Annotated in this window: 56 protein-coding genes and 1 pseudogene (2 of these 57 only partly in view); 34 read left to right on the top strand and 23 right to left on the bottom strand. The window is 59.6% G+C overall.

Annotation, left to right across the window (positions count from 1 at the left end; genetic code table 11):
* Window positions 1-687, bottom strand: the 5' portion of a protein-coding gene (locus ACOI6Z_RS12125) for an ABC transporter substrate-binding protein (protein WP_072096492.1). 420 nt of this gene lie to the left of the window's left edge; the window shows 687 of its 1,107 coding nt (coding positions 1-687); its start codon is at window positions 685-687; its stop codon lies off the left edge, out of view.
* Here ACOI6Z_RS12125 and ACOI6Z_RS12120 point away from each other — a divergent pair.
* Window positions 680-823: a hypothetical protein gene (locus tag ACOI6Z_RS12120; protein WP_032428606.1), complete on the top strand. Its 144-nt coding sequence runs from the start codon at window positions 680-682 to the stop codon at window positions 821-823. The two genes, ACOI6Z_RS12125 and ACOI6Z_RS12120, sit on opposite strands and share 8 nt — an antisense overlap.
* Window positions 824-1,262: 439 nt before the next feature.
* On the opposite strand, the gene eutC is transcribed toward ACOI6Z_RS12120, so the two are convergent.
* From eutC to eat, 3 genes are read right to left on the bottom strand one after another with little or no spacing between them, the layout of a single operon-like run.
* A complete protein-coding gene (gene eutC / locus ACOI6Z_RS12115; RefSeq protein WP_023288555.1) occupies window positions 1,263-2,039 on the bottom strand; it encodes an ethanolamine ammonia-lyase subunit EutC in 777 nt (258 codons plus the stop codon).
* Window positions 2,036-3,424, bottom strand: a complete 1,389-nt coding sequence (locus tag ACOI6Z_RS12110) for an ethanolamine ammonia-lyase subunit EutB (protein WP_023288556.1) — start codon at window positions 3,422-3,424, stop codon at window positions 2,036-2,038. Before ACOI6Z_RS12110 ends, eutC begins: the two co-directional genes overlap by 4 nt.
* Window positions 3,425-3,433: 9 nt before the next feature.
* Complete coding sequence (gene eat, locus ACOI6Z_RS12105) at window positions 3,434-4,813, bottom strand: ethanolamine permease (RefSeq protein ID WP_065812705.1); 1,380 nt, start codon at window positions 4,811-4,813, stop codon at window positions 3,434-3,436.
* Between the two features lie 62 nt (window positions 4,814-4,875).
* Here eat and ACOI6Z_RS12100 point away from each other — a divergent pair, with 62 nt between their 5' ends.
* The 7 genes from ACOI6Z_RS12100 (at window position 4,876) to tauD (ending at window position 11,069) form a co-directional block, all read left to right on the top strand.
* On the top strand, window positions 4,876-5,004 hold the full coding sequence (locus tag ACOI6Z_RS12100) for a hypothetical protein (protein WP_072199122.1): 129 nt from the start codon (window positions 4,876-4,878) through the stop codon (window positions 5,002-5,004).
* A gap of 82 nt (window positions 5,005-5,086) precedes the next feature.
* Entirely contained in the window at window positions 5,087-6,496 is a 1,410-nt protein-coding gene (gene mmuP / locus ACOI6Z_RS12095; protein WP_420687346.1) for an S-methylmethionine permease, read from the top strand.
* Entirely contained in the window at window positions 6,483-7,415 is a 933-nt protein-coding gene (mmuM, locus tag ACOI6Z_RS12090) for a homocysteine S-methyltransferase (protein WP_048334135.1), read from the top strand. The genes mmuP and mmuM overlap by 14 nt, the downstream gene beginning before the upstream one ends.
* A gap of 240 nt (window positions 7,416-7,655) precedes the next feature.
* Window positions 7,656-8,618, top strand: coding sequence for a taurine ABC transporter substrate-binding protein (gene tauA, locus ACOI6Z_RS12085; protein WP_023288560.1), 963 nt, complete (start codon window positions 7,656-7,658; stop codon window positions 8,616-8,618).
* 11 nt (window positions 8,619-8,629) lie between these two features.
* Window positions 8,630-9,397, top strand: coding sequence for a taurine ABC transporter ATP-binding subunit (gene tauB / locus ACOI6Z_RS12080; RefSeq protein WP_065812704.1), 768 nt, complete (start codon window positions 8,630-8,632; stop codon window positions 9,395-9,397).
* Window positions 9,394-10,221: a taurine ABC transporter permease TauC gene (gene tauC, locus ACOI6Z_RS12075; protein WP_032453385.1), complete on the top strand. Its 828-nt coding sequence runs from the start codon at window positions 9,394-9,396 to the stop codon at window positions 10,219-10,221. The genes tauB and tauC overlap by 4 nt, the downstream gene beginning before the upstream one ends.
* Window positions 10,218-11,069, top strand: a complete 852-nt coding sequence (gene tauD, locus ACOI6Z_RS12070; protein WP_023288563.1) for a taurine dioxygenase — start codon at window positions 10,218-10,220, stop codon at window positions 11,067-11,069. The genes tauC and tauD overlap by 4 nt, the downstream gene beginning before the upstream one ends.
* Window positions 11,070-11,230: 161 nt before the next feature.
* Here the strand turns inward: tauD and ACOI6Z_RS12065 are convergent, their stop codons facing one another.
* The 4 genes from ACOI6Z_RS12065 to ampH all read right to left on the bottom strand — a co-directional run bounded on the left by ACOI6Z_RS12065 (window position 11,231) and on the right by ampH (window position 16,116).
* On the bottom strand, window positions 11,231-12,949 hold the full coding sequence (locus ACOI6Z_RS12065) for a lysophospholipid acyltransferase family protein (RefSeq protein ID WP_065812703.1): 1,719 nt from the start codon (window positions 12,947-12,949) through the stop codon (window positions 11,231-11,233).
* A gap of 178 nt (window positions 12,950-13,127) precedes the next feature.
* Window positions 13,128-13,619 (bottom strand): REP-associated tyrosine transposase, encoded by a 492-nt coding sequence (locus ACOI6Z_RS12060; RefSeq protein WP_072013399.1) that lies wholly within the window; start codon window positions 13,617-13,619, stop codon window positions 13,128-13,130.
* 255 nt (window positions 13,620-13,874) lie between these two features.
* Window positions 13,875-14,849, bottom strand: a complete 975-nt coding sequence (gene hemB / locus ACOI6Z_RS12055) for a porphobilinogen synthase (protein WP_002890201.1) — start codon at window positions 14,847-14,849, stop codon at window positions 13,875-13,877.
* Between the two features lie 106 nt (window positions 14,850-14,955).
* A complete protein-coding gene (gene ampH, locus ACOI6Z_RS12050) occupies window positions 14,956-16,116 on the bottom strand; it encodes a D-alanyl-D-alanine-carboxypeptidase/endopeptidase AmpH (RefSeq protein ID WP_044521218.1) in 1,161 nt (386 codons plus the stop codon).
* Between the two features lie 219 nt (window positions 16,117-16,335).
* Between ampH and ACOI6Z_RS12045 the strand changes: the two genes are divergently transcribed.
* The 3 genes from ACOI6Z_RS12045 (at window position 16,336) to ACOI6Z_RS12035 (ending at window position 19,311) form a co-directional block, all read left to right on the top strand.
* Complete coding sequence (locus tag ACOI6Z_RS12045) at window positions 16,336-16,848, top strand: isochorismatase family protein (protein WP_072096510.1); 513 nt, start codon at window positions 16,336-16,338, stop codon at window positions 16,846-16,848.
* A gap of 117 nt (window positions 16,849-16,965) precedes the next feature.
* Entirely contained in the window at window positions 16,966-18,186 is a 1,221-nt protein-coding gene (gene sbmA, locus ACOI6Z_RS12040; protein ID WP_032453450.1) for a peptide antibiotic transporter SbmA, read from the top strand.
* Window positions 18,187-18,204: 18 nt separating this feature from the next.
* The gene (locus ACOI6Z_RS12035) at window positions 18,205-19,311 is read left to right on the top strand and encodes a DUF1615 domain-containing protein (RefSeq protein WP_017898945.1); all 1,107 of its coding nucleotides are present in this window, start codon (window positions 18,205-18,207) and stop codon (window positions 19,309-19,311) included.
* On the opposite strand, the gene ACOI6Z_RS12030 is transcribed toward ACOI6Z_RS12035, so the two are convergent.
* A complete protein-coding gene (locus ACOI6Z_RS12030; RefSeq protein ID WP_023288568.1) occupies window positions 19,308-19,610 on the bottom strand; it encodes a YaiY family protein in 303 nt (100 codons plus the stop codon). The two genes, ACOI6Z_RS12035 and ACOI6Z_RS12030, sit on opposite strands and share 4 nt — an antisense overlap.
* Before the next feature lie 252 nt (window positions 19,611-19,862).
* On the opposite strand from ACOI6Z_RS12030, the gene ACOI6Z_RS12025 reads away from it, so the two are divergent.
* Window positions 19,863-20,066 (top strand): DUF2754 family protein, encoded by a 204-nt coding sequence (locus ACOI6Z_RS12025; protein ID WP_004204881.1) that lies wholly within the window; start codon window positions 19,863-19,865, stop codon window positions 20,064-20,066.
* 31 nt (window positions 20,067-20,097) lie between these two features.
* On the opposite strand, the gene ddlA is transcribed toward ACOI6Z_RS12025, so the two are convergent.
* A complete protein-coding gene (ddlA, locus tag ACOI6Z_RS12020; protein ID WP_065812715.1) occupies window positions 20,098-21,195 on the bottom strand; it encodes a D-alanine--D-alanine ligase in 1,098 nt (365 codons plus the stop codon).
* A gap of 99 nt (window positions 21,196-21,294) precedes the next feature.
* Here ddlA and ACOI6Z_RS12015 point away from each other — a divergent pair, with 99 nt between their 5' ends.
* From ACOI6Z_RS12015 to psiF, 5 genes are all read left to right on the top strand, one after another.
* Window positions 21,295-21,978 (top strand): extensin family protein, encoded by a 684-nt coding sequence (locus tag ACOI6Z_RS12015; RefSeq protein ID WP_065812702.1) that lies wholly within the window; start codon window positions 21,295-21,297, stop codon window positions 21,976-21,978.
* Window positions 21,979-22,147: 169 nt separating this feature from the next.
* On the top strand, window positions 22,148-23,347 hold the full coding sequence (locus tag ACOI6Z_RS12010; RefSeq protein WP_023288571.1) for a multidrug efflux MFS transporter: 1,200 nt from the start codon (window positions 22,148-22,150) through the stop codon (window positions 23,345-23,347).
* Window positions 23,348-23,648: 301 nt separating this feature from the next.
* On the top strand, window positions 23,649-23,909 hold the full coding sequence (iraP, locus tag ACOI6Z_RS12005; RefSeq protein ID WP_004204875.1) for an anti-adapter protein IraP: 261 nt from the start codon (window positions 23,649-23,651) through the stop codon (window positions 23,907-23,909).
* Window positions 23,910-23,998: 89 nt separating this feature from the next.
* Window positions 23,999-25,429, top strand: a complete 1,431-nt coding sequence (gene phoA, locus ACOI6Z_RS12000; protein ID WP_032428614.1) for an alkaline phosphatase — start codon at window positions 23,999-24,001, stop codon at window positions 25,427-25,429.
* 91 nt (window positions 25,430-25,520) lie between these two features.
* Window positions 25,521-25,838, top strand: coding sequence for a phosphate starvation-inducible protein PsiF (gene psiF / locus ACOI6Z_RS11995; RefSeq protein ID WP_023288573.1), 318 nt, complete (start codon window positions 25,521-25,523; stop codon window positions 25,836-25,838).
* Between the two features lie 69 nt (window positions 25,839-25,907).
* Here psiF and proC read toward each other — a convergent pair whose 3' ends face one another.
* Window positions 25,908-26,717: a pyrroline-5-carboxylate reductase gene (gene proC, locus ACOI6Z_RS11990; protein WP_023288574.1), complete on the bottom strand. Its 810-nt coding sequence runs from the start codon at window positions 26,715-26,717 to the stop codon at window positions 25,908-25,910.
* Window positions 26,718-26,833: 116 nt separating this feature from the next.
* On the opposite strand from proC, the gene ACOI6Z_RS11985 reads away from it, so the two are divergent.
* Entirely contained in the window at window positions 26,834-27,292 is a 459-nt protein-coding gene (locus ACOI6Z_RS11985; RefSeq protein WP_004204870.1) for a YaiI/YqxD family protein, read from the top strand.
* Here the strand turns inward: ACOI6Z_RS11985 and ACOI6Z_RS11980 are convergent.
* The gene (locus ACOI6Z_RS11980) at window positions 27,289-27,981 is read right to left on the bottom strand and encodes a DUF2076 domain-containing protein (protein WP_023288576.1); all 693 of its coding nucleotides are present in this window, start codon (window positions 27,979-27,981) and stop codon (window positions 27,289-27,291) included. The genes ACOI6Z_RS11985 and ACOI6Z_RS11980 overlap by 4 nt on opposite strands.
* 328 nt (window positions 27,982-28,309) lie before the next feature.
* On the opposite strand from ACOI6Z_RS11980, the gene aroL reads away from it, so the two are divergent.
* The 4 genes from aroL (at window position 28,310) to ppnP (ending at window position 30,398) form a co-directional block, all read left to right on the top strand.
* Window positions 28,310-28,843, top strand: a complete 534-nt coding sequence (gene aroL, locus ACOI6Z_RS11975) for a shikimate kinase AroL (RefSeq protein WP_023288577.1) — start codon at window positions 28,310-28,312, stop codon at window positions 28,841-28,843.
* A gap of 71 nt (window positions 28,844-28,914) precedes the next feature.
* Window positions 28,915-29,106, top strand: a complete 192-nt coding sequence (locus ACOI6Z_RS11970; protein ID WP_008805350.1) for a YaiA family protein — start codon at window positions 28,915-28,917, stop codon at window positions 29,104-29,106.
* Window positions 29,107-29,355: 249 nt separating this feature from the next.
* Window positions 29,356-30,036, top strand: coding sequence for an AroM family protein (locus ACOI6Z_RS11965; protein WP_072096489.1), 681 nt, complete (start codon window positions 29,356-29,358; stop codon window positions 30,034-30,036).
* Between the two features lie 77 nt (window positions 30,037-30,113).
* Window positions 30,114-30,398, top strand: coding sequence for a pyrimidine/purine nucleoside phosphorylase (gene ppnP, locus ACOI6Z_RS11960; RefSeq protein WP_002890284.1), 285 nt, complete (start codon window positions 30,114-30,116; stop codon window positions 30,396-30,398).
* Between the two features lie 72 nt (window positions 30,399-30,470).
* On the opposite strand, the gene rdgC is transcribed toward ppnP, so the two are convergent.
* Window positions 30,471-31,382 (bottom strand): recombination-associated protein RdgC, encoded by a 912-nt coding sequence (rdgC, locus tag ACOI6Z_RS11955; RefSeq protein WP_002890285.1) that lies wholly within the window; start codon window positions 31,380-31,382, stop codon window positions 30,471-30,473.
* 91 nt (window positions 31,383-31,473) lie between these two features.
* Between rdgC and mak the strand changes: the two genes are divergently transcribed.
* A complete protein-coding gene (mak, locus tag ACOI6Z_RS11950; RefSeq protein WP_065812701.1) occupies window positions 31,474-32,388 on the top strand; it encodes a fructokinase in 915 nt (304 codons plus the stop codon).
* Between the two features lie 74 nt (window positions 32,389-32,462).
* Here mak and sbcC read toward each other — a convergent pair whose 3' ends face one another.
* Together sbcC and sbcD are read right to left on the bottom strand one after the other, a co-directional pair.
* Window positions 32,463-35,600, bottom strand: a complete 3,138-nt coding sequence (gene sbcC / locus ACOI6Z_RS11945; protein ID WP_065812700.1) for an exonuclease subunit SbcC — start codon at window positions 35,598-35,600, stop codon at window positions 32,463-32,465.
* Window positions 35,597-36,802: an exonuclease subunit SbcD gene (gene sbcD, locus ACOI6Z_RS11940; RefSeq protein WP_023288580.1), complete on the bottom strand. Its 1,206-nt coding sequence runs from the start codon at window positions 36,800-36,802 to the stop codon at window positions 35,597-35,599. The genes sbcC and sbcD overlap by 4 nt, the downstream gene beginning before the upstream one ends.
* 182 nt (window positions 36,803-36,984) lie before the next feature.
* Here sbcD and phoB point away from each other — a divergent pair, with 182 nt between their 5' ends.
* The 5 genes from phoB (at window position 36,985) to malZ (ending at window position 44,154) form a co-directional block, all read left to right on the top strand.
* Complete coding sequence (gene phoB / locus ACOI6Z_RS11935; protein ID WP_004204861.1) at window positions 36,985-37,674, top strand: phosphate response regulator transcription factor PhoB; 690 nt, start codon at window positions 36,985-36,987, stop codon at window positions 37,672-37,674.
* A gap of 21 nt (window positions 37,675-37,695) precedes the next feature.
* The gene (gene phoR, locus ACOI6Z_RS11930) at window positions 37,696-38,991 is read left to right on the top strand and encodes a phosphate regulon sensor histidine kinase PhoR (protein WP_060591738.1); all 1,296 of its coding nucleotides are present in this window, start codon (window positions 37,696-37,698) and stop codon (window positions 38,989-38,991) included.
* A 414-nt stretch (window positions 38,992-39,405) separates the two neighbouring features.
* Window positions 39,406-40,725, top strand: a complete 1,320-nt coding sequence (gene brnQ / locus ACOI6Z_RS11925) for a branched-chain amino acid transporter carrier protein BrnQ (RefSeq protein ID WP_023288582.1) — start codon at window positions 39,406-39,408, stop codon at window positions 40,723-40,725.
* 86 nt (window positions 40,726-40,811) lie between these two features.
* On the top strand, window positions 40,812-42,185 hold the full coding sequence (gene proY, locus ACOI6Z_RS11920; RefSeq protein ID WP_044521225.1) for a proline-specific permease ProY: 1,374 nt from the start codon (window positions 40,812-40,814) through the stop codon (window positions 42,183-42,185).
* A gap of 151 nt (window positions 42,186-42,336) precedes the next feature.
* Entirely contained in the window at window positions 42,337-44,154 is a 1,818-nt protein-coding gene (malZ, locus tag ACOI6Z_RS11915) for a maltodextrin glucosidase (protein WP_065812699.1), read from the top strand.
* Here the strand turns inward: malZ and ACOI6Z_RS11910 are convergent.
* Complete coding sequence (locus ACOI6Z_RS11910) at window positions 44,151-45,053, bottom strand: LysR substrate-binding domain-containing protein (protein ID WP_420687338.1); 903 nt, start codon at window positions 45,051-45,053, stop codon at window positions 44,151-44,153. The two genes, malZ and ACOI6Z_RS11910, sit on opposite strands and share 4 nt — an antisense overlap.
* A 266-nt stretch (window positions 45,054-45,319) precedes the next feature.
* Between ACOI6Z_RS11910 and ACOI6Z_RS11905 the strand changes: the two genes are divergently transcribed.
* From ACOI6Z_RS11905 to ACOI6Z_RS11895, 3 genes are all read left to right on the top strand, one after another.
* Window positions 45,320-45,961 (top strand): hydrolase, encoded by a 642-nt coding sequence (locus ACOI6Z_RS11905; protein ID WP_002890357.1) that lies wholly within the window; start codon window positions 45,320-45,322, stop codon window positions 45,959-45,961.
* 136 nt (window positions 45,962-46,097) lie between these two features.
* On the top strand, window positions 46,098-46,643 hold the full coding sequence (locus ACOI6Z_RS11900) for an antibiotic biosynthesis monooxygenase (protein WP_065812698.1): 546 nt from the start codon (window positions 46,098-46,100) through the stop codon (window positions 46,641-46,643).
* Between the two features lie 24 nt (window positions 46,644-46,667).
* On the top strand, window positions 46,668-48,536 hold the full coding sequence (locus ACOI6Z_RS11895; protein ID WP_044521231.1) for an amidohydrolase: 1,869 nt from the start codon (window positions 46,668-46,670) through the stop codon (window positions 48,534-48,536).
* A 58-nt stretch (window positions 48,537-48,594) separates the two neighbouring features.
* Here the strand turns inward: ACOI6Z_RS11895 and fba are convergent, their stop codons facing one another.
* The 5 genes from fba to ACOI6Z_RS11870 form a co-directional block, all read right to left on the bottom strand.
* Window positions 48,595-49,449, bottom strand: coding sequence for a class II fructose-1,6-bisphosphate aldolase (gene fba / locus ACOI6Z_RS11890; protein ID WP_072199152.1), 855 nt, complete (start codon window positions 49,447-49,449; stop codon window positions 48,595-48,597).
* Between the two features lie 35 nt (window positions 49,450-49,484).
* The gene (locus ACOI6Z_RS11885) at window positions 49,485-50,447 is read right to left on the bottom strand and encodes a carbohydrate kinase family protein (RefSeq protein WP_420687337.1); all 963 of its coding nucleotides are present in this window, start codon (window positions 50,445-50,447) and stop codon (window positions 49,485-49,487) included.
* A 65-nt stretch (window positions 50,448-50,512) separates the two neighbouring features.
* Window positions 50,513-51,904 (bottom strand): PTS ascorbate transporter subunit IIC, encoded by a 1,392-nt coding sequence (locus ACOI6Z_RS11880; RefSeq protein WP_044521232.1) that lies wholly within the window; start codon window positions 51,902-51,904, stop codon window positions 50,513-50,515.
* Window positions 51,905-51,924: 20 nt separating this feature from the next.
* Window positions 51,925-52,212, bottom strand: coding sequence for a PTS sugar transporter subunit IIB (locus ACOI6Z_RS11875; protein WP_017898931.1), 288 nt, complete (start codon window positions 52,210-52,212; stop codon window positions 51,925-51,927).
* A gap of 5 nt (window positions 52,213-52,217) precedes the next feature.
* Complete coding sequence (locus ACOI6Z_RS11870) at window positions 52,218-52,661, bottom strand: PTS sugar transporter subunit IIA (protein ID WP_044521234.1); 444 nt, start codon at window positions 52,659-52,661, stop codon at window positions 52,218-52,220.
* 55 nt (window positions 52,662-52,716) lie between these two features.
* Here ACOI6Z_RS11870 and ACOI6Z_RS11865 point away from each other — a divergent pair, with 55 nt between their 5' ends.
* Complete coding sequence (locus ACOI6Z_RS11865; RefSeq protein WP_065812714.1) at window positions 52,717-52,863, top strand: hypothetical protein; 147 nt, start codon at window positions 52,717-52,719, stop codon at window positions 52,861-52,863.
* A 144-nt stretch (window positions 52,864-53,007) separates the two neighbouring features.
* Here ACOI6Z_RS11865 and ACOI6Z_RS11860 read toward each other — a convergent pair whose 3' ends face one another.
* Both ACOI6Z_RS11860 and acpH read right to left on the bottom strand, forming a co-directional pair.
* Window positions 53,008-53,610: a peroxiredoxin gene (locus ACOI6Z_RS11860; protein ID WP_004178733.1), complete on the bottom strand. Its 603-nt coding sequence runs from the start codon at window positions 53,608-53,610 to the stop codon at window positions 53,008-53,010.
* Window positions 53,611-53,737: 127 nt separating this feature from the next.
* A complete protein-coding gene (acpH, locus tag ACOI6Z_RS11855) occupies window positions 53,738-54,319 on the bottom strand; it encodes an ACP phosphodiesterase (RefSeq protein ID WP_065812694.1) in 582 nt (193 codons plus the stop codon).
* Between the two features lie 88 nt (window positions 54,320-54,407).
* Here acpH and ACOI6Z_RS11850 point away from each other — a divergent pair.
* Both ACOI6Z_RS11850 and queA read left to right on the top strand, forming a co-directional pair.
* A pseudogene (locus ACOI6Z_RS11850) lies at window positions 54,408-54,523 on the top strand (hypothetical protein).
* Between the two features lie 64 nt (window positions 54,524-54,587).
* A protein-coding gene (gene queA, locus ACOI6Z_RS11845; protein ID WP_004204841.1) for a tRNA preQ1(34) S-adenosylmethionine ribosyltransferase-isomerase QueA crosses the window boundary here: on the top strand, window positions 54,588-55,548 show its 5' portion. Its footprint extends 104 nt past the window's final position; the window shows 961 of its 1,065 coding nt (coding positions 1-961); its start codon is at window positions 54,588-54,590; its stop codon lies off the right edge, out of view.

Here is a 55,548-nt window from a genome sequence, read left to right as displayed (position 1 = left end):
TTTTGACTGGACGGCAATCAGCGCCCCTTCGGTGTAGTAGATCGGCATATAAATCATGTCGACATTCTTCGCCTTGACGCTCGCCAGCTGGGCTTTAAAGTCCTTGCTGCCGCCCGGGGCCTGTACCTCGATGGGAATGGTGCCGCCGTTTTTCAGGAACTGGGTGCGGAACGCTTTCGCCAGGCCGACGGAGTAATCGTTGCTACTGTCAAACACGATGGCGGCGGTTTTGGCTTTCAGATCGCGGGAGGCCAGATTGGCCCCGACCACCCCCTGGAAGCTGTCCGAGAAGCAGACCCGGCTGACGTACGGATGGTTGCGGGTGACGCGGTCGTTGGTGGCGGTGGAGGAGACCAGCGGCGTTTTGCTGTCGTCGGCGATCTTGGTCATCGCCAGGGTGTTGGAGGAGGTAACTTCCCCGATCACGGCATCCACTTTATCGCTGGAGACCAGCCGCTGCATGGCGTTGGCCGCTTCGACTTTGTCGCTTTTATCATCGATAACGATAAGCTTGATGGTATCGCCATTTTTTAACGTCGGGGTGATGGTCTGAATAATGTCCAGCCCTTTCTGCGACGGCTGACCATAGCCGCTGAGGGCGCCGCTCAGGGGTAATACCACCCCGATTTTAATTTCCGCTGCCTGCGCGCTGCTCGCGCCGGCCAGCGCGGCTACCAGCGTGGCCATTAAAGACGCTTTCCCGGAAAACGATTTCATTGGTATTTCTCCGTCGGTCGATTATTTATCTTTAACCATCAATGACTGCATAACATTGAGGAATAATTCGCCAGCGTATCTGGCGAATTATTGGCTGTTATGTTGAATAGATAACGAGATATATACCCTAAATAATTCGAGTCGCATGAAGGTGGCATGTGAGCGATTTCCCAGGCGCTTGCAGAAGTCAGTGACTGGGGGGAGAGAACGCAGCCAACGCACATGCAACTTAAAGTATGACGGGTATTTTTAAGGCGCTGAATTACCTTACAACGTCCGTTTCGTTTTTACTCATGCAATATTCTTATTACCTGCAGGCAAGGGCATAAGGCTGGTGACAACACGGCTTTTGATACGCTGAACGTATTTTGCCGGGGGGCGACTGGCGCCTTATCCGGCCTGGAAAAAAAGCAATATAAACCGGTTGAACGGTTTCCACAGGCTCGCGCCAGCGAAGCGCCGCCGGGCGATTTCAGCGCACCCGAATATAATATTCAGGTGCGCCAGGTAATATTAAAAATCTATTCTTCGGCTCGCGTGACTTATTATTTTAAAGGGGTCAATGGTTTTATTTTTCCATGCAGCGCCGGATTATCGCTTTCATCTTTCAGGCGCACGCCGGTAAGCCGTCGTAAAAAAGCCTGCTCCAGCAGCCAGGCCAGTTTAAAGGCGGCGGCGTCATGGCTCAGCCCTTCCGGGCGAATATTGGAGATACAGTTGCGCTCTGACTCCAGCCGCTGCCGATGGGGCTGCCAGGTGAGGTAGACGCCGAGGCTGTCCGGCGAGGAGAGGCCCGGTCGTTCGCCAATCAGGATCGCCACCGCGCGGGCTTTCAGGGTTTCGCCAATATCATCCCCCAGCGCCACCCGCGACTGATGGGCCAGCACCACCGGCGCCAGGCCGATCCCCAGCGTCTGCAGCCAGGGCAGCAGGGCGCGGATCAACGGCACCGCCTGACGCTCTACCGCCCAGGAAGAGAGGCCGTCGCCGATCACCAGCAGCAGGTCGGCGGGGCGGACGCCGCTGGCGGCGAGGTCGGCGCGACTCTCGTCGGCGAGCTGACGCCCGAGATCCGGGCGCCGCAGATAGGTATGACGGTCCGGCGCGGCGCTGTGCACCGTCAGGGTGTCGAGGCCGAGCGCCGCCAGCGGCGCCACCAGCTGCTGGCTGGCGAACGGCTGATGAATGGCGTCCCGCGCTCTGGCGTGGGCCAGACCAAAGTTAAGGACTTCGCGGGTCGGCAGGCTGGCGCCGCTGCGGCCCAGGGCGATCCGCGCATCGGTAAATTCACGCAGCGGGTTCCAGGCGTCGGGACGGTTCATACGGGGGCTCCTTGCGGCAGAACGGACAGCAGCGGATGGCGGGCGTCGGTGAGCCGCAGCGCGCCGTGCGGATCGATAATTTGCATCTTCGCCAGCCAGTCGGCGAACTCCGGGGCATGCTTTAAGCCCAGCAGACGACGGGCGTAGAGCGCGTCATGGAACGAGGTGCTCTGGTAATTAAGCATGATATCGTCCGCCCCTGGCACGCCGATCAGGAAGGTGAGCCCGGCGGCGCACAGCAGGGTCAGCAGGGTGTCCATATCATCCTGATCCGCTTCCGCATGGTTGGTATAGCAGACGTCGCAGCCGATCGGCAGGCCCATCAGTTTGCCGCAGAAGTGATCCTCCAGCCCGGCGCGAATAATCTGCTTACCGTCGTAGAGATACTCCGGACCGATAAAGCCGACCACCGTATTGACCAGCAACGGTTCAAAGTGGCGGGCGACGGCGTAGGCCCGCGCCTCGCAGGTCTGCTGGTCGACGCCGTGGTGGGCGTTGGCCGACAGGCAGCTCCCCTGGCCGGTCTCAAAATACATTACATTGTTGCCGAGGGTGCCGCGACCGAGGCTGAGGGCCGCCTCGCGGGCCTCCTGCAGCATGGCAAGGTTGATGCCGAAGCCGCTGTTGGCCGCTTCGGTTCCCGCCACCGACTGAAACACCAGATCCACCGGCGCGCCGCGCTCAATCAGCTGCAGCGTATTGGTGACGTGGGTCAGAATGCAGGACTGGGTGGGAATGGCGAAGCGCTGGATAATATCGTCCAGCATCACGTTCAGCTGCGCCAGCACCGGTAAGCTGTCGCTGGCCGGGTTGATGCCGATCACCGCATCCCCGGCGCCGTACAGCAGTCCGTCGAGCATACTGGCGGCGATGCCTTTCAGGTCATCGGTGGGATGATTGGGCTGCAGGCGCACGCTGAGGTGGCCGGGCAGGCCGATGGTGTTGCGAAAGCGCGTCACCACCTGACATTTGCTGGCGGCGAGGATCAGATCCTGATTGCGCATCAGCTTGCTTACCGCCGCCGCCATCTCCGGGGTGATAGCGCGGGCGACCCGCTGCAGCGTGGCGGTATCGGTGGCATCGTCCAGCAGCCAGTCGCGGAAATCGCCGACCGTCAGGTGACGCAGGGCGGCAAAGCCCTGCGCATCATGGGTGTCGAGGATCAGGCGGGTCACTTCGTCCTGCTCGTAGGGGATAAGCGGGTTGTCGAGAATGTCGGTCAGCGGCACCTCGGCGAGGGTCATTTTCGCCGCCATCCGCTCTTCGGCCGAGTGGGCGATAACGCCCGCCAGGGCGTCGCCGGAGCGGGCCGGCGACGCTTTCGCCATCAGCGTTTTCAGACTATCAAAGCGCCATACCTGGCCCGATAGCGTGGTTTTATACATGCCGCCTCCTCAGGAGACCGTGCGCAGTTGAGGATCCAGTGGCGCCCGTTCACGGGCCGCTGCGGTTTTGCGGAACCACAGGTAGCCGCCGAGCATCATCGCCGCGAAAATCAGCGCCAGCAGCAGGTTATACCAGACCATCGCCACCAGGCAGATCACCGCCATGCCGAGGGCAAAGGCCGGCGCCAGTGGGTAGAGCGGCGCGCGGAACGGACGGATCAGCTTCGGCTCGCTACGGCGCAGTTTGAACAACGCCGCCATGGAAGTGATATACATAACAATAGCCCCAAATACCGACATGGTGACGATGCAGGCGGTCAACGGCATACCGCTGATGGTGATCAGCGAGTCGGAGAAGATCGCGGCGATACCCACCACGCCGCCGGCGAGGATCGCCAGATGCGGGGTGCGGGTGCGGCGGTTGAGGGAGGCCAGCCCGGCGGGCAGATAGCCGGCGCGGGCGAGGGAGTAGATCTGCCGCGAGTAGCCCATAATGATGCCGTGGAAGGAGGCGACGAGGCCAAACAGCCCCAGCCATACCAGCATATGCAGCCAGCCGCTGCCGTTGCCCACTACCGTCTTCATCGCCTGAGGCAGCGGGTCGTTGATATTGGACAGCGCGCGCCAGTCGCCGACGCCGCCGGCGAAGACCATCACGCCGATCGCCAGCACCGTCAGCGTCAGAATGCCGCCGCCCAGGGCGCGCGGAATGGTGCGCTGCGGATCTTTGGCCTCTTCGGCGGCCATGGAAGCCCCCTCAATGGCGAGGAAGAACCAGATGGCGAACGGAATGGCGGCGAACATCCCCGGCAGCGCCAGGCCGCTAAAGCTTTCCGCGCCCGCCCAGCCGTTGGCGGTGAAGTGGCTCCAGGAGAAGCCGGGGGCGACCACGCCCATAAACACCAGCAGCTCGAAGATGGCCAGCAGGGTGACGATCAGCTCGAAGGTGGCGGCGATGCCGACGCCGAGGATATTGAGCGTCATAAAGATCACGTAAGCGCCGCAGGCGACCCACTTCGGATCCAGCGCCGGAAACTGCACGTTGAGGTAGGCGCCGATGGCCATGGCGATGGCCGGCGGGGCGAAGACGAATTCAATCAGAGTGGCAAAACCGGCGATAAAGCCGCCGGTGGGCCCGAAGGCGCGGTAGGCGTAGGCGAAAGGGCCGCCAGCGTGCGGGATGGCGGTGGTCAGCTCGGTAAAGCTGAAAATAAAGGCGCAGTACATGGCGGCGACCGCCAGGGCGACGACCATAAACCCCATCGTGCCCGCCTGCGACCAGCCGTAGCTCCAGCCGAAGTACTCCCCGGATATCACCAGTCCGACGGCGATCCCCCATAAACGAAAACTGCCGAGCGTTCTTTTTAAGGTGGTGGTGTGCTCTGTCATACGTGTTGCCTCGCCAGATAGAAAGGTTCTGAACGACAGGCTGCAAAGAGAGTGCCAGAACGTTGTCCGCCGCGATGAGGCGCCAGCCCGTGGCGCGCTCACCGGCGCTGCGCAAAAATGGGGCAGGCTGCACGCTGTCGGCGCGCGACCTGGTGCAGCGGCTTTGCTTTTTCCGCGGTGGCACGGTATAACACTTCTTCTTTTGGATGTTTAGATGTCTATACGTTTATACGCATCATGGCCCGGGCAAGCGGGCTGGCGTGAGAAAATAAAATGCAAAGCACAACACAACAACAAGGTGGGCAACTGAAGCGCACCATGAAAACGCGCCATCTGATCATGCTGTCGCTGGGCGGCGTGATTGGCACCGGCCTGTTCTTTAATACCGGCTATATCATCTCCACCACCGGCGCGGCCGGAACGCTGCTGGCGTATCTGATTGGCGCCCTGGTGGTCTGGCTGGTGATGCAGTGCCTCGGCGAACTGTCGGTGGCGATGCCGGAGACCGGCGCCTTCCACGTTTACGCGGCGCGCTACCTTGGCCCGGCGACGGGCTATACCGTGGCGTGGCTCTACTGGCTGACGTGGACGGTGGCGCTGGGTTCGAGCTTCACCGCCGCCGGCTTCTGTATGCAGTACTGGTTCCCGCAGGTGCCGGTCTGGATCTGGTGCGTGGTGTTCTGCGCGGTGATTTTCGGTCTTAACATCATTTCGACCCGCTTCTTCGCCGAAGGCGAGTTCTGGTTCTCGCTGGTGAAAGTGATCACTATCATCGCGTTTATTATTCTCGGCGGCGCGGCCATTTTCGGCATCATTCCGATGCAGGATGGCTCCCCGGCGCCGGGCCTGCGCAATCTCACCGCCGAAGGCTGGTTCCCGCACGGCGGCCTGCCGATCCTGATGACCATGGTGGCGGTGAACTTCGCCTTCTCCGGGACGGAGCTTATCGGCATTGCCGCCGGAGAAACGGAAAACCCGCATAAGGTCATTCCGGTCGCCATCCGCACCACCATCGCCCGGCTGATTATTTTCTTTATCGGCACCGTGTTTGTGCTGGCGGCGCTGATCCCGATGCAACAGGCGGGGGTGGAGAAAAGCCCCTTCGTGCTGGTGTTTGAAAAGGTGGGCATCCCTTACGCGGCGGATATTTTCAACTTCGTGATCCTGACGGCGATCCTCTCGGCGGCCAACTCCGGCCTGTACGCTTCCGGGCGGATGCTGTGGTCGCTGTCGAACGAGAAGACGCTGCCGGCCTGCTTTGCCAAAGTCAATAAACGGGGCGTGCCGGTGACCGCGCTGTCGGTGAGTACGCTGGGCGGCGTGCTGGCGCTGTTCTCCAGCGTGGTGGCGCCCGATACGGTGTTTGTGGCGCTGTCGGCGATCTCCGGCTTTGCGGTGGTGGCGGTGTGGTTGAGCATCTGCGCCTCGCACTTTATGTTCCGCCGCCGCCATCTGCAGCAGGGTAAGGCGCTGAGCGATCTGCAGTATCGCGCCCCCTGGTATCCGGTGGTGCCGATTCTGGGCTTTGTGCTGTGCCTGGTGGCCTGCGTGGGCCTCGCTTTTGACCCGAGCCAGAGAATTGCGCTGTGGTGCGGGATCCCCTTTGTGGCCCTGTGCTATGGTGCCTGGTATCTTACTCGTTCACGGAAAATGACTCAGGAGCCTCAACATGTCGCAGACTAATCCGTTTACCGCCCTGCTTGCCGCCCAGCCTTTTGTGCTGCTGGACGGCGCCATGGCCACCGAGCTGGAGGCCCGCGGCTGCGATCTGGCTGACAGCCTGTGGTCGGCGAAAGTGCTGCTGGAAAATCCGCAGCTGATCCGCGATGTGCATCTCGACTACTTTCGCGCCGGAGCGCAGGTGGCGATCACCGCCAGCTATCAGGCCACTCCCGCCGGCTTTGCCGCGCGCGGCCTGGATGATGCGCAGTCCCGGGCGCTGATCGGCAAAAGCGTCGAGCTGGCGCGCAAAGCGCGCGAGGCGTACCTCGCCGAGAATCCGCAGGCCGGCACGCTGCTGGTCGCCGGTTCGGTGGGGCCGTATGGCGCCTTTCTCGCCGACGGCTCGGAGTATCGCGGCGATTATCAGCGCAGCGCGGCAGAGTTCCAGGCCTTCCACCGCCCGCGCGTCGAAGCGCTGCTGGATGCGGGCGCCGACCTGCTGGCCTGTGAAACCCTGCCGTCATTCGCCGAGATCCAGGCCCTGACAGCCCTGCTGCAGGAGTATCCCCGCGCCCGCGCCTGGTACTCCTTCACGCTGCGCGACGCCGAACATCTCAGTGATGGCACGCCGCTGCGCGAGGTGATGGCCGCCCTGGCGGATAACCCGCAGGTGGTGGCGGTGGGCATCAACTGTATCGCGCTGGAAAATACGCCCGCGGCGCTGGCGCATCTGCACAGCCTGACGGCGCTGCCGCTGGTGGTCTATCCTAACTCCGGCGAACATTATGATGCGGTGAGCAAGACCTGGCACCATCATGGCGAAGCCTGCGCCAGCCTGACGGATTATCTGCCGCAGTGGCTGGCGGCCGGGGCGAGGCTGATCGGCGGCTGCTGCCGCACCACGCCGAAGGATATCGCTGAGCTTAACGCGAAGCGCTGAGTTTTGTGCCGGGTGGCGCTGCGCTTACCCGGCCTACACCTTGCGCGATCTGTAGGCCGGGCAAGGCGTAGCCGCCACCCGGCGCCAACCCTCTGCCGCCAATCCACCGCGCAAAATCAACTATCCTTTCCCGCTTTTGTTCTAAAAACGATTCGCTATTAGCCAGAATTTTTAATTACTTCATCTCCATCCTGATGCCGGAAATACTGCACCTATAACAACTCAGGGGAAGCAGACATTATGGCATTCACATCGCGAATTACTCTTCTGGCGGCACTGGCCGTCGCCGCCTTCCAGGCGCAGGCGGTCAATGTGACCGTGGCGTATCAAACCTCCGCTGAGCCGGCGAAAGTCGCCCAGGCGGACAACACCTTCGCCAAAACCAGCGGGGCGACCGTCGACTGGCGGAAATTTGACAGCGGCGCCAGCGTGGTGCGCGCCCTGGCCTCCGGCGATGTGCAGATCGGCAATATCGGCTCCAGCCCGCTGGCGGTGGCCGCCAGCCAGCAGGTGCCGATTGAAGTGTTCCTGCTCGCCTCAAAGCTCGGCAACTCCGAAGCGCTGGTGGTGAAGAAAAGCATCACCAAACCGGAAGATCTGATCGGCAAGCGCATCGCCGTGCCGTTTATCTCCACCACCCACTACAGCCTGCTGTCGGCGCTCAAACACTGGGGCATCAAGCCGGGCCAGGTGCAGATTATTAACCTGCAGCCGCCGGCGATTATCGCCGCCTGGCAGCGCGGGGATATCGACGGGGCTTACGTCTGGGCGCCAGCGGTTAACGAACTGGAAAAAGAGGGCAAGGTGCTGACCGATTCCGCGCAGGTCGGGGAGTGGGGCGCACCGACCCTCGACGTCTGGGTGGTCCGTAAGGACTTCGCCGAGCAGCATCCGGAGATCGTCAAAGCGTTTGCTAAAAGCGCCATCGACGCCCAGCAGCCCTACATCGCCAACCCGGATGAGTGGCTGAAGCAGCCGGACAACATCAGCAAGCTGGCGCGCCTGAGCGGCGTGCCGGAAGCCGATGTCCCGGGGCTGGTGAAGGGGAACACCTACCTGACCGCCGCTGAGCAGGCGCAGGCGCTGAACGGGCCGGTCAATCAGGCCATCGTCGATACCGCGCGCTTTCTGAAAGAGCAGGGCAAAGTGCCCGCGGCGGGAACCGATTATCGTCAGTACGTTACTGACCGTTTCGTGAAGTAAAGGAGGCGGCGATGCTGCAAATCTCGCATCTTTCCGCCGACTATGGCGGTAAACCGGCGCTGGCGGATATCAACCTGACGCTGGAGAGTGGGGAGCTGCTGGTGGTGCTGGGGCCTTCGGGCTGCGGTAAAACTACCCTGCTGAACCTGATTGCCGGATTCGTGCCCTATCAGCACGGCAGCATCACCCTCGAAGGTCAGCGGGTGACCGGGCCGGGCGCAGAGCGCGGCGTGGTCTTCCAGAACGAAGGCCTGCTGCCATGGCGCAATGTGCAGGATAACGTGGCGCTGGGGCTGCAGCTGGCGGGCGTGGATAAAGCGCAGCGCCGGCAAGCGGCGGCGCAGATGCTGAAAAAAGTCGGCCTCGAAGGGGCGGAAAAGCGCTTTATCTGGCAGCTGTCCGGCGGTCAACGCCAGCGGGTGGGCATCGCCCGGGCGCTGGCGGCGAATCCGCAGCTGTTGCTGCTGGATGAGCCCTTCGGCGCGCTTGACGCCTTTACCCGCGAGCAGATGCAAACGCTGCTGCTGACCCTCTGGCATGAGACCGGCAAACAGGTGCTGCTCATCACCCATGACATTGAAGAGGCCATCTTTATGGCGACCGAGCTGGTGCTGTTGTCGCAGGGGCCGGGGCGGGTGGTGGAGCGGCTGCCGCTGGATTTCAGCCGCCGCTTTGTCGCGGGCGAACCCTGCCGCAGCATCAAATCCGACCCGCGGTTTATTGAACAGCGGGAATACATTCTGAGCCGGGTGTTTGACCAACGGGAGGCTTTCTCATGAGCGTGGTACTGAACGACAAACCGCGTCAACTGACGCTGAAGTGGCGCTGGCCGCTCTCCCGTCAGCTCACCCTCAGCGTGGCGACCCTGGCGGTGTTGCTGGCCGTCTGGTGGGCGGTCGCGGCGCTGCAGCTGATTAGCCCGCTGTTTCTGCCGCCGCCGGGCCAGGTGCTGCAGAAGCTTATCACTATCGCCGGGCCGCAGGGCTTTATGGATGCGACGCTCTGGCAGCACCTGGCGGCGAGCCTGACGCGGATCGTTATCGCTCTGCTGGCGGCTGTGCTGATCGGCGTGCCGGTGGGGATCGCCATGGGGCTCAACTCAACGGTGCGCGGGATCCTCGATCCGCTGATCGAGCTTTATCGGCCGGTGCCGCCGCTGGCCTACTTACCGCTGATGGTGATCTGGTTTGGCATCGGTGAAACGTCGAAGATCCTGCTGATCTACCTGGCGATTTTCGCCCCGGTAGCGATGTCGGCGCTGGCGGGGGTAAAAAGCGCGCAGCAGGTGCGGATTCGCGCCGCCCGTTCGCTGGGCGCCAGCCGGGCGCAGGTGCTGTGGCTGGTGATCCTGCCCGGCGCGCTGCCGGAGATCCTCACCGGGCTGCGCATTGGTCTTGGCGTCGGTTGGTCAACGCTGGTGGCCGCTGAGCTGATCGCCGCCACCCGCGGGTTAGGGTTTATGGTGCAGTCCGCCGGCGAGTTTCTCGCCACCGATGTGGTGCTGGCGGGGATCGCGGTGATTGCCATTATCGCCTTTTTACTGGAACTGGGTCTGCGCGCGCTGCAGCGGCGCCTGACGCCCTGGCATGGAGAAGTACAATGAGTGAACGTCTGAGCATTACCCCGCTGGGGCCGTATATTGGCGCGCAGGTGACCGGGGCGGATTTAACCCGTCCGTTGAGCGACAACCAGTTTGAACAGCTGTATCACGCGGTGCTGCGTCATCAGGTGGTATTCCTGCGCGAGCAAAATATCACCCCGGCGCAACAGCGCGACCTGGCGCTGCGGTTTGGCGACCTGCATATCCATCCGGTCTACCCTCACGCCCCTGGCGTGGAGGAGATTATCGTCCTCGATACCCACAACGATAATCCGCCGGATAATGACAACTGGCATACCGATGTCACCTTTATCGACACGCCGCCCGCCGGCGCTATTCTGGCGGCGAAAGAGTTGCCGACGACCGGCGGGGACACTCTGTGGACCAGCGGTATCGCCGCCTGGGAGGCGCTGTCAGAGCCCTTCCGGCAGCTGCTGAGCGGCCTGCATGCGGAACACGATTTCCGTAAATCGTTCCAGGAGTATAAGTACAACCACACGGAAGCCGAGCATCGGCGCTGGCAGGAGGCGGTGGCGAAGCATCCGCCGCTGCTGCACCCGGTGGTGCGTACCCACCCGGTGACCGGCAAGCAGGCGCTGTTCGTTAACGAAGGCTTTACCACGCGGATTGTCGATGTGACCGAGAAAGAGAGCGCGGCGCTGCTGAGCTTCCTCTTTGCCCATATCACCAAACCGGAGTTTCAGGTGCGCTGGCGCTGGCAGCCGAACGATGTCGCTATCTGGGATAACCGGGTAACCCAGCATTACGCCAACGCCGACTATCTGCCGCAGCGGCGGATCATGCACCGGGCGACGATCCTTGGCGATAAGCCGTATTACCGGGCGGGGTAAGGCTTGTATCAGCCGCGAGCCGCGGAGAAAAGCGGATGCTGCATTGCCCGCTGCTTCCCGGAGGCGGCGCCTGACGCGGCTTTTCCGGGCTACCGAACCGTCGGAAACGGTGAACCGTAGCCCGGCTAAGGCGCAACGCGCCGCAAGCCGGGAAAAAGCGTTTATGCCGATTTTTGCGCACCCAGATGCGCGCCAATATAGCGCTGATAGCGATTCGCCTTCAGGTAGGTGAGATCCACCAGCACCAGACCATCCACGCAGTTATTGAAATCCGGATCGCTGCCGAAATCGATAAACTGCACTCCGCCCGGCTCGCACACTTCCGAGTACTGCTTATACAGCGGCGGGATCGCGCAGCCGAGATTGCCCAGCAGGGACTTCAGCCGGGCCAGGTCGTCGTTGTAATCCTCCCCGCCAAACTGCGCCAGCACGTCGGGCAGCGACGCCGGATAAGGGCGACGCGACTCCGCCAGCGGATGCGTCGCCGGGAACCACAGCCGGTAGAACGCCACCAGCAGATCGCGAGCGGCGGGCGGCAGCCCGCCAGAAATCGACACCGGGCCAAACAGATAGCGATAGTGCGGATAGCGCGCCAGATAAGCGCCGATGCCGGACCACAGATAGTCCAGCCCGCGTCGACCCCAGTAGCGCGGCTGGATAAAGCTGCGCCCCAGCTCAATGCCGTGCTGCAGGATGTCGTCCATCCGCCCGTCGTAGTGGAAGATACTGGAGCTGTAGATCCCCTCCAGGCCGCGCTTTGCCAGCTGTATGGCCGTCGGCATAAAGCGGTAAGCGCCGACGATTTCCAGATCTTCTTCATCCCACAGGATCAGATGCAGATAATCGTCGTCATACCGGTCGATATCCCGCCGTTTGCCGCTGCCTTCCCCGACCGCGCGGAAGGCGATTTCCCGCAGGCGTCCCAGCTCGCGCAGCAGCGGCGCCTCCTCCTGGCCGTTGCGCTGCCAGAGGTAAATCACTTTGCCGTCGGCGGTGCGGCCCAGGCATTCAGCCTTGTGCAGTTCGCGTTTAAGCCGCGCCCGGTCTTCCGGACGGGCGATGGCGCTTTCGGTTTTAAACCGCCCCGGCAGCCCTTTGCGCAGCTGGTCAAGGTGCTGATAGCAGCGGCCGGTAAGCTCGCGAGCGCTGGACTGGGCATCGAACCAGCTCGACCAGGGGATCTGCTGGCCGATACGCACCGGCAGGCTGCTGTTGCGCCGGCGAAACATCTGTTGCATCAGCAGGAGCAGCGGCAGGTTGTCGGAGACCAGGGTGCTGGCGTAAAACAGGGCGCTGTTGTGGGCGTTAATCCACGCCGGCAGCAGCGGGGCGCGATATTTTGCCGCCAGCTTAATAAAGCCCGAGTGCCATTTTTTATCGCGGATGCCGCGACGGGTGAGGCGGGAGACTTCCCCCGCCGGGAAGAAGATCAGCACCCCGCCGGCCTGCAGCTGCTGGTCCATCTGCTGCAGCGCCGTTTTAGCGGTGCGGCCATGAATATTATCCACCGGGATAAACAGCGAGCTCAGGGGCTCAAGATGGGTGAGCATGCGGTTGGTGACCACTTTGACATCGCGGCGCACGCGGGATACCGCATACAGGAGCGCCAGGCCATCGAGGGTGCCGGTGGGGTGGTTGGCGATAATGACCAGCGGGCCATATTCGGGGATTTGTTCGAGATCGTGCGCCGGGATAGCGCAGCGGATATTGAGGTATTCCAGCACCTGTTCGACCGTATCAAGCCCCTTCAGGTGGCGGTGACGGTCGGCAAATTGTTGAAACTCTTCCTCATAAAATAGCTTTTTTAACAGTTTCTTTTGCCAGGGGGCGGGCCTCGCCTGAGGCCACAGGTCATCGAGTACGTTGTCGAGACTAAACATAGTGGCTCCTCCTCCGTCCTGCCCAGACAGTAGAAGGTAGAGATGTCGTTCAGATTACAGTTGGGTGAAGTTTCGCTCGCAGCGGGGGAGGTTTCCCGGATAGCGGCTAACGCCTCATCCGGGCTACGGTTGGCGCCGATTTGTAGCCCCGGTAAGCGTCAGCGCCACCGGGGAGAGGCTATCGGCGTTCACCGCAGCTAAGATCAAAGCTATCGCCAGCCCAATTTGGGGGATATAGCCCGCGCTGGACATCGCGATGAAAGGTTGAAAATGGCCAATCGATCACCCGGGTGACCCAGCCATGCTTAAGTGGATTGATATGGATGTAATCAACGTGTCGGCGGTAATCATCTTCATCGCGTATGGCATGCTCCCAGAAGCGCGGTTGCCAGAGGGGTTGTCGTTTTAACGTTCTGGTAAAACAGCCTTTGATATCTCTCCAGCGTGAAGAAAAATCGTCATCATTATGAGGTAGTGTCCAGATGCAATGCAGATGTTCAGGCAACACCACCCAGGCATCAATAATAAAGGGGCGATGTTGTTTAACAACAGCGACAGAGTAGCGCAATAATTCTATGTTTTCAGTTAGGTGCATGCTTCTACGGTCTTTAAGGTTAACAGTGAAGAACCAGGTTCCCCCCTTAATGTAATAACGTCGATAAGCCACCACAGGATCTCCTGGAATTCGGTATTTATGATGTGGTTTAACACGTTAGAAGGCGAAATCCGGTACGCCAAGGAGAAGGCGCAGAAGGTGGAAAGCGGCGCGCAAAGTTTTAGCTACAGATATTGGTTAGCGCCTGTCCCCGGATAGCGGCGCAAGCGCCTTATCCGGGCTACGGTGTGGTGGTCGCGATAAATACAGCGCACCGGGGATGAGGTTTGGTAGCCCCGGTAAGCGCAGCGCCACCGGGGAGAGGGAGGCTTAACGGAGGATTTTTTTCTCGGCCAGGTCGAGGGCGAAATAGCTGAAGATCAGGTCGGCGCCCGCGCGTTTGATCGCGCCAAGGCTTTCCAGAACCACTTTCTCTTCATCGATAGCGCCCGCCTGGGCGGCGAATTTGATCATCGCGTACTCCCCGCTGACCTGATACGCGCCGAGCGGCAGATCGCTGCGCTCGCGGATATCGCGCAGAATATCCAGGTAGGCGCCAGCCGGTTTCACCATCAGGCAGTCGGCGCCCTGGGCTTCATCGAGCAGCGACTCGCGAATGGCTTCCCGGCGGTTCATCGGGCTCATCTGATAGGTTTTACGATCGCCCTTCAGCGCGGTACCGGCCGCTTCGCGGAACGGGCCGTAGAAGGAAGACGCGAACTTGGTCGAGTAGGACATGATCGCCGTATTGGTGAAGCCGGCAGCGTCCAGCGAGCGGCGAATCGCCTGCACCTGACCATCCATCGCGGCGGAAGGGGCGATGAAGTCCGCGCCGGCGGCGGCGGCGACAACGGCCTGTTTGCCGAGGTTTTCCAGGGTCGCGTCGTTGTCCACCCCGTGGTCGCACAGCACGCCACAGTGGCCGTGGGAGGTGTATTCGCAGAAGCAGGTATCGGACATGACGATCATCTCCGGCACCGTAGACTTACAGATCCGCGACATACGCGCCACCAGACCATTTTCATTCCAGGTATCGCTGCCGGTGGCGTCAGTGTGATGAGAAATGCCAAAGGTCATCACCGAGCGAATGCCGGCATTGGCGATGCGTTCGATCTCGCGCGCCAGATATTTTTCCGGAATGCGCATCACGCCGGGCATGGCCTCGATCGCTTTGTAATCATCAATTTCTTCTTCAACAAAGATCGGCAACACCAGGTCGTTCAAACTCAGTGTTGTCTCTTCAAACAGGGCGCGCAGCGCAGCGGATTGACGCAGGCGGCGGGGGCGAGTGATTAAATCTGTCATGGTTTGCCTGATTTTGTGAAATGAAAGACGGTAGTGTAACTGAAATGGCAGCGGGATGTTTCGCCAAAACGATCGTTATGTCGCATCGGCGAAACCTCCCCCGGGCTTACTGGCTGGCCGTCTGCATGTTGGGCTGCGCGCCGCTCAGCTCGCTGACCAGGTCGTTGATGCCATCGCTCATATTGTTGAAGCGGGTTAACGGCGAGCGGGTTACCACCACAAAGGCGCCGACGTTAGCCTGCGGATTCATCGCCATATAGGTGATAAACCCGCCGCCGCCGCCGGTTTTCTGAATAATCCCCGGATGGCCATTCTTCGGCTTCATATACACCCAGCCAAGCCCCAGCGCGTCGGCGCGGCCCGGCACGTCCATACCGATCACCCGGGTCAGCTGGTTACGCTGATAAATCAGCGTCTGCATCCGGTCGGCCTGCTGGCCGCGGGTATAGAAATCGGATGACAGGAACTGCTGCATCCAGCGCATCATATCCCCCGGCGTCGAGTAGACTCCGCCGCTGCCGATCGCCGCCAGGGTGTTGTTGCACGGGCTGGCGCCTTTTTCCGGGATCATCAGCCGCTGGCACTGGTCCGGCGACGGGGTAAAGGTGGTGTCCTTCATCCCCAGCGGTCGGGTGATCTGCTCTTCAAATAGCTGCGGATAAGGTTTGCCGGCGGCGGTGGAGAGCGCGTCCGCCAGCAAATCGAAGGCCAGGTTGGAGTAGGCCGCCTGCGAGCCCGGCGCGGTCTTCAGGGTCGCGGTAGAGAGCCAGCTCCAGCGCTGCTGGCGGGTCGGCCAGACAAACACCGGGCGATGGGCGGCGCCGCCAGGCTGTTCGCGCGGCAGGGCGCTGGTATGGGTCGCGAGATTCACCAGGGTGATCGGTTTTCCCTGCCAGTCAGGCACCCGAGCGCCCGGCGGGGCGTATTTGCTCAGCGGATCGTCGAGTTTCACCACCCCCTGGTCGAGCAGCTTCACCAGCATCTCGCTGGTCATCAGTTTGCTGAGGGAGGCGATACGGATCACCGAGTCGAGCTGCGGGTGCTGATTATTCCCGGGGCGAGTTTCGCCAAAGCTGCGAAACACGCGCTGATTGCCATCGATCACCACCAGCGCCATGCCGGTGGCGCCGCTGCCGTAGTAGATATGATTGGCGTAACGATCGACCACATCCGAGGCGAAAACCGGGTCAACGGTGGGCTGTGCGGCCTGCGCCGAGGTCCACGACGCCGCGCACAGCGCAGCAAAAATGAGCAAACTACGTTTCAACGGAAATCATCCATTAAATAAATAAAAGAGAAGAGGGTATTTATACTACGAAGTGGCGCAGAACAAAGCGGGATTCACGACATTCCTGCAGGAAAAAGGTAACGGTGCGTAAAAAAGACTTTTTTACGCTTTCGGATATCGGCTTTTTTCGCCGGCGCGTATGATGACCGTTTGGCTGAAGGTTCGCGGGAGAAAACAATGGCGGCTCAACGGGTAGTGATGGTCGTGGATATGCAAAACGGCGTGTTCGCCACGCCGCGTCTGGCGCGCGAGCGCTGCGTCGCGCAAATTAATCGTCTGGTGCGCGCGGCGGATAAGGTCATTTTTATTCAACATGATGAGGCCGGCGGCCTCGAAGCCGGCAGCGAAGGCTTCGCCCTGCTCCCTGAGCTGGAACAGCCGGCCGGCGCGCTCTATGTCACTAAAACCGCCTGCGACGCCTTCTACCACACCTCGCTGGAGCAGGTGCTGCGGGAACACGACATTCAGCAGTTTGTCATCTGCGGTTGCGCCACCGACTACTGCCTCGACACCACCATTAAAAACGGCGCCAGCCGCGGATACGGCATTGTTATCGCGGAGGATGCCCACACCACCGCCAACCGCCCCGCCGCGCAGGCCGCGACGCTCATCGCCCACTACAATGAGGTGTGGCGTACGCTGACCGTTCCTGGCAATCCTTTACAGGTGAAACCCACAGAAACAATTCTGCACGCCTGGCAGCAGAACTAAGCTGTTGATATCCGGTCTTATCATCCGTCTGCCCCGCGAGAACGCTTTCACGCGGCGGCCGACGTATGCGTCGTATACAGCAATAGCAGAACGATAAGAAGTTAGCAGGAGACAATGATGTTTAAATCTTTTTTCCCCAAACCGGGGCCGTTTTTTATTTCTGCCTTTATCTGGTCGCTGCTGGCGGTGATCTTTTGGCAGGCGGGCGGCGGCGACTGGCTGCTGCGGGTCACCGGGGCATCGCAGGATGTGGCGATCAGCGCGGCGCGCTTCTGGTCGCTCAACTATCTGGTGTTCTACGCTTACTATCTGTTTTGCGTCGGCGTGTTTGCGCTGTTCTGGTTTGTCTACTGCCCGCATCGCTGGCAGTACTGGTCGATTCTCGGCACGTCGCTCATCATCTTCGTCACCTGGTTTCTGGTGGAAGTGGGGGTGGCGATCAACGCCTGGTATGCGCCGTTCTATGACCTGATCCAGAGCGCGCTGGCCACCCCGCATAAGGTCAGCATCAACCAGTTTTATCATGAGATCGGCATCTTTCTCGGCATCGCGCTCATCGCGGTGATCATCGGCGTGATGAACAACTTTTTCGTCAGCCACTACGTCTTCCGCTGGCGCACGGCGATGAACGAACACTACATGGCCCACTGGCAGCATCTGCGCCATATCGAAGGCGCCGCGCAGCGTGTGCAGGAAGACACCATGCGCTTTGCCTCCACCCTGGAGGATATGGGCGTGAGCTTTATCAACGCGGTGATGACCCTGATCGCCTTCCTGCCGGTGCTGGTGACGCTCTCGCAACACGTTCCCGACCTGCCCATCGTCGGTCACTTGCCGTATGGCCTGGTGATTGCCGCGATCGTCTGGTCGCTGATGGGGACCGGCCTGCTGGCGGTGGTGGGGATTAAGCTGCCGGGTCTGGAGTTTAAAAACCAGCGCGTGGAAGCGGCCTATCGTAAAGAGCTGGTCTACGGCGAGGACGATGAAACCCGCGCCACGCCGCCGACGGTGCGCGAGCTGTTCAGCGCGGTGCGTCGCAACTATTTCCGTCTCTATTTCCACTATATGTATTTCAATATCGCCCGCATTCTCTATCTGCAGGTGGATAACGTTTTCGGCCTTTTCCTGCTGTTTCCGTCGATCGTTGCCGGTACGATTACCCTCGGGCTGATGACGCAAATTACCAACGTTTTCGGCCAGGTGCGCGGTTCGTTCCAGTACCTGATCAGCTCGTGGACGACGCTGGTGGAACTGATGTCCATCTACAAACGTCTGCGCAGCTTTGAGCGCGAACTGGACGGCAAGCCGCTGCAGGAAGCGATCCCGACATTACGTTAATCAAGACAAGGAAGCAGGATGGCCGCACGTTTATCGCGCATTATACCCGGTTCATTGACGCTGCTGGCGGCCGTGGTGCTAAGCGCCTGTACCAGCCAACAGGCGCCGGTGTTGAAAGAGGGCGAGAAGCCCGTTGACGTGGCGTCGGTGGTGCGGCAGAAAATGCCCGCCAGCGTCAAGGATCGGGAGGCCTGGGCGCAAGCCATCGCCACCGCCTTTGACAGCCAGAAGCTGGCGCCGACGGAAGAGAACGTCTGCTCGGTGCTGGCGGTCGCGCAGCAGGAGTCCAATTATCAGTCCGACCCGGTGGTGCCGGGGCTGAATAAAATCGCCTGGCAGGAGATCGACCGCCGGGCGGAAAAAATGCACATTCCGCTGTTTCTGGTCCATACCGCGCTGAAGATCACCTCGCCAAACGGCAAAAGCTACAGCGACCGTCTGGACAACGTGAAGACGGAAAAGCAGCTGAGCGCTATTTTTGATGACTTTATCGGGATGGTGCCGATGGGGCAGAAGCTGTTCGGCTCCCTGAACCCGGTGCACACCGGCGGCCCAATGCAGGTCAGCATCGCCTTTGCCGAGCAGCACACCTCCGGCTACCCGTGGAAAATGAACGGTACGGTGCGCCAGGAGGTCTTCAGCCTGCGCGGCGGCCTGTGGTTTGGCACCTATCATCTGCTGAACTACCCGGCCAGCTACAGCGTGCCGCTGTACCGTTTTGCCGACTTTAACGCCGGCTGGTATGCCAGCCGTAACGCCGCCTTCCAGAACGCGGTGGTGAAAGCCAGCGGGGTGAAACTGGCGCTCGACGGCGACCTTATCCGCTATGACAGCGATGAGCCGGGGAGCACCGAGCTGGCGGTGCGCCGCCTGGCGGGCCAGCTGGGGATGAGCGACAGCGAGATCCATAGCCAGCTGAAAAAGGGCGACAGCCTGGCGTTTGAGAAGACCGATCTCTATCAACAGGTTTTCCGCCTCGCGGATAAAAAAGCGGGCAAAACCCTGCCGCGGGAGATGTTGCCGGGGATCCAGCTTGAGAGTCCGAAAATCACCCGTAATCTGACGACGGCGTGGTTTGCGAAACGGGTCGATGAGCGGCGGGCAAGCTGTATGGCGCGGCGTTAACGGCGCCGACGCCAGCGCACAATGAGCGCCAGCAGCCCGATGAACGAGCAGCCGATCAGAAAAGGGATCAGGCCAAAGAGGGTGCCAACGGCGAGGCTGATGTCGACCTGTGGACGGCTGGCGTCCTGGGCCTGCATCAGGCGCTCAAAGACTCCCGGGGCGTGGATCAGCATGCTGAGCATCTGCGCGCCGGCCCAGCAGCAGATCAGGACGAACAGTCCGTAAGCGACATGGCTGCCGGTCAGCGCCCCTCTTTTTTTATTTCCCAAAAGCGATTTTGAAAAACTGAATTCAGCCATAGGCCCTCCCACCTCTGTACTGCTGGTTTTTTCTCCAGCTCTATGGCAGGTATTCTGGCAGTGCGACGCCGTCGCCAGTATCAGATTGCTGGTAATTGCCCTCCAGGAATAATCCTGTTTTCGCCGTTGTGTTAACCGCGCCACAGGAAGGGAAAAGGGAGACCGGCGTCGCAATCCAGCAACATTCTCCATATCGCTACAGACCGCCGCGGGCGGCTATGCGAAGATGCGTTTTTTGCTGTTGGAGGCCGCATGAAGCTCACTGATAAAATTCGCCGCGACTGGCACTACTACGCGGTGGCGCTGGGGTTAATTTTTATTCTAAATGGCGTGGTGGGGCTGCTGGGGTTTGAGACGCAGGGCTGGCAATCTTACGCCGTCGGTCTGGTCACCTGGGTGATAAGCTTCTGGATCGCGGGCTTTGTGATCCGCCGCCGCCCGGCAGAAGAGGCCTGAGGCCGCCGCTGCCAGGCGGGGTAAACGCGTTTTAGTTCATGGAGGTTTTCAGCGCCCGGTCCGCGGCATGGCGCTCCAGCGCCAGCTCAATCAGGCGGGTGATCAGACTGGTGTAATCGAGGCCGCTGGCCTGCCACAGCTTCGGATACATGCTGATGTTGGTGAAGCCCGGCAGGGTGTTGATCTCGTTGATCACCACCTCGTTGTCGGCGGTGAGGAAGACGTCGACGCGGGCCATGCCGCTGCAGCCCAGGGCCTGGTAAGCCTGCACCGCGATAGCGCGGATCTTGTCGTTGATCTCCGGGGCGATAGCGGCCGGGACCACCACCTGCGCGCCCTGGTCGTCGATATACTTGGTGTCGTAAGCGTAAAACTCGCTGTTGAGGACAATTTCGCCGCAGGTACTGGCCTGCGGGTGGTCGTTACCCAGCACCGCACACTCAATTTCCCGGCCTTGAATGCCTTGCTCTACCACCACTTTATGGTCAAATTCAAAGGCCAGGGCCACCGCCTGATGGTACTGCTCTTCGTTTTTAACTTTGCTGACGCCAACCGACGATCCCTGGTTGGCCGGCTTAACGAACAGCGGCAGGCCCAGCTTCGCTTCGACATCGGCAAAGTTAAACTGCGCGCGGTTGGCGCGGGTCAGGGTGATAAACGGCGCGACGGCGAGCCCGGCGTCGCGCAGCAGGCGTTTGGTCACATCTTTGTCCATACAGGCCGCAGAGCCCAGCACATCGGATCCGACGAAAGGCAGATTGGCCATGCGCAGCATCCCCTGCAGGGAGCCGTCTTCGCCCAGCGTGCCGTGGACAATGGGGAAAATCACATCGATGGCCGCCAGCGGCTGGCCGCTTTCGGCGTTAATCAGCTGCTGCGCTTCACGGCCCGGGATCTGCGCCAGGGTCACCGTTGAAGGGCGCAGGGCGATGCGGGCAGGATCCTGAGCATTGAGCAGGTAGTTGCCGGCGTCGTTGATGTGCCATAGTCCCTGTTTATCAATCCCCAACAGAACCACATCGAAGCGTGATTTATCAATCGCTTCCACGATATTCTTCGCTGACTGCAGCGACACTTCATGCTCTGCCGACTTACCGCCAAAAACGATCCCAACCCTCATCTTTGCCATTTCAACTTCCATCCAGATTACATCAAAGGGCATAACATACCATGTGAAACCGCCGCCTGCCTGCCATAATATTTACCTGATCAATTGACGGGAGCGGGCGTGAGAGGAAAGACGCTGCTGGTGCTGGCCGGGCTGCTCGGCGCGGGCCTGGTGGGATATCGCTATCTGCCGCCACACCTGAATCCGCTGGCGCCGCTGGCCCTTGACGATCCCCCGGGCTGGCTGACGTCGTTCAAGTTGCGCAGCCTGACGGCCGACCAGTGCGCCTCTCTGCTGGCGGAGGCCAACCGCCGGCGGCTCATCGCCAGCCAGCCGGTGGCCGACAGCGAGGGCGCCTGCCCGCTGCGTAACGTGGTGCGGGTGGCTAATTTTGGCTCGGTGCAGCTGAGCAGCAGTTTCCTCGCCAGCTGCCCGCTGGCGCTCAGCAGCGCGCTGTACGTCGAACAGCAGGCGAAGCCGCTGACCCGTCAGCTGATGGCCAGCGATCTGCGCCAGATCGATCATCTCGGCAGCTTCGCCTGCCGTAATATCTACCATCGGGAACAGGCGCGGCGCAGTGAACACGCGACGGCGGATGCCCTTGATGTCAGCGGCTTCCGCCTGACGGATGGCAGACGCATCAGTGTCCTGCAGGGCTGGCGCAGCGAGCACTCTCACCCCTGGCTGGCAGCGCTGTTGAGCAACAGCTGCCCTTACTTCGGCAACGCGCTGGGGCCGGAGTACAACGCGGCGCACGCCAACCATTTTCACTTTGGGATGCGCGGGCAGGGCTTCTGCTTTTGAGCATAAAGCCCTGTGAGCAGCCTGAATGACCAGAAAATACTTCGTCCGCCTCTCATGCGCATTCATAAAACACCAAACTCACCGCCAGCGCATCTATGGTAGTACACCAGTGGAATGAAATTGCTAAGCTAGATAATAATTGGCAAATCATTAATGAATACGCGTAGTTATGGAATCCTGGAAGGTTAATCTCATCTCCGTCTGGTTTGGGTGCTTTTTTACCGGCCTGGCGATCAGTCAAATTCTCCCCTTTTTACCCCTCTACGTCTCCCAGCTGGGCGTCACCTCGCATGAAGCGCTGTCGATGTGGTCGGGACTGACCTTCAGCGTCACCTTCCTGGTCTCGGCGATCGTCTCGCCGATGTGGGGGAGCCTCGCGGACCGCAAAGGCCGCAAGCTGATGCTGCTGCGCGCCTCGCTGGGAATGGCGATCGCCATTTTACTCCAGGCCTTCGCCACCAACGTCTGGCAGTTGTTTATCCTGCGGGCGATCATGGGCTTAACCTCCGGTTATATCCCCAACGCCATGGCGCTGGTGGCCTCCCAGGTGCCGCGCGAGCGTAGCGGCTGGGCCCTGAGCACCCTGTCGACGGCGCAAATCAGCGGGGTGATCGGCGGCCCGCTGCTGGGCGGTTTCCTGGCGGACCACGTCGGGCTGCGGATGGTCTTTTTTATTACGGCGATCCTGCTGACCATCAGTTTTCTGGTCACCCTGTTTCTGATCAAAGAGGGGGGCCGCCCGCCGGTCAGCAAAACCGATCGTCTCACCGGGAAACAGGTCTTTGCCTCCTTGCCCTATCCGGGGCTGGTGATCAGCCTCTTTTTCACCACCCTGGTGATCCAGTTGTGCAACGGCTCAATTGGCCCGATCCTGGCGCTGTTTATCAAGTCGATGGCGCCGGACAGCAACAATATCGCTTTTCTGGCCGGGATGATCGCCGCGGTGCCCGGGGTGTCGGCGCTGATCTCTGCCCCACGGCTGGGTAAGCTTGGCGACCGCATCGGCACTTCGCGGATCCTGCTGGCGACGCTCTGTTGCGCGGTGGTGATGTTCTTCGCCATGTCCTTTGTCACCACCCCGCTGCAGCTGGGGACGCTACGTTTTCTGCTCGGCTTTGCCGATGGCGCGATGCTTCCGGCGGTGCAGACCCTGCTGCTGAAATACAGCAGCGACAGCGTCACCGGGCGCATCTTTGGCTATAACCAGTCGTTTATGTATCTGGGCAACGTCGCCGGGCCGCTGATTGGCGCCTCCGTATCGGCGATGGCCGGCTTCCGCTGGGTATTTATTGCCACCGCCATTATCGTCTTCATCAACCTCTGGCAGCTGGCATGGATGCTGCGCCGCACCCGCCGGGCGAAGGCCTGAACCTCGGCTGACGGTATTTAACGCCATACCGTCAGCGTTTTTCACCGACAGTAGATTTATCATTACTTTTTGTTATCGCCATGGCGTGAGCGCTATTCCGTTTTATTATTTCCGACGTACTTTGGTTATAAACAGCGCCGCTCATGATTAAACAATACTATTTATAGTGGTATTTTGTTGTGGTAAAACGTTTCGCTGTATATTGGGTGTTGCGACGATTCTTATTTTAAGTAATTCTGAGGTCCGTCATCGGGTATGACATCTCAATCGAAAAACAGACCTCGCATAAGGAACTGGTGCTATGAAGAATCTCATTGCTGAGTTACTGGTTAAACTGGCGCAAAAAGAAGAAGAAGCAAAGGAACTGACGGTGCAGGTTGAAGCGCTGGAGATCGTGGTCACCGCATTATTGCGCCATATGGAGCATGATGCCCAGCAGGCATTGATTCAGGATATTGAGCAGGCGATAGACCAGGTGACGCCCTGTCCGCCGGTCAACGACCAGGATGCCATCCTGCTGCAGCAATATCTAAAGAAGCTGTTGCGGCATCCTCGTAGCTAATCTTTGCGACGCGACAAGGATGCCGTCATTTTTCTGTCATCTCCCTTTTATAAAGTCTCCCACGTTTTGTTTTTTTTAGTATTTTTTACATGGAGATGACAAAAGTGAAATTAAGCGCCCTGTTTATTGCCCTGCTGCCTCTGCTGGGCTCGCCGGTTATTCATGCGGAAACTACTGCCGCGCCGGTTCTGGAAAATCGCGCTGCCCAGGGAGATATCACCACTCCCGGCGGCGCGCGTCGTTTAACGGGCGATCAAACCGAAGCGCTGCGCGCCTCGATAATCAATAAGCCGGCCAAAAACGTTATTTTGCTGATTGGCGATGGCATGGGTGATTCTGAAATTACCGCTGCGCGAAATTATGCGGAAGGGGCGGGCGGTTTCTTTAAAGGCATTGACGCCCTGCCGTTAACCGGGCAGTACACGCACTATTCGCTGGATAAAAAAACCGGTAAACCGGACTACGTCACCGACTCGGCGGCCTCCGCCACCGCCTGGACCACCGGCGTGAAGACCTATAACGGCGCGCTGGGCGTCGATATTCATGAGAACGCGCATCAGACCATCCTCGAGCTGGCGAAAGCGGCGGGCCTGGCCACCGGCAACGTTTCTACCGCCGAGCTGCAGGACGCCACCCCCGCGGCGCTGGTGGCGCATGTGACATCGCGTAAATGCTACGGCCCCACGGTCACCAGCGAAAAATGCCCCAGCAATGCGCTGGAGAAAGGGGGCAAAGGCTCCATTACCGAACAGCTGCTGAACGCCCGGCCGGATGTCACCCTGGGCGGCGGCGCGAAGACCTTTGCCGAAACGGCGACGGCGGGCGAGTGGCAGGGCAAAACCCTGCGCGAGCAGGCGGAAGCGCGCGGCTACCAGATTGTGACCGACGCGGCCTCTCTTGCCGCCGCGACGGCAGCCAGCCAGGATAAACCGCTGCTGGGACTCTTCGCCGACGGCAATATGCCGGTACGCTGGGAAGGGCCGAAGGCGTCTTATCACGGTAATATCGATAAGCCGCCGGTGACCTGTACGCCAAACCCGAAGCGCGACGCCTCGGTGCCGACGCTGGCGCAGATGACGGAGAAAGCGATTGACCTGCTGAGCCGCAACGAGAAAGGCTTCTTCCTGCAGGTGGAAGGCGCCTCCATCGATAAGCAGGATCATGCGGCGAATCCGTGCGGCCAGATCGGCGAAACCGTGGACCTCGACGAGGCGGTGCAGAAGGCGCTGGAATTTGCCAAAAAAGACGGCAATACCCTGGTGATCGTCACCGCCGACCATGCGCACGCCAGCCAGATTATCCCGGCGGATAGCAAAGCCCCGGGGCTGACCCAGGCCCTGAACACGCACGATGGCGCGGTGATGGTGATGAGTTACGGTAACTCCGAGGAAGAGTCGATGGAGCACACCGGCACCCAGCTGCGCATTGCGGCCTACGGTCCGCATGCGGCTAACGTCGTCGGCCTGACCGACCAGACCGACCTCTTCTCGACCATGAAAGCGGCCCTGAGTCTCAAATAAGTCGCTGCCGGTGGCGAATTCGCGTCACCGGCTGGTTTTTTTTCTATCTGCGTCCAGACTTACAACGTTCCACTCACAGAAGGATGGTGCGATGAAAATAACCTTACTGATGACCCTACTGTTTGGCTTGATCTTTATCAGCGCGGTTGGCGCGGCAGAAAAAACGCCTACTCCCCAGCAGCAAAAGATGACGGACTGCAATCAGCAAGCGTCAGCCAAGGCGCTGAAGGGGGATGAGCGCAAAACCTTTATGAGCCAGTGCCTGAAAAAAGAGACCACCACGCCGCAAGGAAAGACCCTCACGCCTCAGCAGCAGAAGATGAGCGACTGCAACAAAGCGGCTTCGGCAAAATCACTGAAGGGCGATGAACGCAACACCTTCATGAGTAGCTGCCTGAAGAAAGCCTGAAAAAAAGGGAGCGCTCGCGCGCTCCCTTGTTCTTTGACCTCTCAGGGCTTGCAGCCCGCCTGCTCAGCTTCAGGAGCGGCTCAGTTTCTCAGATTTTTCCATGCACTGGGTGATGGCTTCGATCACCGCGGAGCGGAAGCCTTTCTCTTCCAGCACGCGCACGGCTTCGATGGTGGTCCCGCCAGGAGAGCAGACCATATCTTTCAGCGCCCCCGGATGCTCACCGCTCTCCAGCACCATTTTGGCGGAGCCCATCACCGCCTGAGCGGCGAATTTGTAAGCCTGAGCGCGCGGCATTCCGCCGAGCACGGCGGCATCGGCCATCGCTTCGATAAACATAAAGACATAGGCCGGCGCCGAGCCGCTAACGCCGACCACCGGATGGATCATCGGTTCGGCAATTTGCTCCGCCTGGCCAAAGCAGCGGAAAATGGTCAGCACTTCGGCCACATCTTCGCTGCTCACCAGCGCATTTGGCGTAACGGAGGTCATGCCGGCGTTAACCAGCGACGGCGTATTGGGCATCGCGCGAATAATTTTGCGATCGTGGCCGAGCGCGCGCGCCAGCTGGTCAAGCGTGACGCCGGCGGCGATAGAGACCACCAGAGACTCTTTATTCAGGCTGGAGGCGATATCGCCCAGCACTTTGGTCATGATCCCCGGCTTCACCGCGCCGAAGACGATATCGGCAATCTGCGCCACTTCCTGGGCGCTATCGGCGGCGTTGATGCCGTACTGGTCGCGCAGAGCCGCAACCTTGTCCGGCGACGGGGTGTAGACCCAGATTTGTCCCGGCTGTACCTGGCCGCTGGCGATCAGTCCACCCAGAATGGCCTTACCCATATTGCCGCAGCCGATAAAGCCAATTTTCTTATCCATCACCATTCCCCTCTGCTTTTTTCGTTACGATCTGATTAGCTTATCATCCTGGCGCTTTCATGGGGGAGAAAAGCAGGTAACATTGGCGGCACTTATTGCAGGTAACAGGAGCTGGCATGGCCATTTGGGTGGATGCAGACGCGTGTCCGAACGTGATTAAAGAGATATTGTTCCGCGCGGCAGAGCGGACCCAGACGCCGCTGACGCTGGTGGCGAACCAGCCGCTGCGCGTACCGCCGTCGCGTTTCATCCGCACCCTGCGGGTTGAGCAGGGTTTTGACGTGGCGGATAACGAAATCGTCCGTCAGTGCGCGGCGGGGGATTTAGTGATCACCGCCGATATTCCGCTGGCGGCGGAGGTGCTGGCGAAGGGCGGGGCGGCGCTCAATCCGCGCGGAGAGCGCTACAGCGAGGCGACGATCCGCGAGCGGCTGACGATGCGGGATTTTATGGAGACATTACGGGCCAGCGGCGTTCAGACCGGCGGCCCGGATAGTTTATCGCAGCGCGATCGGCAACAGTTTGCCGCCGAGCTGGAGAAGTGGTTGCTGGCGGTTAAACGTCAGCAGGGTTAAACCCAGCTGTCGTCATCGCTGCCGATATCATCATCGCCAAAGCCGGCGTCGAAGTCGTCGTTCCAGGTGTTGTCGGCAAGGAACTGATCGTCTCCCTGACGGAACGGATCGTCACCTGCGGCGGCGTCCTGCGCGGCGGCATCAGGCTGCGGCTTCTCTTCGATGATATTAACAATCTCCTGCGGGTGCGAGCCGCTGAACATATTGGTCAGCATATTGCCCAGCACCACGCCGCCCGCTACGCCTGCGGCCGTTTGCAGCGCGCCTGCCATAAAGCCGCCGCCGCGTGCGGCAGCCTGCGGGGCATAGCTCTGCTGCTGCTGTGGGGCATACTGCGGCTGCGCGCTGGCCTGCGGGCGACCGTATTGCTCCGCGCCCGGGATCGGGTCAGAACCGCGTGACGAGCCGCCGCCGCCAAACAGGCCGGAGAGGAATCCGCCGCTGCTGGGCTTCGCCGCCTGCAGCTGGCTGACCTGGCTCTCCAGCGCCTGGATGCGATCGTTGAGCTGTTTAATCGCGGCTTCCTGGATAAGAATGGTTTGCGCCATATAGTAGGGGGCCGCCGGCTGCGCGCTCACGTGTTGGGCAATCCGCTCCTCGGCGCTGGCATCGCGCGATGCACTGTGCGCCTCAGCCTCTTTCAGCCGGGAAAACAGTCCATCAATAAGGCGTTGTTCTTCAGATTGCATGTTACATTCCTCTGTCACACTGTCGAATAGGCATCAGGGTGCGTCTGAAACACGATGTTGTAAATATGTTGCTTCGTAAAGCTATGCATAAATGTGTTACCGTTTACGCCAGCAGCGGATAAAAAATAACGCCCGGCGGAAAGTAAAGCTGGTTAAACAGTACATGCAATGATAAGTTTACATCAAGAACCCCTTGTCTCACTGTGGTGATGGGGTGTAAAGAAGTTGTGTAACGTTTTCTTTACGTATGCGTTGCGGAACAGACAGCGATAATACGTTCTTTCGTTTTCCTTTTTTTGCGACAGACGGAACCAGGGGGTCTTCGGTTATGACACAGCCAATCTTTCTCATCGGGCCACGCGGCTGCGGTAAAACCACCGTCGGCCATGCGCTGGCGCGAGCGCGGCATTTTCAGTTCTCCGATACCGATCATCGGCTGCAGGCTCATGAGCAGCGGACGGTGGCGGAGATCGTGCAGGCGGAAGGATGGGCGCGCTTTCGCGAGCTGGAGACCCTGTCGCTGAAGGCCGTAACCCTGCCGAATACGGTGATCGCCACCGGCGGCGGCATCATCCTTGCGGAATGTAACCGCCAGTTTATGCGGGAGAACGGCGTGGTGATCTATCTGCAGGCGTCGGTATCGGCGCTGATTGACCGTCTGGAAGCCTACCCGAAAGCCGAACAGCGGCCGACGCTCACCGGGAAACCGGTGCGTGAGGAAGTGGGCGAGGTGCTGGCGCAGCGTGAAGCGTTATACCGTGACGCTGCCCATCATATTGTCGATGCTACGGCCGCCCCGGATCGGGTGGTGGAACAGATTATGACCATGCTGTGCGGCGCGGCGGCCACCCCGGTAAGTTAAGAATTTACTTACATTAAGGCGGCGAGGGGCGCCTATACTTGATAGTTCTGATACCAGAAGAAGGAAGAACTATGCCAAACAGGCCCCCATATCCGAGAGAAGCGCGCGTGGTTGCGGTAGAGAAAGGCCCGCAGGGTCAGACGGTCACCTGGTATCAACTTCGCGCGGACTATCCTGAACCCAATTCGCTGATCAGCGAACATCCTACCGAGCAGGAAGCCGTGGATGCCAAGCGGCGCTACGAAGATCCTGACAAGTCGTAACCCCTGAGCCCGGATTGCCTGCTCTGCGGGCAATATCGGGCATACCTCACACTTTTTATTTATCAGTCGTACTAATGAATATCTAACACACGGATTTTTCAGGCGCGCCGCCGCCGCCGGGCAATCTTTACATTCTACTGCGGCGTGGAGCTGCTACGCTTCTCGACGGTTGATTTTTACTCACCAGGGGGGCGAATGCTGTGTGTGGTAAGCCTGTGTTGAAGCAGTGGTAGTGAAAAGGTACATGATATGAGTAGTGCAACGATGGCAATTTTGACCATCGGCGTTGTGCCGCTGGCGGGAGTATTACCGCTCCTGACCGAACATATCAGGGAAGAACAGATCGCTCACATCAGCCTGCTGGGCGAGATGACGCGTGATGACGTGATGGCAGAGTACGCCGTGGGTGACGGCGAACAGGGTCTCTTGACCCTGCTCAGCGATAACCAGCTGGTGATGGTGTCGCGACAAAAAATTGAACGTGATGTTCGCAGCGTGATCGCCATGCTGGATCGACAGCATTTTGATGTGATCCTGCTGCTCAGCTCCGAACAGCTGACCGGTTTTACCACCCACCACGCGATCCTCCTCGAGCCGCAGCGGATCATTCCGCCGCTGGTGGCGTCGATCGTTGATGGGCACCAGGTCGGGGTGATCGTGCCGGTGGAAGAGATCATGCCCATGCAGCGACAAAAGTGGCATTCACTGGAGAAGTCGCCGTACTACGCGCTGGCCAACCCGTTTACCGGTAGCGACAGCGAGCTGTTAACCGCCGGTAAAGCGCTGCTGGAGCAGGGCGCCGACGTGCTGGTCCTCGACTGTCTTGGTTACTATCAGCATCATCGCGATGTGTTACAAAAAGCCCTTGATGTCCCGGTTTTGCTGTCGAATGTGCTGGTTTCCCGACTGGCGGCAGAACTATTAGTCTAATGTGTTAATTTCACGTGACAGGGGCAAGGAGCGCCCCCTATATTGAGCCTTTCAACGACGATCAGAAGGGCTTGTTTATGCTTCAAAGCAATGAATACTTTGACGGAAAAGTGAAATCCATTGGCTTCACCAGCAGCAGTACCGGTCGCGCCAGCGTTGGCGTGATGGCGGAAGGGGAATACACCTTTGGTACGGCGCAGCCGGAAGAGATGACGGTGGTCAGCGGGGCGCTGAATGTCCTGCTGCCGGGTGAGACTGAGTGGAAAGTTTACGCCGCCGGCGAAGTCTTCAATGTGCCAGGCAACAGCGAATTCCATCTGCAGGTGGCTGAGCCAACCTCTTATCTGTGCCGCTATCTGTAAGCCAGCGTAACGCCCGGCGCTTGCCGCCGGGTTGTATTTTTCCTTCCTGCCTGGCAGGAAGGAAAGCGGCGCTTAGCGCTGCGCTTCGCCGCCGAGCCCTTCCACCAGGCTTTGGATCAGGGCAGCCAGTTCGCCGGTCATTAAGATAAAGTCGGCGTCAAAGCGCTGGGCGAAATCTTCCCGATCGATATCTTCGTTTTGGTCGCGTAATTCATCGCAGAACTTGAGGCGCTTAATTGACGCGTCGTCGCAGATCACAAACTGAATACGCTGCTGCCAGTCCAGCGCCAGCTTGGTGACGACCTTCCCGGCCTCAATATGCACAGCGATTTCGTCGCTCACCAGATCCTGCTTCTTGGCGCGGATCACGCCGCCATCTTCCAGCATCGCTTTCAGCTCGGCTTCGTCCAGCAGCTGGAAGCCCTGCGCCACGGTGCCGGAGCGGACCCACTCGGTCAGCGTCAGCTCAATCGGATTCTCCAGGGTCAGCGGCACCACCGGCAGCGAGCCGAGGGTTTTACGCAGCAGGGCCAGGGTATCTTCCGCTTTCTTCGCGCTGGCGCAGTCCACCATGATCAGGCCGTTGACGGTGTCGATCCACATCATCGTCTGGCTGAAGCGGCTGAAGGCGCGCGGCAGCAGCGAGTGCAGCACTTCATCTTTCAGGGAATCTTTCTCAGTTTTCTTCAGCTTGCGCCCCTGATCGGCTTCCAGCTTCTGGATCTTCGCCTCCAGCGCCTGCTTGATCACCGGCGACGGCAGGATCTTTTCTTCTTTACGCGCGCAGATAATGATCTGGCCGTTCGCCGTATGCGTCAGCGCGTCGCTGTGCGATCCCATCGGCGATACCCAACCGGTTTTCGCCATATCCTGGCTGCCACAAGGGGTAAATGTCAGCTCGGCCAGCTGTTTTTCCATCTCCTCGGCGCGCAATTCGATATCGCGGCTGAGACGGTAAACCATTAAATTTTTGAACCACAGCATGATAATTTCCACGGCTTTGTCGTTAAATCAGGCGGGCATGATAGCGAATTGTCGCTATGCTTGCATTGTTAATCGGGGTGAGGAGCTGAGCGTGCGTATTGGTATTGATTTAGGTGGCACAAAAACCGAAGTGATAGCCCTGAGCGACCAGGGAGAGCAGCTGTTTCGCCATCGGTTACCCACACCGCGGGAAGATTACCGGCAAACCATCGAGACTATCGCCACCCTGGTGGCGATGGCCGAGCAGGCGACCGGACAGCGTGGCACCGTGGGGATGGGGATCCCGGGCGCGATTTCGCCCTATACCGGGGTGGTGAAAAACGCCAACTCGACCTGGCTCAACGGCCAGCCCTTTGATAAGGACCTCAGCCTGCGCCTCGAACGTGAAGTGCGGCTGGCTAACGACGCCAACTGTCTGGCGGTGTCGGAAGCGGTGGACGGCGCGGCGGCGGGGGCGCACACGGTGTTCGCGGTGATTATCGGCACCGGCTGCGGCGCGGGCGTGGCGCTCAACGGGCGGGCGCATATCGGCGGCAATGGTAACGCCGGCGAGTGGGGACATAACCCATTGCCGTGGATGAACGACGATGAGTTGCGCTACCGTGCGGAAGTGCCTTGCTACTGCGGTAAACAGGGATGTATCGAAACCTTTATCTCCGGCACCGGCTTTGCCACTGACTACCAGCGGCTGAGCGGCAAGGGGTTAACCGGCAGCGAGATTATGCGCCTGGTGGGGGAAGGTGACGAAAAAGCCGAACTGGCGCTGAGCCGCTACGAGCAGCGGCTGGCGAAATCGCTGGCCCACGTGGTGAATATCCTCGACCCGGACGTTATCGTGCTGGGCGGCGGGATGAGCAACGTCGAGCGGCTGTATCAGACGGTGCCGGACCTGGTGAAACAGTGGGTCTTCGGCGGCGAGTGTGCAACACCGATCCGCAAAGCGATGCACGGCGACTCCAGCGGAGTACGCGGCGCGGCATGGCTGTGGCCGCTCCAGGGGACCTGAACCGCTCCCCTTCACCCCGACCCTCTCGCTCCGGAAGAGGGTTAGGGTGAGGGGACATCGCAATGATTCAAACCTCACTCCACCGCAAACGCTCTGTCCAGCCGACTGTACCCCAGACCATTGATCTTCTTCACTTTGATCTGCACCGGAATGCGATCTTTCATCGCCTCCACGTGGCTGATCACCCCGATAATCTTGCCGCTGGCGTTCAGCGCGTCCAGCGCGTCCAGCGCCGTGTCCAGCGTTTCGCTGTCGAGGGTGCCGAAGCCTTCATCAAGAAACAGGGAATCAATCCGCGTCTTATGGCTCACCAGATCTGATAGCGCCAGGGCCAGCGCCAGGCTGACGAGGAAACTTTCGCCACCGGAGAGGGTGCGGGTGTCGCGTACGGCGTCGGCCTGCCAGGTATCGACAACCTCCAGCTCCAGCGCTTCGCTGGCTTTGCGCTGCAGCAGATAGCGCCCATGCAGGCGGTTAAGCTGCTGGTTTGCCAGCCAGACCAGATTATCCAGCGTCAGCCCCTGGGCGAATTTGCGGAACCGGTCGCCGGTGCTGGAGCCGATCAGCGAATTGAGATAGCCCCAGTCATCCGCCCGCTGCGCCGCCTCTGCAATCTGTCGCCCCAGCGCCTGCTGATGTTGACGGCTCTCTGTGTCCTGCCTGAGCTGCTGGCGGATCTCGCCCTGGCGGGTGGTGTTGTCCCGCAGCCGCTGGGCCAGGGCGTGCAGCTGGGTTTGCAGGGCGGGGATGTCCGCGTCCGTCCCTTGCGGACGCAGCGCCAGGTGCGCCTGCTGCTGACGGGTTGCCTGCTCGCAGAGCGCCGTCGCCTGCTGAAGCTGCTGCTCCAGCGTCTGTTTTAACTGCGTCAGCCGCTGGACGGTCTCGTCATCCAGCAGCGCGGCGAGAAACGCCTGCCGATCGCTAAAGCGGCTGGCGGCCAGGGCGGCAGTAAATTGCGCCTGCGACTGGTCCAGGCGCGCCTTCTCTTCGGTCTCCAGCTGCTGCTGGGCGACAAGCTGGCTGTGCAACGCCAGGCACTCCTCATGGATAGCGCGCCAGTTGTCGGGAACCACCGGCTCAGCTTCAGCCTCTGCCTCGTCGCTGGCTGGCAGCGTCTCCAGCAGCGGCTGCAGGGCGGCAATCTGCTCCTGAATGGCGCCATGCCGGGTCTGTTGCGCCTGCCACTGGGCAAATTCGCTTTCGCGAGCGTTCAGCCAGGCGGCTTCTGTCCCTTCTTCCGGCAGGTTGAGCGTCAGGGTCTGCAGGGCGCTTTCCAGCCCCTGGCGCGTGGCCGTCAGCTGCTGCTGAGCCTGGCGCGCCAGCGCCTCCTGATCGTTAAGCTGGCTCTGCAGCATCAGGCGCTGGCTGAGCTGGTAGAGCTGTTGCTCGTAGCGCTCCTGCTCCTGTATCCAGTCGTTTATCTCTTGCGCAATATCCCGCGTGACCTGAAGAGAGGCGCAGGTTTCCTGCCACGCTTTAGTGAGCGCTTGCTCTTCCTCAGCGAGCCGCCCGGCCGCTTCGGTTTCACGCTGGAGCTGCTGCGTCAGGGCGTTGACCTGCCCGAGGATCAGCAGACCTTCTTCTTTCAGCGCGGCGACCTCTTTTTCCAGCGCATCGCGGCGGCGCTGGTTATCCGTGACCGTCAGCGAGGCGTATTGTTCAATCGCCGGGTGTTCACAGGAGCCGCACAGCGGGCAGGGCTTACCGGCCTCAAGCCGGGCGCGGTAACCCTCCAGATCTTTAATCGTTTCTTCCCGCTGGCAGAGCGCCTTCAGGTCGAGATAGTGCTGGTTTTTGTCTTTGTACTGCTCCCGGCGCTGCGCCAGGGTGGCGTTGAGTTTTGCCTGCTCCGCCTGCGCCTGCTGTACGCTTTCGGCGTTCTGGCGCAGACGCTTGCGCAGCAGCTGATGCTGTTCATGAAGGGAGAGCAGCCGCTGGCGCAGCGGTCGCGACTGGGTTTGCTGCGCCATCGTCGCCGCAACGTCATCGGCGGTCAGCGACAGAGGGCTGGCCGGCAGATCGGCCAGCTTCTGGCGCAGCGCGGCCAGGCGGGTGGTCTGGGCCGTCAGCTGCTGATTATCCCGAGTCAGCTGCGAAAATTGCGCCCGCCAGCCGGCGATCTCCTGGCCCCATAAGCGAAATCGCTCATGGGCCGCCAGCCACTGCGCCAGGTCGGCCAGTTCAGCCTGACGCTGCCGCTGGGCATGCAGGGCGCTGCGGCGAATGCGCGCGCGCAGCGCCGTGCTGGTAAGTAAGCGAGCATTCACTTCATTGATTCGCTGGCGGGTTTGCGCCAGGCCTGCCGCGTGCTCCTGTTGACGCTCCCACAGGGGGCGCAGCTGGGCGGCGGGCTGGGCCAGCTCAAGCCTGGCCAGCGCCGGCGCGGCGTCGGCCAGCGCCTGACGGGCCTGCTGCTGGCCGCTGACCGCCTGCTGCTGCTGCTGCGCCAGCTCATCGCGACGCGTTAGCCACTGAAGCTGCTGCTGCTGGTTTTGCTGCTGCGCCAGCAGGGCTTTCTCTTCGTCAGTAAGTACCTGCAAACTTTCCTGCAGCGCCTGCTGCTGGGCCTCCGTCAGCAGGACGATGCCCGCCGCCTGGGCTTCGAACTTCTCCAGGGTATGGCGAGCGGCTTTGTGCTGCTCATAGACCATCGCCGAAATCTGACCGTAGATTTCCGTGCCGGTCAGCTCCTCCAGCAGCTCCGCGCGATCGCTCGGCTTGGCGTTCAGAAAGGCGGCAAATTGCCCCTGGGAGAGCAGCATCGATCGGGTGAAGCGGCCATAGTCGAGGCCGGTGAGCGTCGCGGTTTGCTCCAGCTTATCCGAGACCTTATCGGCGAGGATTTTGCCGTCGGCGCAGCGCGCCAGCTCGACGCGGGGCGCCTGCAGGTTGCCATCTGGCTGGTTACGCGCCCGGTTCTGGCTCCAGAAGGCGCGGTAGGCGATGCCTTTCACTTCAAACTCCACCTCCGCCAGACACTCGGCGGTATCGCGGGTCATCAGGTCATTTTGCGACTGGGAGACTTTATTCAGGCGCGGCGTCTCGTGATAGAGCGCGAGGCAAATGGCGTCGAGCAGGGTGGTTTTCCCGGCGCCGGTGGCGCCGGTAATGGCGAACAGGCCGTTGCTGGCGAACGGCTCGGCGGTAAAGTCTATCTTCCATTCCCCTTTCAGGGAGTTGAGGTTTTTCAGACGCAGACTGAGGATTTTCATGCGTTTTCGTCCTCCGCGGTGAGCGTATGCAGCGTATGAGCGAACAGCTCGTGCAGCCGGGCGCGCTTCTCATCGTCAATCTCGGTCAGCGCCAGCCGGCGCTCGAACACCTCTTCCACCTTCAGTTCGCTGAGGGTCTCCCGCTGGGCGTTGAGCAGTATTTTCTCGCGCTGCTCGCGGCTGCGGCGCACCAGCAAGACTTCCACCGGCAGATCCTCCGTCAGCGCCTGAATATGACGCTGAATATCGTGCAGGTACTCCTCGGTGGTGATTTCGATATCCAGCCACACCGGCGGGTCCTGTTCAACGCCGCGCCACTGCGCCAGCTGGGCGGTGATGGCGGCCAGATCGCCTTTGATGACCGCCAGCGGCTGGGTGACGGGCACCTCAAGGGTCTCCACGGCGCTGAGTCGCCCATCGCTAAAGCTCACCAGATGCACCGATTTCGCTTTACCGGTTTCATCAAAGCTCAGCGGCAGCGGCGAGCCGCTGTAGCGGATGTGCTCGCAGCCGCCAACCACCTGCGCCCGGTGAATATGGCCCAGCGCAATGTAGTCGGCAGGGGGGAAGTGCTGCGCCGGGAAGGCATCCAGCGTGCCAATATAAATGTCGCGAACGGCATCGCTTTTGCTGGCGCCGACGGTGGTCAGATGGCCGCTGGCAATCACGGGCAGCGGCCGATCGCCGCGCAGGGCGCAGGCCTGCTGATACTGCTCCTGATAATAGTCGCTGATGGCGTGCAGCAGCTGCTGCTGTTTTTCCCGACCGGAGTGGCCGGCCTGGCTGGTGACCAGCTCGCGCGGGCGTAAAAACGGCACCGGGCAGAAGATAGCGCCTGGGGTGCCGTCGCGCCGCGGCAGCTCAATGGGCGGGCAGCCGGCGTTCGCCACGACGGTGGTGTGTAAAAAGGCGAGGATATCGCGGGATTCATTGAGCATCGCCACCGAATCATGGTTGCCCGCCAGCACCACCAGGCGACAGCCGGTCTGCTGCAGCTGGACGACAAAGCGGTTATACAGTTCGCGAGCGTAGCTCGGCGGCGATCCGGTATCAAAAATATCGCCGGCCACGATGATGGCGTCGACTTCATGCTCCTGCGCGCGGGCCAGCAGCCAGGTCAGGAAGGCGTCATGTTCGGCCGCACGGCTTTTGCTGTAAAAATTCTGGCCCAGGTGCCAGTCGGAGGTGTGAAGGATGCGCATAAATCTTCCCTAGCGAAAAAAGCATGAGCGGCAGTATACCATTTGTCGGAGAGGGGTAAGTCCGCGTCATGCTTCAAAATACCCGATCGTCAGACGGTCATTTTTTTCATAAATCTGTCACAAAAGTGACGCATAATGACGCCGCACTTCTATACTGATGGCTAAAAAACACAGGGTAAATAATGGCGAGAAGAATTCTGGTCGTTGAAGATGAAGCTCCAATCCGCGAAATGGTCTGCTTTGTTCTGGAGCAAAATGGCTTTCAGCCTGTCGAAGCGGAAGATTATGACAGCGCGGTGAATCAACTCAATGAACCCTGGCCTGATTTGATTCTCCTTGACTGGATGCTGCCGGGCGGTTCGGGGCTGCAGTTTATTAAGCTGCTCAAGCGCGAGGCGATGACCCGGGATATTCCGGTGGTGATGCTGACCGCGCGCGGAGAAGAAGAGGATCGCGTTCGCGGCCTGGAGACCGGGGCGGACGACTACATTACCAAGCCTTTCTCACCGAAGGAGCTGGTGGCGCGAATCAAAGCGGTGATGCGCCGTATTTCGCCGATGGCGGTGGAAGAGGTGATTGAAATGCAGGGGCTGAGCCTCGATCCCTCATCGCACCGGGTGATGACCGGCGAGAGTCCGCTGGACATGGGGCCAACGGAATTTAAATTATTGCACTTCTTTATGACCCATCCGGAGCGGGTGTACAGCCGCGAGCAGCTGCTGAACCACGTCTGGGGAACCAACGTCTATGTGGAAGACCGCACGGTAGACGTCCATATTCGCCGCCTGCGTAAAGCGCTGGAACACAGTGGCCATGATCGCATGGTGCAAACGGTTCGCGGCACGGGGTATCGTTTCTCCGCCCGTTTCTGAATTTTGACAGGAGTGTGACCCGTGCTGGAACGGCTGTCATGGAAAAGGCTGGCGCTGGAGCTCTTTTTAGCGTGTATTCCGGCCCTGATTCTGGGGGCGTTTGTGGGTCATTTGCCGTGGTTTTTACTGGCGGCAGTGACCGGTTTGTTGATTTGGCATTTCTGGAATTTGATGCGCCTGTCGTGGTGGCTGTGGGTGGACCGGAGCATGACCCCTCCGCCCGGCCGCGGCAGCTGGGAGCCGCTGCTGTATGGTCTGCACCAGATGCAGATGCGTAATAAAAAGCGTCGACGTGAGCTGGGAAGCCTGATCAAACGCTTTCGCAGCGGGGCGGAATCCCTGCCGGACGCGGTGGTCCTGACCACGGAAGAGGGGGCCATTTTCTGGTGCAACGGCCTGGCGCAGCAGATTTTAAACCTGCGCTGGCCGGACGACAGTGGGCAAAACATTCTTAACCTTCTGCGCTATCCTGAGTTCGCCAACTACCTGAAACAGCGTGATTTTTCAAAGCCGCTCAATCTGGTGCTGAATAATGCCCGTCATCTGGAAATTCGCGTGATGCCCTACAGCGACAAACAGTGGTTGATGGTGGCGCGCGACGTGACGCAGATGCATCAGCTGGAAGGGGCGCGGCGTAACTTTTTCGCCAACGTCAGCCATGAGCTGCGCACCCCGCTGACGGTGCTGCAGGGCTATCTGGAGATGATGCAGGAGCAGGTGCTGGAAGGGGCGACCCGTGAAAAGGCCCTGCACACCATGCGTGAGCAAACCCAGCGTATGGAGGGGCTGGTGAAGCAGTTGCTCACGCTGTCGCGTATTGAAGCCGCGCCGGCGCTGGCGATGAATGACCGCATCGACGTGCCGATGATGCTGCGGGTCGTGGAGCGCGAGGCGCAGACCCTCAGCCAGGATAAGCAGACGCTGATTTTTACCGTCGATGAGCAGCTCAAGGTGCTGGGCAACGAGGAACAACTGCGCAGCGCCATTTCTAACCTGGTCTATAACGCGGTGAACCACACCCCGCCGGGCACCGAAATTCGCGTCAGCTGGCAGCGAACGCCCCAGGGGGCGCTGTTCAGCGTCGAGGATAATGGGCCGGGCATTGCGCCGGAGCATATTCCCCGTCTGACCGAGCGCTTCTATCGGGTGGATAAGGCTCGCTCCCGGCAAACCGGGGGCAGCGGCCTGGGGCTGGCGATCGTCAAACACGCGGTCAACCATCATGACAGCCGGCTGGAGATCGCCAGCACGGTGGGCAAGGGAACCCGTTTTAGCTTCCTGCTCCCGGAACGATTAATTGCCAGAAACGACGCCTGAGCGGCGCGCTGTCAGCTTATCTTGCCAATGACCAGCTTCGGCTGGTCATTTTCCCTGGCAGTCGTTTTTCTCTCGCCTATTTAATGAACGCGCGCTGCTTTTTTGTTCGCATGATAAGCCACGGGTTTTCCATCAATATGGTAAATGATTCTGGCGTGAAACTGATAACCAGCATAATCATCTGCTTTTGCGATCGTGCCTTGCTTTAAAACGTTATAAGCGTTTAAATTGCGCCTGCGCAGTCGATGACAGACTGCTTTTGCGTGGTAATACCAAAAACAATTCTTTCCCACGCCGCTTCGGGAGCATATCTCGCTGAGTTTACCGGCAATCGCCGCTGTATCGTCCCTGAGAGGGTAGCGCGGTATTTTTCCATTTTTTTACAACACCACATCCACAGGCAGTAATGAATTTATGACCCATCAGTTAAAATCTCGCGACATCATAGCGTTGGGCTTTATGACCTTCGCGTTGTTCGTTGGCGCAGGCAACATTATTTTCCCGCCGATGGTTGGCTTACAGGCGGGCGAGCACGTCTGGACGGCGGCGATCGGCTTCCTGATCACCGCGGTGGGTCTGCCGGTGCTGACGGTGGTGGCGCTGGCGAAAGTCGGCGGCGGCGTTGAAAGCCTGAGCACCCCGATTGGTAAAGTGGCTGGTATCCTGCTGGCGGTGGTGTGTTATCTCGCGGTGGGACCGCTGTTCGCGACCCCGCGCACCGCGACCGTCTCTTTTGAGGTCGGGATTGCGCCGCTGACCGGCGACGGCCCGCTGCCGCTGCTGATCTACAGCGTTATCTACTTCGCGCTGGTGATCCTGGTCTCGCTCTATCCGGGCAAACTGCTGGATACGGTGGGCAACTTCCTGGCGCCGCTGAAAATTATCGCCCTGATTGTGCTGGCGGTCGCCGCTATTGTCTGGCCGGCAGGCCCGATCAGCGACGCGCTGGAAGCGTATCGTACCGCGCCATTCTCCAATGGCTTCGTCAACGGCTACCTGACCATGGACACCCTTGGCGCGATGGTGTTCGGGATCGTGATTGTCAATGCCGCACGCTCCCGCGGCGTCAGCGAAGCGCGTCTGTTGACCCGCTACACCGTCTGGGCGGGCCTGATGGCAGGCGTCGGTCTGACCCTGCTGTATCTGGCGCTGTTCCGTCTGGGCTCGGATAGCGCCACCCTCGTGGACCAGTCCGCTAACGGCGCGGCGATCCTCCACGCCTACGTGCAGCATACCTTCGGCGGGGCGGGCAGCTTCCTGCTGGCGGCGCTGATCTTCATCGCCTGCCTGGTGACGGCGGTGGGCCTGACCTGCGCCTGCGCCGAATTCTTTGCCCAGTATCTGCCGTTCTCCTATCGCACGCTGGTCTTTATCCTCGGCCTGTTCTCGATGGCGGTCTCCAACCTCGGTCTGAGCCACTTGATTCAGGTATCGATTCCGGTGCTGACCGCTATCTACCCGCCGTGTATCGCACTGGTTGTATTAAGCTTTACCCGCAGTTGGTGGCATAATTCGTCCCGTGTTATCGCGCCGGCCATGTTTATCAGTCTGATGTTTGGTATCATTGACGGGATTAAGTCATCGGCGTTTGCCGCTATCCTGCCGGCCTGGACCGCGCGTCTGCCGCTGGCGGAGCAGGGCCTGGCCTGGCTGATGCCGACCGCCGTGATGGCAATTCTCGCGGTGATCTGGGACCGTGCCGCCGGACGTCAGGTGACCTCCAGCGCGCACTAACCGGCGTTGAGGACAAGCGTTTAACCACGGGACTTCGGGTTCCGTGGTTTTTTATTTTTTGTGTTAAACGGCATTGAAAAACCACGATGGAAAGTAGTAACAAGCTTAAGCGCGGGCTAAGCACCCGGCACATTCGCTTTATGGCCCTGGGTTCCGCCATCGGCACCGGGCTTTTTTACGGTTCAGCCGACGCGATTAAAATGGCCGGACCCAGCGTACTGTTGGCCTACATTATCGGCGGCGTCGCGGCATATATCATTATGCGCGCGCTCGGTGAGATGTCGGTGCATAACCCTTCCGCCAGCTCATTCTCCCGCTATGCCCAGGAAAACCTCGGCGGACTGGCGGGGTATATCACCGGCTGGACCTACTGCTTTGAAATCCTGATTGTCGCCATCGCCGACGTCACCGCCTTCGGGATCTACATGGGCGTCTGGTTCCCGACGGTGCCGCACTGGATCTGGGTGCTCAGCGTGGTGTTGATCATCTGCGCCGTCAACCTGATGAGCGTCAAGGTGTTTGGCGAGCTGGAGTTCTGGTTCTCGTTCTTCAAAGTGGCCACCATCATCATCATGATCCTCGCCGGGTTCGGCATCATTATCTGGGGGATCGGCAACGGCGGCCAGCCGACGGGGATTCATAATCTGTGGAGCAACGGCGGCTTCTTCAGCAACGGTTGGCTGGGAATGGTGATGTCGCTGCAGATGGTGATGTTCGCCTACGGCGGTATTGAAATCATCGGCATTACCGCCGGCGAGGCGAAAGATCCGGAGAAATCCATTCCACGCGCCATCAACTCGGTGCCGATGCGCATTCTGGTGTTCTATGTCGGCACGCTGTTCGTCATTATGTCTATCTATCCGTGGAACCAGGTGGGTACCGACGGCAGCCCCTTTGTCCTGACCTTCCAGCATCTGGGCATTACCTTCGCGGCCAGCATTCTTAACTTCGTGGTCCTGACGGCCTCGCTGTCGGCGATTAACTCCGACGTGTTCGGCGTGGGCCGTATGCTGCACGGCATGGCCGAGCAGGGGAGCGCGCCGAAGGTGTTCGCCAAAACCTCGCGTCGCGGTATTCCGTGGGTGACGGTGATGGTGATGACCATTGCGCTGCTGTTTGCGGTATACCTCAATTACATCATGCCGGAAAACGTCTTCCTGGTGATCGCCTCGCTGGCCACCTTCGCCACCGTGTGGGTGTGGATTATGATCCTGCTGTCGCAGATTGCCTTCCGCCGCCGTCTGTCGCCGGAGGAGGTCAAGGCCCTGAAATTCAAAGTCCCCGGCGGGGTGGCGACCACGGTTGTCGGCCTGGTGTTCCTGGCGTTTATTATCGCCCTGATCGGCTATCATCCGGACACCCGCATTTCGTTGTATGTCGGTATGGCGTGGATTGCGCTGCTGCTGCTGGGCTGGGTCTTTAAGACCCGTCGCGATCGCCGCCTGGCGCAGGCTCAGTAATCGACATCGCCCCGGTCAGCATCGCGCGACCGGGGCGGCTTGCCGACCCGCGTCCTCCCCCGTTATCCTCCCCCAAAAAATCCTGTGACGATGAGTTCTGCGCCTGACGGCTATGGCAAGGTGTGCCCATTCTGCACAATGAGGATTCACGATGTTGAAGGCATGGCACCTTCCGGTTGCACCCTTTATCAAGGTGCAACAGGACCGACTGTTTATTACCCTGTGGCTAAGCGGTGAGTCGCTGCCGCAGCGGATCACGCTGCGCGCGGAAGAAGATAACGAAGAGCTGTCGCTGCCGATGCAGCGCCTCCGCCAGGCGCCGAGGCCGGGGGTGGTGGCATGGCGCGGTGAAATCCATCTCGCCAGCGGTCAGCCGCGCCGCCGCTACAGCTTTAAGCTGCTGTGGGCCGACCATCAGCGCTGGTTTACGCCGCAGGGCTTCAGCCGTTTCCCGCCGGCCAGGCTGGAGCAGTTCGCCGTCGACCTGCCGGACGCCGGCCCGCAGTGGGTGGCCGATCAGGTTTTCTATCAGATTTTCCCCGATCGCTTTGCCCGCAGCGCTGCGCGTGACGGCGAACAGGACGCGGTCTATTACCATCACGCGGCGGGACGGGAGATTGTGCGCAAGGCGTGGGACGAACCGCTTACCGGCGAGGCGGGCGGTTCGACGTTCTACGGCGGCGATCTCGACGGCATCAGCGAAAAACTGCCGTACCTGAAGCAGCTCGGCGTGACCGCCCTGTATCTGAACCCGGTCTTCGCCGCCCCCAGCGTGCATAAATATGACACGGAGGATTATCGGCGCGTCGATCCGCAGTTTGGCGGCGACGCGGCGCTGCTCCGCTTGCGCCATAACACCCAGCGGGCGGGAATGCGCATGATCCTCGACGGCGTGTTCAACCATACCGGCGATTCCCATCCCTGGTTCGACCGTCACCAGCAGGGCAGCGGCGGCGCCGGCCATCATCCGGACTCCCCGTGGCGCGACTGGTTTACCTTCTCCGGGGAGGGGCAGGCGCACAACTGGCTGGGTTATGCCAGTCTGCCGAAGCTCGACTATCGGTCGACCAGCCTGGTCAACGAGATCTATGCCGGCGAGGACAGCATCGTACGCCACTGGCTGAAGGCGCCGTGGAGCATGGACGGCTGGCGTCTGGACGTGGTGCATATGCTCGGCGAAGGCGGCGGGGCGCGAAATAACCTGCGGCATATCGCCGGCATCACCCAGGCGGCGAAGCAAACGCAGCCGGAAGCCTTTGTCTTTGGAGAACATTTTGGCGACGCGCGCCAGTGGCTACAGGCGGATGCCGAAGATTCGGCAATGAACTACCGCGGCTTCACCTTCCCGATCTGGGGATTCCTTGCCAATACCGATATCTCTTACGATCCGCAGAAGATAGACGCCCAGACCTGTATGGCGTGGATGGATAATTATCGCGCCGGGCTGTCGCATCAGCAGCAGCTACGGATGTTCAATCAGCTCGACAGCCATGATACGGCGCGTTTTAAATCTCTCCTTGGCAAAGACGTAGCGCGCCTGCCGCTGGCGGTGGTGTGGCTGTTCAGCTGGCCGGGGGTACCGTGCATCTACTACGGCGACGAGGTGGGCGTGGATGGCAATAACGATCCGTTCTGCCGTAAACCGTTCCCGTGGGATCCGGCGCTGCAGGATACCCAGCTGCTGGCGCTGTATCAGCGGATGGCGAAACTGCGTAAAGCCCAGCAGGCGCTGCGCTACGGCGGCTGCCAGGTGATTTACGCCGAGGATAACGTGGTGGTGTTTGTCCGCGTCTATAAACAGCAGCGGGTGCTGGTGGCGATTAACCGCGGCGAAGCCTGCGAGGTGGTTATCGAGGATTCGCCGCTGCTGGACGTGGGGACCTGGACGCTGCAGGAAGGCGCTGGTGCCTTCCATGACGGGGTGCTGACCCTCCCGGCTATCTCCGCCTGCGTCTGGTCAGGCCGTTAACGATAGAGCTGGCTCAGCAGGTCGTCGCGGAGGAGCGCCTCCCGCCACCAGCGCTGAGCCAGCCCGTCATTCCCGCTGCGCCAGGCCATGTAGGTGATATCTTTTTCCCGCCAGCAGGCGACGCTTTTCTCCACCAGACAGCCTTTTTCCAGCCACGGGCGGGCGATATGACGCGGCAGAAAGCCGCAGCCCAGCCCGGCGCACAGCAGTTCGACTTTGCTGGCGAAATCATCGACGCCGATTTGCGGTTGTTCATCAAGCAGGTTGCTGTTCAGCGGATGGCAATAGCGGGCGCTGTCGCGGATCACTACCGCCCGGTGCTGGCTGAGCTGCTTATTGCTGAGCGGCGCTTCCGCGCCGGCCAGCGGGTGGGTCGGGGCGACCACGAAAATGTTATCCAGCGCGCCAAGGGTTTGCCATGACCACTCGGCGGAGGTAGGCGGCTCATTGATGGCGCCGAGGATAATATCCGCGCCATGGTGGGTCAGCTCTTCCCACGAACCGGCGAGGGTGTGATGACTGAAGTTCAGCCGTGTCTGCGGGTTTCGCGCGTAGAACTCGGCGATCAGCGGCAGCAGGGCTGAAAAGGGGAACGAGGCGTCGAGGGCGATCGCCAGCTCTCGCTCCCAGCCGGCGCTTAGCTGCTGGGCCTGCTTTTCCAGATCTCTGGCGGCGCTCAACAGCTGGCGTCCTTTCTCGAGCATCAATCGCCCGGTATCGGTAAACTTCGCCCGGTGACCGGAGCGATCCAATAAGACAATATCCAGATCGTTCTCCAGCTTCTGGATCATATAGCTCAGCGCGGCGGGGGTTTTATACAGCGACTCCGCGGCGGTGGCGAAGGATCCGTGTCGGTCCAGCGCATCAAGGATCATCAGAACATCAAAGTTTACGTGCATCAGGGGCTTCCATTAATTTATTTTCCCCTTGTTGTACCTAAGCGCAATAATCAATGCCAGTGAATAAATCAGAACAGTTTGACGTAAAAATTTGATGAAAGCTGGCGTGAGTCAATACTAACCGCCGACAAAATATAAATCACAAAAAAACTTTAATAACTTGTTAGAAATAACTGGCTATACTCACCATGCTTTATCAGTCAGGATCTACACGACGCATTAACCATCACATCATCTTTTTAACTCATTGATTAAGAAGGTATTTAATGTCTATTCGTGAACTGCTCGATCCCACTAATTCCGCCCTTATCTTTATTGATCATCAACCACAGATGTCATTTGGCGTGGCGAATATCGATCGCCAGACCCTCAAAAATAACACCGTGGCGCTGGCCAAAGCCGGCAAAATTTTTAATGTACCGGTGATTTACACTTCCGTAGAGACCAAAAGCTTCAGCGGTTATATCTGGCCGGAATTATTGGCCGTGCATCCTGACGTCAAGCCGATTGAGCGTACTTCAATGAACTCCTGGGAAGACGATGCCTTCGTCGCGGCGGTGAAAGCGACCGGCCGTAAAAAGCTGGTGATCTCCGCTCTGTGGACCGAAGTTTGCCTGACGTTTCCGGCGCTGATGGCCCTGGAGGCGGGCTACGAGGTGTATGTGGTCACCGATACCTCCGGCGGTACCTCTGTCGACGCCCATGAGCGTTCTATTGACCGGATGGTGCAAGCAGGTGCGGTGCCGGTGACCTGGCAGCAGGTGTTGCTGGAGTACCAGCGCGACTGGTCGCGCAAAGCGACTTACGATGCGGTCATGGACCTGGTGCGCGAACACAGCGGCGCCTACGGGATGGGCGTGGATTACGCTTATACCATGGTGCACGGCGCGCCAGAGCGTAAAGCGTAACTCACTTCATCCTTCAAGCTGCCTCTTTGTTGGCTGCGCTTGTCCGCTCAGACGCAGCATGAATGATGTTGTGCAGAGCCATTTATCGCTAATGGCAGGAGCAATCCTGCCATTCCCCTGAAGCAAGGAACTCTTTATGGCGCAGCAAAAATCGGTGACCCTGGTCATCAGCCATCTGCTCGATCCGCAACACGGCCAGCGCTACGAAGAGTGGCTCGGCAAAATCATGCCCATCGCGGCTGAATTTCCCGGCCATCTCGGGGCGAATGTGATCCGGCCCGCCGCAGGGCAGAATCTGTGGAGCGTGATTATCCGCTTCGACACCCTGGAGCATCTCTACGCCTGGACGCAGTCGGAAACCCGTCGTCAGCTGGTGGCGGAGATTGCCCCGCTGTTGACGGAGGGCGATCGGACGGAGGTGCGGACCGAGCCGGCCTTCTGGTTTACCCCGCCGACGGCGAACGTGCGCCAGCCGCGGCGCTGGAAACAGTTTCTGATCACCCTGCTGGTGATTTTCCCCAGCACCAACCTGGTGCCGGCGGTGACCGGCATGCTGTTGCCGTCGCTTAAGGGGAGCCTGCTGCTGCACCTGATCAATGATGCCTGCGTGGTTGCGCTGGTGGTCTGGTTCTGGATGCCCATCGTGACCCGCCTGTTTGCTTGCTGGTTAAAGAAAAACTGAGTCAGCCTCCCCAAGGAGTGCGTTATGTCGCAAACTGCCACACTGATTCTGACCCACGGCCAGATTCATACCCTCGATCGCGCGAATCCGCTGGCGGAAGCCGTGGCCATCGCCGACGGAAAAATTGTTGCCACCGGAAGCCACGATCGGATCATGAGCTTTGCCGCCGAGGGGACGCAGATCGTCGATCTCAAAGGGCATACGGTGATCCCGGGCCTCAACGATTCTCACCTGCATCTGATCCGCGGTGGGTTGAACTACAACCTTGAGCTCCGCTGGGAGGGGGTGCCCTCGCTGGCCGATGCGCTGCGAATGCTCAAGGAGCAGGCGGATCGCACACCCTCCCCGCAGTGGGTGCGGGTGGTCGGCGGCTGGAGCGAATTCCAGTTCGCCGAACGACGGATGCCGACCCTGGAAGAGCTAAACGACGCGGCGCCCGATACGCCGGTGTTTGTGCTGCATCTCTACGATCGCGCGCTGCTGAACCGCGCGGCGCTGAAAGCTGTGGGATATACCAAAGAGACGCCGGATCCGGCGGGCGGCGAGATCGTACGCGATAGCCACGGCAACCCGACCGGGATGCTGATCGCCAAACCAAACGCCATGATCCTCTATGCCACCCTGGCCAAAGGGCCGAAGCTGCCGCTGGATCTGCAGGTGAACTCCACCCGCCAGTTTATGCGCGAGCTGAACCGGCTGGGGCTGACCAGCGCCATCGACGCCGGGGGCGGTTTCCAGAACTACCCTGAAGATTACGAAATTATCGAACAGCTGCACGCGAAAGAGCAAATGACCGTGCGCATCGCCTACAACCTGTTTACCCAGCGGCCGAAGCAGGAGCTGGAGGACTTCGAACGCTGGACCGACATGCTGAAGCCGGGGCAGGGGACCGACTTCTATCGCGCCAACGGCGCCGGCGAGATGCTGGTGTTTTCGGCGGCGGATTTTGAAGATTTCCTGCAGCCGCGGCCGGATCTGCCGCAAGGCATGGAGGATGAGCTGGAGCGGGTGGTGCGCCACCTGGTGGAACATCGCTGGCCGTTCCGCCTGCATGCCACCTACGACGAGTCCATCAGCCGGATGCTGGACGTGTTTGAGAAGGTGAACCGCGACATTCCGTTTAATGGCCTGCACTGGTTCTTCGACCATGCCGAGACCATTACCGAGCGCAACATTGAGCGGGTGAAGGCGCTGGGGGGCGGCATTGCGGTGCAGCACCGGATGGCCTTCCAGGGCGAATATTTTGTCGATCGCTACGGCAAAGAGGCGGTGAAACATACGCCGCCGGTGGCGAAAATGCTGGAGCTGGACGTACCGGTAGGGTTGGGGACCGATGCCACCCGCGTCGCCAGCTATAACCCGTGGACCGCGCTGTACTGGCTGGTCTCCGGGCGCACCGTCGGCGGGATGGCGATGTATGACGATAACAACCGGCTGCCGCGCGATGTCGCGCTGGAGCTGTGGACGGCGGGCAGCGCCTGGTTCTCCAGCGAGCAGGGGAAAAAGGGCCGTCTGGCCGCCGGTCAGCTTGCCGATCTGGTGGTGCTGTCGAAGGACTATTTCAGCGTCGCGGAAGAGGAGATCAAAGGCATTGAGTCGGTGCTGACGGTGGTTGACGGCAAAGTGGTGTATGCCGCCGGTCACTTCTCGCCGCTGGCGCCGCCGCCCATTCCGGTGCTGCCGGAGTGGTCGCCGGTGGTGAAGGTCCCGGGCCATTACCGTTCCGCTCCGCCGGCGGCGGCTAAAATCGGCGCGATCGTGCAGATGCACCAGTGCTGCGGGAGCTGCGGCGTTCATGGCCATCAGCATGATATCGCGCGGAAATCGTCGATCCCGGTCTCCGACGAGCAGGCCTTCTGGGGCGTGCTGGGCTGCTCCTGCTTTGCCTTCTGATGCCTGACGCCTCCGCCCCGGTAGCTCAGGGGCGGAGGTCTCAGCCACCTTTCACGCATCAATAGCGCTGCTGTGAGCCAAATAGCGCCATGCGGCGGGCAATCATCTCGCGTACCGGCTGCAGCCCCTGGGCGATCACTTTCCGCGGATCGTTCACATCGTGCCCGGTATCGGCAGCGAAGATCGCCTTCACCTGCTGGCACCAGGCGTACATATTTTCGGTATTAACGTTAATCTTGGCGGTGCCGCAGGCAATCGCCCGGCGCATATCCTCATCGGCAATACCGGTGCCGCCATGCAGCACCAGCGGAACCTTCACCCGCTCGGCAATGGCTTTCATCTCGCTAAATCCCAGCCTGGCTTTGCCTTTATACAGGCCATGGGTGGAGCCCAGCGCGGCGGCGAGGCAGTCCACCTGGGTTTCTGTCACCAGGGTGTAGCACTCCTGCGGATCGGCATAGATGACTTCGGAATTGACAATGCCGTCTTCGCTACCGGCGATAGTCCCCAGTTCGGCCTCCACGGAGATACCTTTGCTGTGCGCCAGCGTCACCAGGTGGCGGGTAATGGCCAGGTTTTCCCTGAACGGCAGATGTGAGCCATCAAACATAATGGAACTGAAGCCGGCGGCGATCGCCGCTTCGCAGGCCTCCCGGGTGGTGCCATGATCCAGATGCAGCGCCACCGGAACATCAATATGTAAATACTCCATGGCGTTAACCACGATGTCATGAATACATTTTAACCCGAGCATATGCTTAACCGTGCCGCCGGACACGCCCAAAATAACCGGTGAGCGGCACTGCTGGGCGGTGCTTAATACGGCGCCAACCCATTCCAGATTATTAATGTTGAACTGACCGACGGCGTAGCCGTCCCTCAAGGCATGCTGGAGCATGTCCTTCATCGACACTAACATATTCACCTCTTGATATTTATTAAATACAGTTATTCTTCAAAATATTGCTTTAAGTTTCTCTCGTAGCTATTTAACGAGTGGTGGACGACCGCCAGGTCCGGCATAGATTCCCGTACCCCTTTTTTCTCAATAGAAATGGCGGCAGTGAGGCTGGCAAATAAAATAATATTATCTATGTGCCATGAGTAGTGGACGCCATAGGTGAAGGCGCCGTGAAATACATCCCCGGCTCCGGTGGTATCCACGGCATTGCACAGCCAGGAAGGAACGATCTGCAGCATACCGCCTTTTAAAAAAGCGCAGCCTTTTTCGCCAAGGGTAATAAATGCCTCGCCGCGGCAAATTTTATTCAGCTCAATCAGCGCTGCTTTAATTTCTGCTTCGGTGCTCAGCGAGCGATAGCTCATATAGTCGCGGGCAAAATGTTCGCTCACCACAAAATAGTCGGTCCAGGCCGCCAGTTTAATATTGCTGGCACGCAGTGACCCACCGTCCATCACGACTCTGGCGTTGGGCAGTTTCTTAATTAAATATTCACTGATTTCCGCCTCATGGCCGTCAATTAAAATAGTGACTGGCTCCTCGGCGGCAATCAGTCGCTCGGCGAGGTCGTCCAGTTTGAGCTTTTGATCGTAGGTCAGGGAAGGCGGTGTTTGCATCTTGCGGGTAATAATCGTCCGCGAACCCGTTAAGCGATTGACGAGCACCGAGGCCAGCGGGGTGATCATGTCATCGGAGAAAACCACCTGGCTGGTATTCACGCCCGCTTCGGCAAACTCATCGATAATGCGCTGACCGTAAAGATCCTGATGCAGATGGCCGATGTAATAGACCTCCTCCCCCCATAATCCCAGCAGCCAGGCCGCATTGGCCGCCGGGCCGCCGCCGCTTTCGATAAAATCATGACAAAAGTTTTTAGTATTCTCCTGGGGCCATTCATTGAGAAAGAAAAACTGATCGAAACAAGCAAATCCAATGGACAAAATAGCCATAACCACTCCTGATTATTTGTCAGCGGCGGGAAGCTTGACCGTCCCGCCGGGAAAAATGACCTCGCTTATTCATTTTTCTGCTTGGCGATAAGCTCCTCATAGCTGAGCGTGTTGCCCACCACCCGTACCTGACGGAAGCAGAAAGGCGCCAGCAGCGCGACGAGCAGCGCCAGACAAATCAGGTAGATAGTGACCTGGCCAAACTGGGTAAACGCGTTACCGATAATGATGCCCCACACCGCGAAGTCGAAATCGGCGAAGGTGCTGTTTTCAAACCCGAGGTTGCCGAGCGCCGGCAGCAGCATCGCCGGCAGGAAGGCCAGGAAGATCCCGCCGATAAAGGCGGCGATGATACAACCGCGCTTACCGCCCAGCTTGTCGGCAAAGACCCCGGAGGTACCGCCGCAGAAGAAGTGCGGCACCATGCCGGGAATAATCAGCGCCATGCCCAGTCCGCCGAGCATGAGCATCCCGACCAGCCCGCCCACAAAGGAGCTGATGAATCCCACCACCACCGCGGTGGGGCTAAAGGTGAAGAACACCGCGCAGTCAACGGCCGGGATGGAGTCCGGGATCAGTTTCTGGCTGATGCCCTGGAATGCCGGCACCAGATCGCCCAGGATCAAGCGCACGCCGTTGTAGACAATGGCTACGCCAACGGCGAACTGCAGACCGGTCAGCACGGAGAAGATCAGCATGTTCTGGTCGGTGATGGTGCTCAGGTACGCCGACCCGGCGACAGCGCTGCAGATAAAGTAGATAACAAACATCACGATACCGGTGGTGACGGTGGTATCGCGCAGAAAACCCCATTTCTCTGAGATTTCGGTATCGGCGAAGGAGTTTGCCGGATTACCGGTCCGGCTGGCGATCCACGCCGAGAGGTAGTAGCCCAGAGAGCCGAAATGGCCCATGGCGATCCCGCCGTCCTCGGTCACCTGCCTGGTGTAACGCTGGCCAATGGCGGGGGAGATGGCCGACCATGAGCCCAGCAGGAATCCGCCGATCAGGATCAACATCCAGCCCTGGAACTCCGCCGCCTGCAGGACGGCGGAGAACAGGCAGGCGAGAAAGAATGAGTGATGACCGGTGAGAAAGATATATTTATATTTTGTGCAGCGGGCAATGATCAGATTGAAAATAAAGCCCAACAGCAAAATACTCATGGTTTCCACGCCCAGCATCTTCTGGGCGACGGAGACAATGGCTTCATTGTTCGGAATAACGCCGCGGATATTAAATCCCGCTTCGATAATGCCGCCCAACGGGTTGAGATTGGCAACGATAACGCCTGCGCCAGCGCTCAACATCAAATAGCCTAAAATCGGCTTTAATGTGCCGGTAAGGAGTTTGTTGCCGGGGGAGCGCAGCGCCACTAAGCCAACGAAGGCGATAAGCCCCATTAAAAAAGCGGGTTGACTGAATATTTCCGTTAAGAAACTAAGAATAGCCTGCATGGTCGTTCCCTCTATGCTGATTAAGAGTGAGTCGCAGCAATTTTCATCAGCGCGTCAGTAATATCCTCGGCGATTTTTGCTTTATGGACATAGCTGCGAATAATGGCGACATGACAGTGGGCCGGAAATTGATTTGCCAGTTCTTTGATCGTGACATAAAGGTCGGCTTTTTCCCCGACGGCGTTAGCAAAATCGACCGAGGCGACGTCCGCTTTGATACCTAATTCTTCACAGATCTTCTTCACATTATTCGCAGCCATCAATGAACTGCCAATACCGTTACCACAAACCGTTCTGATAACTAACATAATGACTACTCCATTTGTTTTTGGATGAAATGTAAGACTGAATTCACGTCAGTTTCCTGCTGAAGAAAGGTCACGATATCTGACTCGATCAGCGAGGCTATCAGTTGGATCATTTTGATATGACTGTCAGCATCGGCGCCGGCGATGGCGATGACGACGGTAACCGGATCGAACTCATCGTGGCCGAAGGTCACTGGCGTGGCGGTGGTGACAAGCGAAAATCCGGTCTGCAATGCCCCTTTTTCCGGGCGGGCGTGCGGCATGGCAATCCCGTCATCTATCACGATAGCGGCGCCAAAATCTTCGTATACCGTCAGCATCTCGCTGACATATTCGGCGCTGCAAATCTGACGCCTGGCGAGTAATGAACCCGCCAGTTCGATGGCCTCTTCCGCATGGGAAATATTCTGCTTCAGGGCGATTAACGTCGGGTCAAAAATAATATCCATTCTCTTCTCCTGAACGTATTCCTGTTCCTGAGTAAAATCATGACCAAATACATTGATAAAAATGATGGATGAGATCACATCCGCGGTTTTAAATATTGATGGCGATCACATCGACGGCAAAGTGCCGGCAGAAAACCATATAAATAATTTATATGATTTTCAGTGGGTTATGGAGTGGTTGAGATTTGGCGCTGAAATTTGACAGAGAAAAAATGAGAGGCAGAGCGAAATTTTTCGGCAGAAGTGTATTCCTGGTCACAAATATCGCCGGGTCATTTTTCTAAATTTTGACGTCGCTAACAAAAAAGGCCCGCCTGAGCGAGCCTTTTATAAAAACGTGTGCCGATTACAGGCTGGAGACGTTTTCGGTCAGGTATTTTGCAACGCCTTCCGGAGAGGCAGCCATACCTTCTTTTCCTTTTTCCCACTGCGCCGGGCAAACTTCGCCGTGCTCTTCGTGGAACTGCAGCGCGTCAACCATGCGCAGCATTTCGTCGATGTTACGGCCCAGCGGCAGGTCGTTAACCACCTGGTGGCGAACCACGCCGTTAGCGTCGATCAGGAAGGAACCACGCAGGGCAACGCCTTCGTCCGGATGCTCGATACCGTAAGCTTTCTGGATTTCACGTTTGATGTCAGCAACCATCGCGTATTTAACCGGGCCGATACCGCCCTGGTCTACCGGGGTGTTACGCCATGCGTTGTGCACGAACTCGGAGTCGAAGGAAACGCCAACCACTTCCACGCCGCGTTTCTGGAATTCTTCGTAACGTTTGTCGAACGCGATCAGCTCAGACGGGCAAACGAAGGTGAAGTCCATCGGCCAGAAGAACAGAACGGTAGGTTTACCGTTGGTGTGCTGTTTGAAATTGAATTTCTCAACGATCTCACCATTACCCAGCACAGCGGCTGCAGTAAAATCCGGCGCTTGACGAGTGACCAGAACCATTTGATTCTCCTGTAATTACTAAGGTTATTTGGAACGCAACGCGGGCAAGTATAGAGCCTGTCCGCCAATAACACAAAGAGGCACCGACAATCGTTCAGCCAGCTTTTACCTATCAATGTCGCAGCGATTACAGCTGTTTGTTTTTCGCCTGACGCATCATCTGCGGATAAAAGCGCCAGAACTGCCCCTCCAGCCGGTCGTAGTGGGTATCCAGATCCTGCCAGGAGTCGCGCAGCGCCTTGAGACGCGGGCGGCGGCTGGCCATGCCGTTAAGCACGCGCTGAATAAAATCCATCTCCTGATAGCGTTCCAGCCAGCGCTCCGACCAGAGATATTGGTTGAGATTGACGAAGCGGGGCGGCGAGTCGGGCAGGATGGGGACGATCTGCCGCTCGGCGTAGCGCACGAACTCCTCCAGCGGCAGGTCAGGGGAGAGCTGCGCCCAGTGCTGCGACAGGAAATGATCCCACATGACGTCGAGGGTGATCGGGGCGACGCGGCGGGTCTGCGGGCGAAACCACTCCCGCGCCTCTTTGACTTCCGCCAGGTTGTCAGTCAGCACGTCAATCCGCCGATGCATATAGATGCCGTCAACAATCTCCGCCGGATAGTCGCCCTGCGGGTTGCCGCGCACAAAGTCGGCCATCAGATTGCCGGGCAGCGAACTGTCGGCGAGATGGGCCAGGTGCAGGTGGGCGAGAAAATTCATAGTGACGACATCCTTCAAATACTTTCTGGCGGGCAGAGTGAGCGGTGTAGCGCTGCGCGTCGCCCTGAACGGCAGCCCCGGTGCCCGGATGGCGTGCTGTCTGGCCGCGCGCGGCCCTCTGCCACCGGTGATGCATTCGGCTGCCGCATGGCGGCATTCGGAATGATTTGGAATATAGATTATGTCATTCATCCGGAGGGGTAAAGGTTGCAGGCAGACCGCCCCGGCACTAGACTACCCGCCTCTTTATTCAGTCTGAGTTATCGTCATGCGCGTTACCGATTTTGCTTTTGAACTACCCGAATCCCTGATCGCCCACTATCCGATGCCTGAGCGCAGTAGCTGCCGCTTACTCTCCCTGGACGGGCCGACGGGCGCGCTGACGCATGGCACCTTCACCGACATCCTCGATAAGCTCAATCCCGGCGATCTGCTGGTGTTTAACAACACCCGGGTGATCCCGGCGCGTCTGTTCGGCCGCAAGGCCAGCGGCGGCAAGATTGAAGTGCTGGTGGAGCGGATGCTGGATGATAAGCGCATCCTCGCCCATATTCGCGCCTCGAAAGCGCCGAAGCCGGGCGCCGAGCTGCTGCTGGGCGACGACGAGAGCATTCAGGCCACCATGCTGGCGCGTCACGGCGCGCTGTTTGAAGTGGAATTTAACGACGAGCGCCCGGTGCTGGAGATCCTTAACGGGATCGGCCATATGCCGCTGCCGCCCTACATTGATCGCCCGGACGAAGACGCTGACCGCGAGCTCTATCAAACCGTCTACGGCACCCGGCCGGGCGCGGTAGCCGCCCCGACCGCGGGTCTGCACTTCGACGAACCGCTGCTGGACAAACTGCGCGCTAAAGGCGTTGAGATGGCGTTTGTCACCCTGCACGTGGGCGCGGGTACCTTCCAGCCGGTGCGCGTCGACAGCATTGAAGAGCACACGATGCACTCAGAATATGCGGAAGTGCCGCAGGAGGTGGTCGATGCGGTGCTGGCGGCGAAAGCGCGCGGCAATCGCGTGATCGCGGTGGGCACCACCTCGGTACGCTCGCTGGAGAGCGCGGCGCAGGCGGCGAAAGACGCCCTGATCGCGCCGTTCTTCGACGATACGCAGATTTTCATCTATCCGGGTTATCAGTACCAGGTGATCGATGCGCTGGTGACCAACTTCCATCTCCCTGAATCCACACTGATTATGCTGGTGTCGGCGTTTGCGGGTTATCAGCACACCA

Source organism: Klebsiella sp. C239 (assembly GCF_048822715.1).
GTDB classification, from domain to species: domain Bacteria; phylum Pseudomonadota; class Gammaproteobacteria; order Enterobacterales; family Enterobacteriaceae; genus Klebsiella; species Klebsiella quasipneumoniae.
This window is presented reverse-complemented; position numbering and strand designations above follow the sequence as displayed.

What these genes read in the sequence shown, in the direction of transcription:
- malZ (WP_065812699.1), top strand. Translation starts at nt 42,337, where the DNA reads ATGTTGAAGGCATGGCACCTTCCGGTTGCACCCTTTATCAAGGTGCAA.
- hemB (WP_002890201.1), bottom strand. Translation starts at nt 14,849, where the DNA reads ATGACAGATTTAATCACTCGCCCCCGCCGCCTGCGTCAATCCGCTGCG.
- ACOI6Z_RS11900 (WP_065812698.1), top strand. Translation starts at nt 46,098, where the DNA reads ATGGCGCAGCAAAAATCGGTGACCCTGGTCATCAGCCATCTGCTCGAT.
- sbcC (WP_065812700.1), bottom strand. Translation starts at nt 35,600, where the DNA reads ATGAAAATCCTCAGTCTGCGTCTGAAAAACCTCAACTCCCTGAAAGGG.
- ACOI6Z_RS11895 (WP_044521231.1), top strand. Translation starts at nt 46,668, where the DNA reads ATGTCGCAAACTGCCACACTGATTCTGACCCACGGCCAGATTCATACC.
- iraP (WP_004204875.1), top strand. Translation starts at nt 23,649, where the DNA reads ATGAAGAATCTCATTGCTGAGTTACTGGTTAAACTGGCGCAAAAAGAA.
- sbcD (WP_023288580.1), bottom strand. Translation starts at nt 36,802, where the DNA reads ATGCGCATCCTTCACACCTCCGACTGGCACCTGGGCCAGAATTTTTAC.
- ACOI6Z_RS11910 (WP_420687338.1), bottom strand. Translation starts at nt 45,053, where the DNA reads ATGCACGTAAACTTTGATGTTCTGATGATCCTTGATGCGCTGGACCGA.
- tauC (WP_032453385.1), top strand. Translation starts at nt 9,394, where the DNA reads ATGAGCGTGGTACTGAACGACAAACCGCGTCAACTGACGCTGAAGTGG.
- ACOI6Z_RS12065 (WP_065812703.1), bottom strand. Translation starts at nt 12,949, where the DNA reads ATGTTTAGTCTCGACAACGTACTCGATGACCTGTGGCCTCAGGCGAGG.
- psiF (WP_023288573.1), top strand. Translation starts at nt 25,521, where the DNA reads ATGAAAATAACCTTACTGATGACCCTACTGTTTGGCTTGATCTTTATC.
- tauD (WP_023288563.1), top strand. Translation starts at nt 10,218, where the DNA reads ATGAGTGAACGTCTGAGCATTACCCCGCTGGGGCCGTATATTGGCGCG.
- ACOI6Z_RS12030 (WP_023288568.1), bottom strand. Translation starts at nt 19,610, where the DNA reads ATGGCTGAATTCAGTTTTTCAAAATCGCTTTTGGGAAATAAAAAAAGA.
- ppnP (WP_002890284.1), top strand. Translation starts at nt 30,114, where the DNA reads ATGCTTCAAAGCAATGAATACTTTGACGGAAAAGTGAAATCCATTGGC.
- proC (WP_023288574.1), bottom strand. Translation starts at nt 26,717, where the DNA reads ATGGATAAGAAAATTGGCTTTATCGGCTGCGGCAATATGGGTAAGGCC.
- ACOI6Z_RS11980 (WP_023288576.1), bottom strand. Translation starts at nt 27,981, where the DNA reads ATGCAATCTGAAGAACAACGCCTTATTGATGGACTGTTTTCCCGGCTG.
- proY (WP_044521225.1), top strand. Translation starts at nt 40,812, where the DNA reads ATGGAAAGTAGTAACAAGCTTAAGCGCGGGCTAAGCACCCGGCACATT.
- ACOI6Z_RS12110 (WP_023288556.1), bottom strand. Translation starts at nt 3,424, where the DNA reads ATGTATAAAACCACGCTATCGGGCCAGGTATGGCGCTTTGATAGTCTG.
- ACOI6Z_RS11905 (WP_002890357.1), top strand. Translation starts at nt 45,320, where the DNA reads ATGTCTATTCGTGAACTGCTCGATCCCACTAATTCCGCCCTTATCTTT.
- rdgC (WP_002890285.1), bottom strand. Translation starts at nt 31,382, where the DNA reads ATGCTGTGGTTCAAAAATTTAATGGTTTACCGTCTCAGCCGCGATATC.
- mmuM (WP_048334135.1), top strand. Translation starts at nt 6,483, where the DNA reads ATGTCGCAGACTAATCCGTTTACCGCCCTGCTTGCCGCCCAGCCTTTT.
- mmuP (WP_420687346.1), top strand. Translation starts at nt 5,087, where the DNA reads ATGCAAAGCACAACACAACAACAAGGTGGGCAACTGAAGCGCACCATG.
- tauA (WP_023288560.1), top strand. Translation starts at nt 7,656, where the DNA reads ATGGCATTCACATCGCGAATTACTCTTCTGGCGGCACTGGCCGTCGCC.
- ACOI6Z_RS11965 (WP_072096489.1), top strand. Translation starts at nt 29,356, where the DNA reads ATGAGTAGTGCAACGATGGCAATTTTGACCATCGGCGTTGTGCCGCTG.
- eat (WP_065812705.1), bottom strand. Translation starts at nt 4,813, where the DNA reads ATGACAGAGCACACCACCACCTTAAAAAGAACGCTCGGCAGTTTTCGT.
- tauB (WP_065812704.1), top strand. Translation starts at nt 8,630, where the DNA reads ATGCTGCAAATCTCGCATCTTTCCGCCGACTATGGCGGTAAACCGGCG.
- ACOI6Z_RS12045 (WP_072096510.1), top strand. Translation starts at nt 16,336, where the DNA reads ATGGTCGTGGATATGCAAAACGGCGTGTTCGCCACGCCGCGTCTGGCG.
- ACOI6Z_RS11870 (WP_044521234.1), bottom strand. Translation starts at nt 52,661, where the DNA reads ATGGATATTATTTTTGACCCGACGTTAATCGCCCTGAAGCAGAATATT.
- ACOI6Z_RS11885 (WP_420687337.1), bottom strand. Translation starts at nt 50,447, where the DNA reads ATGGCTATTTTGTCCATTGGATTTGCTTGTTTCGATCAGTTTTTCTTT.
- ACOI6Z_RS11875 (WP_017898931.1), bottom strand. Translation starts at nt 52,212, where the DNA reads ATGTTAGTTATCAGAACGGTTTGTGGTAACGGTATTGGCAGTTCATTG.
- ACOI6Z_RS11970 (WP_008805350.1), top strand. Translation starts at nt 28,915, where the DNA reads ATGCCAAACAGGCCCCCATATCCGAGAGAAGCGCGCGTGGTTGCGGTA.
- acpH (WP_065812694.1), bottom strand. Translation starts at nt 54,319, where the DNA reads ATGAATTTTCTCGCCCACCTGCACCTGGCCCATCTCGCCGACAGTTCG.
- ACOI6Z_RS11880 (WP_044521232.1), bottom strand. Translation starts at nt 51,904, where the DNA reads ATGCAGGCTATTCTTAGTTTCTTAACGGAAATATTCAGTCAACCCGCT.
- ACOI6Z_RS12025 (WP_004204881.1), top strand. Translation starts at nt 19,863, where the DNA reads ATGAAGCTCACTGATAAAATTCGCCGCGACTGGCACTACTACGCGGTG.
- sbmA (WP_032453450.1), top strand. Translation starts at nt 16,966, where the DNA reads ATGTTTAAATCTTTTTTCCCCAAACCGGGGCCGTTTTTTATTTCTGCC.
- ddlA (WP_065812715.1), bottom strand. Translation starts at nt 21,195, where the DNA reads ATGGCAAAGATGAGGGTTGGGATCGTTTTTGGCGGTAAGTCGGCAGAG.
- ACOI6Z_RS12035 (WP_017898945.1), top strand. Translation starts at nt 18,205, where the DNA reads ATGGCCGCACGTTTATCGCGCATTATACCCGGTTCATTGACGCTGCTG.
- ACOI6Z_RS12010 (WP_023288571.1), top strand. Translation starts at nt 22,148, where the DNA reads ATGGAATCCTGGAAGGTTAATCTCATCTCCGTCTGGTTTGGGTGCTTT.
- ACOI6Z_RS11860 (WP_004178733.1), bottom strand. Translation starts at nt 53,610, where the DNA reads ATGGTTCTGGTCACTCGTCAAGCGCCGGATTTTACTGCAGCCGCTGTG.
- phoA (WP_032428614.1), top strand. Translation starts at nt 23,999, where the DNA reads ATGGAGATGACAAAAGTGAAATTAAGCGCCCTGTTTATTGCCCTGCTG.
- phoB (WP_004204861.1), top strand. Translation starts at nt 36,985, where the DNA reads ATGGCGAGAAGAATTCTGGTCGTTGAAGATGAAGCTCCAATCCGCGAA.
- ACOI6Z_RS11985 (WP_004204870.1), top strand. Translation starts at nt 26,834, where the DNA reads ATGGCCATTTGGGTGGATGCAGACGCGTGTCCGAACGTGATTAAAGAG.
- aroL (WP_023288577.1), top strand. Translation starts at nt 28,310, where the DNA reads ATGACACAGCCAATCTTTCTCATCGGGCCACGCGGCTGCGGTAAAACC.
- brnQ (WP_023288582.1), top strand. Translation starts at nt 39,406, where the DNA reads ATGACCCATCAGTTAAAATCTCGCGACATCATAGCGTTGGGCTTTATG.
- eutC (WP_023288555.1), bottom strand. Translation starts at nt 2,039, where the DNA reads ATGAACCGTCCCGACGCCTGGAACCCGCTGCGTGAATTTACCGATGCG.